Annotated in this window: 58 protein-coding genes (2 of these 58 cut by a window edge); 20 read left to right on the top strand and 38 right to left on the bottom strand. The window is 68.3% G+C overall.

The genetic code is table 11. The features are described from left to right. Positions 1-66 carry the 5' portion of an ABC transporter substrate-binding protein gene (locus tag BST38_RS00245; protein WP_083141226.1) on the bottom strand. Its footprint begins 921 nt before the window's first position, so only the first 66 of its 987 coding nucleotides appear in the window; the start codon lies at positions 64-66; its stop codon lies beyond the left edge, outside the window. 284 nt (positions 67-350) lie between these two features. On the opposite strand from BST38_RS00245, the gene chvE reads away from it, so the two are divergent. Genes chvE through BST38_RS00280 form a run of 7 tightly spaced genes read left to right on the top strand, consistent with a single transcriptional unit; the run spans position 351 to position 7571 of the window. Further along, positions 351-1454 carry a multiple monosaccharide ABC transporter substrate-binding protein gene (gene chvE, locus BST38_RS00250; RefSeq protein WP_083141227.1) on the top strand — a complete coding sequence of 368 codons (1104 nt, stop codon included), beginning with the start codon at positions 351-353 and terminating at the stop codon, positions 1452-1454. Beyond that, positions 1454-2995, top strand: a complete 1542-nt coding sequence (gene mmsA / locus BST38_RS00255) for a multiple monosaccharide ABC transporter ATP-binding protein (RefSeq protein ID WP_083141228.1) — start codon at positions 1454-1456, stop codon at positions 2993-2995. Before chvE ends, mmsA begins: the two co-directional genes overlap by 1 nt. After that, positions 2992-4224, top strand: coding sequence for a multiple monosaccharide ABC transporter permease (mmsB, locus tag BST38_RS00260; RefSeq protein WP_083141229.1), 1233 nt, complete (start codon positions 2992-2994; stop codon positions 4222-4224). The genes mmsA and mmsB overlap by 4 nt, the downstream gene beginning before the upstream one ends. Further along, a complete protein-coding gene (locus BST38_RS00265; RefSeq protein WP_083141230.1) occupies positions 4224-4454 on the top strand; it encodes a hypothetical protein in 231 nt (76 codons plus the stop codon). Before mmsB ends, BST38_RS00265 begins: the two co-directional genes overlap by 1 nt. A 47-nt stretch (positions 4455-4501) precedes the next feature. Beyond that, entirely contained in the window at positions 4502-5542 is a 1041-nt protein-coding gene (gene galT / locus BST38_RS00270; RefSeq protein WP_083141651.1) for a galactose-1-phosphate uridylyltransferase, read from the top strand. After that, entirely contained in the window at positions 5539-6645 is a 1107-nt protein-coding gene (locus BST38_RS00275) for a galactokinase (protein WP_237160622.1), read from the top strand. The genes galT and BST38_RS00275 overlap by 4 nt, the downstream gene beginning before the upstream one ends. Beyond that, positions 6642-7571 (top strand): aldose 1-epimerase family protein, encoded by a 930-nt coding sequence (locus BST38_RS00280; protein WP_083141231.1) that lies wholly within the window; start codon positions 6642-6644, stop codon positions 7569-7571. The genes BST38_RS00275 and BST38_RS00280 overlap by 4 nt, the downstream gene beginning before the upstream one ends. Positions 7572-7584: 13 nt before the next feature. On the opposite strand, the gene BST38_RS00285 is transcribed toward BST38_RS00280, so the two are convergent. Together BST38_RS00285 and BST38_RS00290 are read right to left on the bottom strand one after the other, a co-directional pair. Beyond that, on the bottom strand, positions 7585-8700 hold the full coding sequence (locus tag BST38_RS00285) for an Rv3169 family protein (RefSeq protein WP_083141232.1): 1116 nt from the start codon (positions 8698-8700) through the stop codon (positions 7585-7587). Continuing rightward, on the bottom strand, positions 8700-9836 hold the full coding sequence (locus BST38_RS00290) for a phosphotransferase family protein (RefSeq protein ID WP_083141233.1): 1137 nt from the start codon (positions 9834-9836) through the stop codon (positions 8700-8702). Before BST38_RS00290 ends, BST38_RS00285 begins: the two co-directional genes overlap by 1 nt. Before the next feature lie 66 nt (positions 9837-9902). Between BST38_RS00290 and BST38_RS00295 the strand changes: the two genes are divergently transcribed. Continuing rightward, positions 9903-10505, top strand: a complete 603-nt coding sequence (locus BST38_RS00295) for a TetR/AcrR family transcriptional regulator (RefSeq protein ID WP_083141234.1) — start codon at positions 9903-9905, stop codon at positions 10503-10505. Positions 10506-10528: 23 nt separating this feature from the next. Here BST38_RS00295 and BST38_RS00300 read toward each other — a convergent pair whose 3' ends face one another. From BST38_RS00300 to BST38_RS00380, 17 genes are all read right to left on the bottom strand, one after another. Then, positions 10529-11305: an enoyl-CoA hydratase gene (locus tag BST38_RS00300; protein WP_083141235.1), complete on the bottom strand. Its 777-nt coding sequence runs from the start codon at positions 11303-11305 to the stop codon at positions 10529-10531. A 13-nt stretch (positions 11306-11318) separates the two neighbouring features. Next, positions 11319-12896: an NADH-quinone oxidoreductase subunit NuoN gene (gene nuoN, locus BST38_RS00305; protein WP_083141236.1), complete on the bottom strand. Its 1578-nt coding sequence runs from the start codon at positions 12894-12896 to the stop codon at positions 11319-11321. After that, positions 12893-14473, bottom strand: coding sequence for an NADH-quinone oxidoreductase subunit M (locus BST38_RS00310; RefSeq protein ID WP_083141237.1), 1581 nt, complete (start codon positions 14471-14473; stop codon positions 12893-12895). Before BST38_RS00310 ends, nuoN begins: the two co-directional genes overlap by 4 nt. Beyond that, the gene (gene nuoL / locus BST38_RS00315; protein WP_083141238.1) at positions 14467-16347 is read right to left on the bottom strand and encodes an NADH-quinone oxidoreductase subunit L; all 1881 of its coding nucleotides are present in this window, start codon (positions 16345-16347) and stop codon (positions 14467-14469) included. The genes BST38_RS00310 and nuoL overlap by 7 nt, the downstream gene beginning before the upstream one ends. Before the next feature lie 7 nt (positions 16348-16354). Continuing rightward, the gene (gene nuoK, locus BST38_RS00320) at positions 16355-16654 is read right to left on the bottom strand and encodes an NADH-quinone oxidoreductase subunit NuoK (protein ID WP_083141239.1); all 300 of its coding nucleotides are present in this window, start codon (positions 16652-16654) and stop codon (positions 16355-16357) included. Beyond that, positions 16641-17363, bottom strand: coding sequence for an NADH-quinone oxidoreductase subunit J (locus tag BST38_RS00325; protein ID WP_083141240.1), 723 nt, complete (start codon positions 17361-17363; stop codon positions 16641-16643). The genes nuoK and BST38_RS00325 overlap by 14 nt, the downstream gene beginning before the upstream one ends. After that, a complete protein-coding gene (gene nuoI / locus BST38_RS00330) occupies positions 17360-17875 on the bottom strand; it encodes an NADH-quinone oxidoreductase subunit NuoI (RefSeq protein ID WP_083141241.1) in 516 nt (171 codons plus the stop codon). Before nuoI ends, BST38_RS00325 begins: the two co-directional genes overlap by 4 nt. Continuing rightward, a complete protein-coding gene (nuoH, locus tag BST38_RS00335) occupies positions 17868-19103 on the bottom strand; it encodes an NADH-quinone oxidoreductase subunit NuoH (protein ID WP_083141242.1) in 1236 nt (411 codons plus the stop codon). The genes nuoI and nuoH overlap by 8 nt, the downstream gene beginning before the upstream one ends. Beyond that, complete coding sequence (locus tag BST38_RS00340) at positions 19100-21517, bottom strand: NADH-quinone oxidoreductase subunit G (protein WP_083141243.1); 2418 nt, start codon at positions 21515-21517, stop codon at positions 19100-19102. The genes nuoH and BST38_RS00340 overlap by 4 nt, the downstream gene beginning before the upstream one ends. Further along, positions 21514-22830 carry an NADH-quinone oxidoreductase subunit NuoF gene (gene nuoF, locus BST38_RS00345; RefSeq protein ID WP_083141244.1) on the bottom strand — a complete coding sequence of 439 codons (1317 nt, stop codon included), beginning with the start codon at positions 22828-22830 and terminating at the stop codon, positions 21514-21516. The genes BST38_RS00340 and nuoF overlap by 4 nt, the downstream gene beginning before the upstream one ends. Continuing rightward, complete coding sequence (gene nuoE / locus BST38_RS00350; protein ID WP_181792014.1) at positions 22827-23693, bottom strand: NADH-quinone oxidoreductase subunit NuoE; 867 nt, start codon at positions 23691-23693, stop codon at positions 22827-22829. Before nuoE ends, nuoF begins: the two co-directional genes overlap by 4 nt. Before the next feature lie 60 nt (positions 23694-23753). Further along, on the bottom strand, positions 23754-25082 hold the full coding sequence (nuoD, locus tag BST38_RS00355; RefSeq protein WP_083141246.1) for an NADH dehydrogenase (quinone) subunit D: 1329 nt from the start codon (positions 25080-25082) through the stop codon (positions 23754-23756). Beyond that, positions 25082-25765, bottom strand: a complete 684-nt coding sequence (locus BST38_RS00360) for an NADH-quinone oxidoreductase subunit C (protein ID WP_083141247.1) — start codon at positions 25763-25765, stop codon at positions 25082-25084. Before BST38_RS00360 ends, nuoD begins: the two co-directional genes overlap by 1 nt. Next, positions 25762-26316 (bottom strand): NuoB/complex I 20 kDa subunit family protein, encoded by a 555-nt coding sequence (locus BST38_RS00365; protein ID WP_083141248.1) that lies wholly within the window; start codon positions 26314-26316, stop codon positions 25762-25764. Before BST38_RS00365 ends, BST38_RS00360 begins: the two co-directional genes overlap by 4 nt. Continuing rightward, the gene (locus tag BST38_RS00370) at positions 26307-26681 is read right to left on the bottom strand and encodes an NADH-quinone oxidoreductase subunit A (protein WP_083141249.1); all 375 of its coding nucleotides are present in this window, start codon (positions 26679-26681) and stop codon (positions 26307-26309) included. The genes BST38_RS00365 and BST38_RS00370 overlap by 10 nt, the downstream gene beginning before the upstream one ends. 177 nt (positions 26682-26858) lie before the next feature. Next, the gene (locus BST38_RS00375) at positions 26859-27269 is read right to left on the bottom strand and encodes an Rv3143 family two-component system response regulator (RefSeq protein ID WP_083141250.1); all 411 of its coding nucleotides are present in this window, start codon (positions 27267-27269) and stop codon (positions 26859-26861) included. Between the two features lie 78 nt (positions 27270-27347). Beyond that, complete coding sequence (locus BST38_RS00380; RefSeq protein ID WP_083141251.1) at positions 27348-27731, bottom strand: nuclear transport factor 2 family protein; 384 nt, start codon at positions 27729-27731, stop codon at positions 27348-27350. A 40-nt stretch (positions 27732-27771) separates the two neighbouring features. Between BST38_RS00380 and BST38_RS00385 the strand changes: the two genes are divergently transcribed. Continuing rightward, positions 27772-28407 (top strand): class I SAM-dependent methyltransferase, encoded by a 636-nt coding sequence (locus tag BST38_RS00385; RefSeq protein ID WP_083141252.1) that lies wholly within the window; start codon positions 27772-27774, stop codon positions 28405-28407. A 2-nt stretch (positions 28408-28409) separates the two neighbouring features. Here the strand turns inward: BST38_RS00385 and BST38_RS00390 are convergent, their stop codons facing one another. The 12 genes from BST38_RS00390 to BST38_RS00445 all read right to left on the bottom strand — a co-directional run bounded on the left by BST38_RS00390 (position 28410) and on the right by BST38_RS00445 (position 39265). Next, positions 28410-29279 carry a Vgb family protein gene (locus BST38_RS00390; protein ID WP_083141253.1) on the bottom strand — a complete coding sequence of 290 codons (870 nt, stop codon included), beginning with the start codon at positions 29277-29279 and terminating at the stop codon, positions 28410-28412. Next, positions 29276-29605 (bottom strand): DUF6285 domain-containing protein, encoded by a 330-nt coding sequence (locus BST38_RS00395; protein WP_083141254.1) that lies wholly within the window; start codon positions 29603-29605, stop codon positions 29276-29278. Before BST38_RS00395 ends, BST38_RS00390 begins: the two co-directional genes overlap by 4 nt. Next, positions 29602-30573 (bottom strand): phosphotransferase family protein, encoded by a 972-nt coding sequence (locus tag BST38_RS00400; RefSeq protein WP_083141255.1) that lies wholly within the window; start codon positions 30571-30573, stop codon positions 29602-29604. Before BST38_RS00400 ends, BST38_RS00395 begins: the two co-directional genes overlap by 4 nt. Before the next feature lie 31 nt (positions 30574-30604). Then, positions 30605-31840: an acyl-CoA dehydrogenase family protein gene (locus BST38_RS00405; protein ID WP_083141256.1), complete on the bottom strand. Its 1236-nt coding sequence runs from the start codon at positions 31838-31840 to the stop codon at positions 30605-30607. 18 nt (positions 31841-31858) lie between these two features. Then, complete coding sequence (locus tag BST38_RS00410) at positions 31859-32479, bottom strand: TetR/AcrR family transcriptional regulator (protein ID WP_083141257.1); 621 nt, start codon at positions 32477-32479, stop codon at positions 31859-31861. Between the two features lie 6 nt (positions 32480-32485). Next, positions 32486-33391 carry a hydroxymethylglutaryl-CoA lyase gene (locus tag BST38_RS00415; protein WP_083141258.1) on the bottom strand — a complete coding sequence of 302 codons (906 nt, stop codon included), beginning with the start codon at positions 33389-33391 and terminating at the stop codon, positions 32486-32488. Beyond that, positions 33388-34590, bottom strand: a complete 1203-nt coding sequence (locus tag BST38_RS00420) for a CaiB/BaiF CoA transferase family protein (protein WP_083141259.1) — start codon at positions 34588-34590, stop codon at positions 33388-33390. The genes BST38_RS00415 and BST38_RS00420 overlap by 4 nt, the downstream gene beginning before the upstream one ends. Next, entirely contained in the window at positions 34587-35765 is a 1179-nt protein-coding gene (locus BST38_RS00425) for an alpha/beta hydrolase (protein WP_165761538.1), read from the bottom strand. Before BST38_RS00425 ends, BST38_RS00420 begins: the two co-directional genes overlap by 4 nt. Positions 35766-35776: 11 nt before the next feature. Continuing rightward, positions 35777-36880 carry a homogentisate 1,2-dioxygenase gene (locus BST38_RS00430; protein ID WP_083141653.1) on the bottom strand — a complete coding sequence of 368 codons (1104 nt, stop codon included), beginning with the start codon at positions 36878-36880 and terminating at the stop codon, positions 35777-35779. A 202-nt stretch (positions 36881-37082) separates the two neighbouring features. Continuing rightward, positions 37083-37472, bottom strand: coding sequence for a nitroreductase/quinone reductase family protein (locus BST38_RS00435; RefSeq protein WP_083141261.1), 390 nt, complete (start codon positions 37470-37472; stop codon positions 37083-37085). 15 nt (positions 37473-37487) lie between these two features. Continuing rightward, positions 37488-38666 (bottom strand): acyl-CoA dehydrogenase family protein, encoded by a 1179-nt coding sequence (locus BST38_RS00440; RefSeq protein ID WP_083141262.1) that lies wholly within the window; start codon positions 38664-38666, stop codon positions 37488-37490. 35 nt (positions 38667-38701) lie between these two features. Then, entirely contained in the window at positions 38702-39265 is a 564-nt protein-coding gene (locus BST38_RS00445) for a TetR/AcrR family transcriptional regulator (protein ID WP_083141263.1), read from the bottom strand. Between the two features lie 369 nt (positions 39266-39634). Between BST38_RS00445 and BST38_RS00450 the strand changes: the two genes are divergently transcribed. Beyond that, positions 39635-40612, top strand: a complete 978-nt coding sequence (locus tag BST38_RS00450) for an esterase family protein (RefSeq protein ID WP_083141264.1) — start codon at positions 39635-39637, stop codon at positions 40610-40612. Positions 40613-40714: 102 nt separating this feature from the next. After that, positions 40715-41713, top strand: a complete 999-nt coding sequence (locus tag BST38_RS00455; protein ID WP_083141265.1) for an MDR family oxidoreductase — start codon at positions 40715-40717, stop codon at positions 41711-41713. On the opposite strand, the gene BST38_RS00460 is transcribed toward BST38_RS00455, so the two are convergent. From BST38_RS00460 to BST38_RS00480, 5 genes are all read right to left on the bottom strand, one after another. Continuing rightward, the gene (locus tag BST38_RS00460; protein WP_083141266.1) at positions 41673-43946 is read right to left on the bottom strand and encodes a molybdopterin-dependent oxidoreductase; all 2274 of its coding nucleotides are present in this window, start codon (positions 43944-43946) and stop codon (positions 41673-41675) included. The genes BST38_RS00455 and BST38_RS00460 overlap by 41 nt on opposite strands. 49 nt (positions 43947-43995) lie before the next feature. Next, on the bottom strand, positions 43996-45243 hold the full coding sequence (locus BST38_RS00465) for an amidohydrolase (protein WP_083141267.1): 1248 nt from the start codon (positions 45241-45243) through the stop codon (positions 43996-43998). 118 nt (positions 45244-45361) lie between these two features. Further along, a complete protein-coding gene (locus BST38_RS00470; protein ID WP_083141268.1) occupies positions 45362-46570 on the bottom strand; it encodes an acyl-CoA dehydrogenase family protein in 1209 nt (402 codons plus the stop codon). Between the two features lie 15 nt (positions 46571-46585). Beyond that, entirely contained in the window at positions 46586-47968 is a 1383-nt protein-coding gene (locus BST38_RS00475) for an acyl-CoA dehydrogenase family protein (protein ID WP_083141269.1), read from the bottom strand. 126 nt (positions 47969-48094) lie between these two features. Beyond that, positions 48095-48874 (bottom strand): inositol monophosphatase family protein, encoded by a 780-nt coding sequence (locus BST38_RS00480; protein ID WP_083141270.1) that lies wholly within the window; start codon positions 48872-48874, stop codon positions 48095-48097. Between the two features lie 23 nt (positions 48875-48897). Here BST38_RS00480 and BST38_RS00485 point away from each other — a divergent pair, with 23 nt between their 5' ends. Beyond that, on the top strand, positions 48898-49266 hold the full coding sequence (locus BST38_RS00485; RefSeq protein ID WP_083141271.1) for a hypothetical protein: 369 nt from the start codon (positions 48898-48900) through the stop codon (positions 49264-49266). Between the two features lie 89 nt (positions 49267-49355). On the opposite strand, the gene BST38_RS00490 is transcribed toward BST38_RS00485, so the two are convergent. Next, complete coding sequence (locus tag BST38_RS00490) at positions 49356-50732, bottom strand: FAD-dependent oxidoreductase (RefSeq protein ID WP_083141272.1); 1377 nt, start codon at positions 50730-50732, stop codon at positions 49356-49358. 188 nt (positions 50733-50920) lie between these two features. Here BST38_RS00490 and prfB point away from each other — a divergent pair, with 188 nt between their 5' ends. The 8 genes in view from prfB to BST38_RS00530 are tightly spaced (at most 49 nt apart) and all read left to right on the top strand, a layout consistent with a single transcriptional unit that may run on beyond the window. Further along, positions 50921-52030: a peptide chain release factor 2 gene (prfB, locus tag BST38_RS00495; RefSeq protein ID WP_083141273.1), complete on the top strand. Its 1110-nt coding sequence runs from the start codon at positions 50921-50923 to the stop codon at positions 52028-52030. 2 nt (positions 52031-52032) lie between these two features. Further along, the gene (locus BST38_RS00500) at positions 52033-53007 is read left to right on the top strand and encodes a mechanosensitive ion channel family protein (RefSeq protein WP_420872527.1); all 975 of its coding nucleotides are present in this window, start codon (positions 52033-52035) and stop codon (positions 53005-53007) included. Then, entirely contained in the window at positions 53004-53537 is a 534-nt protein-coding gene (locus BST38_RS29290; protein WP_083141275.1) for an Rv3103c family proline-rich protein, read from the top strand. The genes BST38_RS00500 and BST38_RS29290 overlap by 4 nt, the downstream gene beginning before the upstream one ends. Before the next feature lie 44 nt (positions 53538-53581). Further along, positions 53582-54271, top strand: coding sequence for a cell division ATP-binding protein FtsE (gene ftsE, locus BST38_RS00510; RefSeq protein WP_083141276.1), 690 nt, complete (start codon positions 53582-53584; stop codon positions 54269-54271). Beyond that, a complete protein-coding gene (ftsX, locus tag BST38_RS00515) occupies positions 54272-55168 on the top strand; it encodes a permease-like cell division protein FtsX (RefSeq protein ID WP_083141277.1) in 897 nt (298 codons plus the stop codon). It begins immediately after the preceding gene. Between the two features lie 2 nt (positions 55169-55170). Continuing rightward, positions 55171-55668, top strand: a complete 498-nt coding sequence (smpB, locus tag BST38_RS00520; RefSeq protein ID WP_083141278.1) for an SsrA-binding protein SmpB — start codon at positions 55171-55173, stop codon at positions 55666-55668. Continuing rightward, positions 55665-56510: a DMT family transporter gene (locus tag BST38_RS00525; protein ID WP_181792115.1), complete on the top strand. Its 846-nt coding sequence runs from the start codon at positions 55665-55667 to the stop codon at positions 56508-56510. The genes smpB and BST38_RS00525 overlap by 4 nt, the downstream gene beginning before the upstream one ends. A 49-nt stretch (positions 56511-56559) precedes the next feature. Continuing rightward, positions 56560-57671, top strand: the beginning of a protein-coding gene (locus tag BST38_RS00530) for a putative bifunctional diguanylate cyclase/phosphodiesterase (RefSeq protein WP_083141280.1). It continues 1204 nt past the right edge of the window; 1112 of the gene's 2316 nt are visible here — the first part of the coding sequence; its start codon is at positions 56560-56562; its stop codon lies beyond the right edge, outside the window.

Consider the following 57671-nt stretch of genomic DNA (forward strand, 5'->3'; position numbering starts at 1 on the left):
GCTCCCGCACGCGGCCAGCACGCCTGCCGACGCGACGCTCAGCAGCGTGGTGAGCATTCTCTTCATGACAACTCCTCGGTGTGGATGCTGTTTGGCCAGCTCAGGATGGATTCGCGAGGGAAGAGCGGTCCGCGTCGAACGTGACCGGCGTTACATTCTGACGGGATGCTAACGCTCACATCGAGCGGCCGTCAATACTTTTCGAAGGTCAATGTGAGCGCTAACATTCTCAGGTTCGAAGTCTTGACAAAGCGTGAGCCCCGTCACAAGATCAGCGTGTGAACGCTCACATCGTGGGCGCCGGACTGCCCCGGCCCCGGTGTTGAGCACGGCCAATCGAAGGACTTCCCATGCGTAAAAATGTTGTTCGCATGGTGGGCGCGCTCGCCGCGGTCACCATGTTCGCGAGTGTCGGTTGCGGTCGGTCCACGACGAGCGACGACAGCGCCGCCGCCGGTGGCGAACGGGCCGGCACCGTCGGCATAGCGATGCCGACGAAATCCTCGGAACGGTGGGTCGCCGACGGCAACAACATGGCCGAGCAGTTCCAGTCCCTCGGCTACGACACCGACCTGCAGTACGGCGACGACGTCGTGCAGAACCAGGTCTCGCAGATCGAGAACATGATCACCAAGGGGGTCAAGGTTCTGGTCGTCGCACCGATCGACGGATCGTCGCTGACCGACATCCTGCAGCGCGCCGCCGATGCCGACATCCCCGTCGTCAGCTACGACCGCCTGATCCGCGGATCCGAAAACGTGGACTACTACGCGACATTCGACAACTTCAAGGTCGGCGTGCAGCAGGCCACCTACATCGTCGACAAACTCGGTGTCGAACAGAACGCCGGCCCGTACAACATCGAACTGTTCGCCGGCTCGCCCGACGACAACAACGCCACCTTCTTCTTCGACGGCGCGATGAGCGTGCTGCAGCCCTACATCGACAGCGGCAAGCTGATCGTCCGCAGCGGGCAGACCTCCTTCGACCAGGTCGCCACCCTGCGCTGGGACGGCGGGCTGGCACAGTCCCGGATGGACAACCTGCTCAGCCGGGCCTACACCAGCGGGCGGGTCGACGCGGTGCTCTCGCCGTACGACGGAATGTCGCTGGGCATCATCTCCGCGCTCAAGAGTGCCGGTTACGGCACACCGGCCAACCCGCTGCCCATCGTCACCGGTCAGGACTCCGAGCTCGCCTCGGTCAAGTCCATCATCGCCGGCGAGCAGACCCAGACCGTGTTCAAGGACACCCGCGAACTGGCGAAATCGGCGGTGCAGATGGCAGATTCGCTGCTGACCGGCGGCGAGCCCGAGGTCAACGACACCACCACCTACGACAACGGTGTCAAGGTCGTGCCCGCGTACCTGCTCGAGCCGGTCAGTGTCGACAAGAGCAACTACCAGCAGGTGCTCATCGACTCCGGCTACTACACCTCCGCACAGCTGGCCTGATGACGTCCCGCACCGCGCCGTTGCTCGAGATGCGCGACATCACCAAGCGATTCGGGCCCGTCACGGCGCTCCACCAGGTCAACCTGACGGTGCAGCCCGGCGAGATCCATGCGATCTGCGGGGAGAACGGCGCGGGCAAGTCGACCCTGATGAAGGTCCTCAGCGGCATCTACCCGCACGGGACGTACTCCGGCGAGATCACCTTCGACGGGCGCCCCGGCGATTTCAAGGACATCAGGTCCAGTGAACGCCGCGGCATCGCGATCATCCACCAGGAGCTCGCGCTGGTGCCGGTGCTGTCCATCGCGGAGAACATTTTCCTGGGCAACGAGCATGCCTCCGCCGGGGTGATCAGCTGGCACGAGACCACCCGGCACGCCCAGCGGCTCCTGGAGCGCGTCGGATTGCGGGAAAGCCCCGGCACCCGGATCTCCGACATCGGGGTCGGCAAACAGCAGCTGGTCGAGATCGCGAAAGCGCTGTCGAAGAAGGTGAAACTGCTGATCCTCGACGAGCCGACCGCCGCGCTCAACGACGAGGACAGCCGCCACCTGCTCGACCTCATCGGGGAGCTCAGGGCGCAGGGGCTGACGTGCATCATCATCTCGCACAAGCTCAACGAGGTGATGCGGGTGGCCGACAACATCACCATCCTGCGCGACGGGCAGACCATCGAGACGCTCGCGGTCGACGACGCCGTCACCGAAGAACACATCATCCGCGGCATGGTCGGCAGGGACATGGTCGACCGATTCCCCGCCAGGCAACCGCATCCCATCGGAGATGTGACCTTCGAGATAGAGGGCTGGACCGTCTACCACCCGCTGGACCAGCACCGCAAGGTCGTCGACGATGTGTCGCTGCACGTGCGCCGTGGCGAAGTCGTGGGCCTGGCCGGGCTCATGGGCGCCGGACGCACCGAACTGGCGATGAGCGTGTTCGGCCGCAGCTACGGCAAGAAGGCGGGCGGCCGGGTCATCAAGGACGGCAAGGAGATCCAGACGCGAACGGTGGCCGAGGCGATCGCCCACAAGATCGCGTACGCCACCGAAGACCGCAAGCACTACGGACTGAACCTGATGGACGACATCGCCAGGAGCGTGACGCTGGCATCGCTACCGAAGGTCAGCAAGATGTCGGTGATCAACGAACACCTCGAATCGGTGGTCGGCGAACGCTTCCGCAAGGACATGCACATCAAGGCCCAGTCGGTGAAGGCGACCACCGGCAACCTGTCCGGTGGCAACCAGCAGAAGGTGGTGCTGAGCAAGTGGATCTTCGCCGATCCCGATGTGCTGATCCTCGACGAGCCCACCAGAGGCATCGACGTCGGTGCCAAGTACGAGATCTACACGATCATCAACTCGCTTGCCGCCCAGGGTAAAGCGGTGATCGTGATCTCCTCGGAGCTGCCCGAGCTGATCGGGTTGTGCGACCGCATCTACACGCTGAACGAGGGGCGGCTGACCGGTGAGGTCGCGCGTGAGAACGCCGCGCAGGAGACGTTGATGCGTTACATGATGAAGGGACGAACCGAATGACTGCCTCTCCCACGGTGGACGCGACGCCGGACGCGTCGCCGCCCTCGCCACCGGAAACCCCGACCGGCCGGCTGAAGGCGCTGGTACGCGGTAACTTCCGGCAGTACGGCATGGTGGTCGCGCTGGTGCTGATCGTCGTGCTGTTCCAGCTGCTCACCGACGGGATCCTGCTCAAACCCCTCAACGTCACCAACATCGTCCAGCAGAACGGCTACATCCTGATCCTGGCGATCGGCATGGTCATCGTGATCATCTCCGGTCACATCGACCTGTCGGTCGGATCCATCGCCGGGTTCATCGGGGCGATGTCCGCGGTGCTGATGATCTCCCATTCGATGCCGTGGCCGATCGCGGTGGCGCTGTGCCTCGCGCTGGGTGCGGCGATCGGTGCGTGGCAGGGCTTCTGGATCGCCTACGTCGGGATCCCGTCGTTCATCGTGACCCTGGCCGGCATGCTCGTGTTCCGCGGCGCCACCCAGTACCTGCTGGAGGGTCAGTCCATCGCGCCGTTCCCGCGCACCTTCAGTCAGGTCAGCAGCGGGTTCCTGCCCGAGATCGGCGACGGGGCGCTCTACCACTGGCCCACCATCATCCTCGGCGTGCTGGTCATGGTCGCCGCCGTCTGGCAGCAACTGCGGCAACGGCGAGCCCAGTCGCAGTACGGGTTCGACGTGCTGCCCACCGGCTGGTTCGTCGCCAAGTGCGCCGCGATCGTCGCGGCCCTGGCGGCGTTCACGCTGCTGCTGGCCAGCTACCGCGGCGTCCCCGTCGTCGGCATCATCCTGGCGGTCGCGTTCGTGGTGTACGCGTTCGTGATGCGCTCCACCGTGATCGGCAGGCAGGTCTACGCGGTCGGTGGAAACGGTGCGGCGGCGCGGCTTTCCGGGGTGAAGACCAAGCGGGTCACGTTCCTGGTGTTCGTCAACATGGGTCTGTTGTCCGCGCTGGCCGGCCTGCTGTTCGCCGCGCGGCTCAACTCCGCGACACCGCAGGCCGGTATCGGAATGGAGCTCGAAGCCATCGCCGCGGCATTCATCGGCGGGGCCTCGGCCAACGGCGGGGTCGGCACCGTGTTCGGCGCGATCATCGGCGGATTCGTGCTCGGCGTGCTGAACAACGGCATGTCGTTGATCGGCATCGGCAGCGACGTCCAGCAGCTGATCAAGGGGCTGGTGCTGCTGGCGGCGGTCGGCTTCGACGTCTACAACAAGAAGAAGGGCGGCTCCTGATGCCCGACGGCGAGATCGCGGACCGGTTCGCGCACGACATCGTCGCGTTCATGCGCAGTTGGGCCCCGTACGGCGGACCGCCGGACGACGAGGTGCTGCCGGAGTTCGGGATGACCCGGGACCAGTTGATCCAGCGCTACCGCCAGATCATCGACGCCGAGATCGCCCAGCGCGAATACGAGCGGCGCCACCCGTGGCTGGCATTGCGCCGCAACGCATCCGCCCAGTGATACCGACGACGACCCCCACCCGGTGGCAGCTCGCCGACGGACGCGAGATGTTGTTCTTCGACCTACCCGGGCGCCACAGCGACCCCGTCACCGACCGGCGGGCGCTGACACCGAACGCCCAGCCGCCATCGCAACTGCGCTTCGACCGCACCACCGGGGAGTGGGTCATCATCGCCCCCGCCCGCCAGGAGCGCACCTACAAGCCACCGGCCGACCGGTGCCCGCTGTGTCCCGGACCGAGCGGACAGACCAGCGAGATCCCGGCACCCGCCTACGACGTCGTGGTCTTCGAGAACCGGTTCGCCAGCCTGGCGGGCGCCGGGCGGCCCGCGCCGGCCGATGGGGTCGCCGCGCCGTTCGTTTCGGCGCCGGGTCTGGGCCGCTGCGAGGTCGTCTGCTTCACCAGCGACCACTGCGGATCCTTCGCGGCGCTCACGCCGGCCCACGCCCGCCTGGTCGTCGACGTCTGGCGGCATCGCACGCGGGATCTGCTCGCCCACGACGCAGTCGAGCAGGTGTTCTGTTTCGAAAACCGCGGCGAGGAGATCGGGGTGACCCTGACCCATCCGCACGGCCAGATCTACGGCTATCCGTTCACGACACCGCGCACCACCACGATGCTCCGGCAGGCCGACACCTATCGCGCGGCGACCGGCACCAACATGTTCGGCGACATCCTGCGTCACGAGATCCGCGACGGAAGCCGCATCGTCGCCCGCACCGGCGCCTTCACCGCGTTCGTGCCGTTCGCGGCCCGGTGGCCGGTGGAAGTGCACATCTACCCGAACCGGTTCGCCCACAGCCTCGCCGACCTCGACGACGCCGAGCTGGACGATTTCGCCGACCTCTACCGGGACGTGCTGGGGCGGCTCGACCGCATGTACGGCGCGCCGTTGCCGTACATGGCGGCGCTGCATCAGTACGCCGACGCCGACGCGCAGCGGGAAGGGTATTTCCACGCGCAGGTCATCTCGACCCGGCGCAGCGCGGCGAAGACGAAGTACCTGGCGAGTTCGGAATCGGTGATGGGCGCGTTCATCAACGACGTCAGCCCGGAGGCCCTCGCCGCGACCCTCAGGCGGCTGTGACAGTGACCGTGACCGCGAACATCGTCCGCTACTCGGCGCCGGGGCGGATCAACCTGATCGGCGAACACACCGACTACAACGCCGGATTCGCGCTGCCGATCGCCTTGCCGGAGCGCACCATCGCGGTGTTCCATCCTGCCGGCGGCGACACGCTGGTGGTGCGCAGCGACCGCGCCGAACACTCCGTGTCCTTCCCCGTCACGACCCAGCCCGGGGACGTCACGGGGTGGGCCGCCTACGTCGCCGGGGTGGTGTGGGCGCTGCGCGGCGCCGGCCACCCGGTACCGGGCGGAGCGCTGCTGATCTCCGGCGGCGTCGAGATGGGCTCGGGGCTGGCGTCCTCGGCGGCGCTGGAGTGCGCGGTCCTCGGAGCGATCCTGGGCGCGGGCGGCCCACCGCTGGACCGGATGGAACAGGCCCACCTGGCCCGGCGCGCGGAGAACGAATACGTCGGTGCGCCAACCGGTCTGCTCGACCAGCTGGCCATCCTGTTCGCCGAACCGGGATGCGCGCAGCTGATCGACTTCCGGCATCTGAGCACGGCGCCGGTGGTGTTCGACCCGGATGCGCACGGGGCGGCGTTGCTGCTGATCAACTCACACGCCCCGCACCGCCACGCCGGCGGCGAGTACGCGGCGCGGCGCGCGTCCTGTGAACGGGCCGCCGCCGCGCTCGGGGTGTCCTCGCTGCGCGACGTGCAGGGTCACGACGTCACCGCGCTCGACGCCGTGCCGGATGCCACGGACCGGCGGCGCGCCCGCCACATCCTCACCGAGAACCGGCGGGTGCTCGACACCGTGCGCGCGCTCGAGCGGTCTCGGCTGCACGAGGTCGGCGCGCTGTTGAGCGAATCGCATGCGTCGATGCGCGACGATTTCGCGATCACCACCGAACACCTCGATCTGATCGCCGACACCGCGGTGCGGGCGGGCGCGCTGGGTGCGCGCATGACCGGCGGCGGATTCGGTGGCTGCGTGATCGCACTCGTCGACGCCACCGACGTCGACACCGTCACCGATGCCGTCCGCACCGCGACGCGCCGCGCCGGACATCCCGAGCCGTCGATCTCGCGTACCTACCCGGGCCGGGGCGCGGGCGGATGACGGCGAAGGTGGGCGACGACATCGACCACGACGTGGTGTTGCAGACCGGTGACCGGGCGGTGCGTGCGGTGATCGGCCGCGTCGGTGCCGCACTGCGCGGCCTGTCGGTCGGCGGTGTCGCCCTCACACCCCTGCCGGTCGCTGGTGAGGCGCCGTACTTCTGCGGAAAGGTGTTGGTGCCGTGGCCCAACCGGGTGGCCGACGGGAAGTGGTCCCTCGACGGGCGTGCGCAGCGGTTGCCGATCACCGACCCTGTCCACCACACCGCGCTGCACGGCCTGCTGTGCGCCACCGCCTACCGGACGGTGCGGCGTTCCTCGTCGTCGATAACCCTTGCCGCGCCGGTGCCTCCGCGCGACGGTTACCCGTTCTCGCTCGACACCTCGGTCACCTACCGGCTGACGGGCGACGGCCTGCACACCACGCACGCGGTGCGCAACACGGGGGAGGCGCACGCACCGGTGGGGATCGGTGCGCACCCGTTCCTGACCATCGGCGACGTCCCGGCCGACAGTCTGACCCTCACGGTCGACGGTGAGCGCCACGTCGACGTCGACGGCCGACTGATCCCGGTCGGCACGAGCGCGGTGGACGGCACCCGGTGGGACCTGCGCGGCGGCCGCCCGGTCGCCGACCTCGACCTCGATGACTGCTGGGCGGTTCGGCTCGGCGCCGGCGGCCGCACCCATACGCTGCGCGCCGGCGACGGACGGTCCGTATCACTGTGGGCCGATCCGGGATTCGCGTACGTGCACGTATTCGTCACCCGGGCATTCCCGACCGCGGACGGTGACGTGACCGCCGTGGCGCTCGAACCCATGACCGCCGAGGCGAACGCGCTCAACAGCGGGCACGGGCTGCGGTGGCTGGCCCCCGGCGAGGTCTTCTCCGCGTCGTGGGCGATCCGCTACCGCGACGGCTCGTGAGGTGCGACGGATCTCATGGCGCGACGGTCAACCAGTCGGCGAAACCGGACGGGTCGTGACGGCCCAGCGCCCCGTGCTCGAACAGGCCCCACCCCTCGCGCTCGGTGCCGTCGGCATCGCGGCACACGGCACGGCCGACGTGGTCGATGACGCCGAAGCCGGCGCGGCCGACGATCGCGGGATCGGTCATGTCGTAGGTGAGGCGTTCGGTGAAGTTCTCGCCCTTCCACATCCCGTGCAGCCAGTCCGAGTCGCCGCCGTACCCGCCGCCGACGTGAATCGGCACGGGCAGTTTGGATTCCACGTCGAACCTGACCGGGCTGCCGTCCAGCGCGGTCGCCTCGATCGTCGCGCCGGTCGGGATGCGGGTGCCGGAGCGGTAGTGGATCTTGACCCGCGGCCAACCCAGCTGCTCGACGCGGCCGTCCTTCCAGATCCGGCTGCAGTCGTTGAGGGAGCGGAAACCCTGCGGGTCCTCCTGGATGATGATCACGATGCCGAAGTCGTCGAAGGCCATCGGCACGTAGAGCCACCACATGCCCTCGAACGGCGGATCGTCGGGACGTCCGGGCGGTTCGGCCTCACCGATCGGCCGGATACCCCACGACCGGTCCCGGGTGCCGATCCAGCGGTCGGGGTCGACGGCGATGTCGGCGCCGTCGATGGACAACTGGCCGCTCCACGAGCCGACCTGGGCGAAGCGCTGTGCGTCCAGGGTCACCCGGGTGCCGCGCCGCATGATGTGCGGCTGCTCCTGGACGGCGTCGAACAGCCCCTCCCAGGTGAGATCCGCTGCGATGCCCTCGGTTTCGTCGAGCACGATGCGCAGCTTGCGCAGCGGCTCGATGACCTCGACGCGGTAGTTGCCGATGTGCTGGTTGAGCCGGTCCTGGTCGATCGCGTCGGACAGGTGCACCGCGGTCTGGGTGTCACCGCGTCTTACCAGGAAGAACGCGTCCTTCACGCCGAGGTTCGGGTAGTAGCCGAGTCCGGTGATGACGAAGATGTCGCCGGTGCGGTCGTGAGCGTTGAAGTACGACCGGTCATAGAAGTTGCGATCCGAGGAACCGGGCCACGCGATCGGCTGCGGGATCTGGTGTACCGGGTATTCGTCCATCGGTCCGAGCATCAGTCGGCCTCTCCGATCAGTCGTTTGAGCAATGACGCGTGGTAGAACAGCGTTTCGATGTCGGCGGGCTTCTCGATCTCGCCGAAGTGCACGCGGCGCGCCCCGGTGCGCATGAACACGCAGCACCACACCACCGCCGAATACACGTAGAACCACTTCAGGTCGCCGACCTCGACGCCCGTCAGCTCCCGGTAGGTGGCGCGGACGTCGTCCTCCCGCAGGAAGTCCGGCATACCGGGGAGGCCGGCCAGCTTGGTCAGTTCCTGGAACACCATGTGGGCGAAGATGATCCACGACACGTCGAACTCACGCGGGCCGACCGTCGCCATCTCCCAGTCCAGCACGGCGACGGGGGAGAAGTCTTGGTAGATGACGTTGCCGATGCGCGAATCACCCCACACCAGAACGGGTTCGGTGGCCGCGACGTCGTCGGGGAAGTGGTCCTCCAGCCAGCCCAGGGCGCGTTCGACGAGCGGCGAGGCGCCGATGCCGGGGACGCTGAACGCATACCAGTCCTTGAGCCAGCCGAAGTGGCGGTGCAGCGCGGTCTCGCCGGGCGGATCGATGTCCTGCAGGAAGCCGAAGGTGCGCGCCGCGTCCGGGATCGAGTGCAGCGCGGCCAGCACCTCGAGGGTGCGGTCCTGCAGCAGGCGCTGCTGGTCGGCGGTCGCGTCGAAGAGCCAGTTGTCGCCGAAGGTGTAGGGCATCACGTCGGGCGGGACCAGCCCGTCCACGCGGTCCATCAGGAAGAAGGGCCGGCCCAGCACGTCGCCGGAGGTCTCCAGCCAGCGCACCGGCGGTACCGCGACATCGGTCAGCTCGGCGACCTTGCGCATCACCTCGTGCTGGTGGTCGAGGCGGTAGTGTTCGAATACGGGGATGTCGGCCTCGGTGGGCGCCACCCGGGCGACCCAGCGGTGCTCTACGGCGTCGCCGCCCTGCGCCCAGCGCCCGTTCAACAGGATCGTTTCGGAGGACATTCCGTTGGCGTCGATACCACTTTCGACAGTGATCTCCGGGGTGACGTCCGGGATCAGCGTCGACAGCCAACGCGACAGCGTCGTGGGCACGTCGGACAGGTCCCGGCTGGAGCGCTGGAGTCGTTCCACGTTGTCGACAGCGGGTTCGCTCGTCACCGCACTGGTCCTTCCCGTCGATATTCGGGCCTCGAAGCCCGCTAATACGATACCGTGAGTAGCGATATGAAAACAGACCCGTCCACGGGTGTAAAGGCCACGGGCGCGGGGCGCCCGCGGGACCCGCGCATCGACGCTGCCATATTGGAGGCGACGGCGGATCTACTTGTCGAAATCGGCTATTCGAATGTCACGATGGCCGCGGTCGCCGAGCGGGCGGGCACGACCAAGACCGCGTTGTACCGGCGATGGTCGAGCAAGGCCGAACTGGTCCACGAGGCCGCGTTCCCGGCGACGCCGACCGTGATGCAGTCCCCGCCGGGGGACATCGCCGCCGATCTGCGGGCGATGATCGAGACGACCCGCGAGGTGTTCCTGAGTCCGGTCGTACGGGCCGCGCTGCCCGGACTGATCTCCGACATGTCGGCCAATGCCGAGCTCACCGGCCGGATCGGGGCCCGGTTCACCGACCTGTTCGCCGCCGTGCGGGCCCGGCTGCACGACGCGGTCGAACGCGGCGAGGTCCGGGAGGGTGTCGATCCCGACCGGCTCGTCAGCCTGGTCGGCGGCGCGACGCTGCTGGCCCTGCTGCAGACCCCCGGCGCGCTGGAGAGCCCGTCGTGGGTGGACACGACGACCGACATCCTGCTGCACGGCGTCGCCACCTGAGGACGGCCGAGCGCGCTTGGCACTCAGCCGCGGGCGATCTGGTCCTTGTTGCGCTGCGACACCTCACTGAACCGGTCACCGAGGGCGTCGAGGTCACGGTGCTGGGCGAACGCGATCGCCTCCTCGGCGGCCAGCGCCGGGTCGACGACCGCTGCCGCGCCGGTCGTGTAGATCTCCTTCAGGCCGCGCATCGTCGGGCGCGGCACCTCGGCGATCTGGCGAGCCAGCTCGATCGCCCGCTCCATCAACCGCTCGTGGGCCACCACCTCGGTCACCAGCCCGATGCGTTCGGCGCGCGCGGCGTCGACCACTTCACCGGTCATCGACAGCCGCCGAGCCATCGCGGCGCCGACGAGCTGCGGCAACCGCGCCGTCATCCCGCCGCCCGGCAGGATGCCCACCCGCGCATGCGTGTCGGCGAACACCGCACGCTCCGAGGCGATCATGAAGTCGCAGCCGAGCGCCATCTCCAGCCCGCCGGTGAAGGTGGCGCCGTTGATCGCGCCGACCACCGGCGTGCGCATGTTCGCCACCGCGGTGATGCAGCTCTGTGAGCGGAACTCCTCGAAGTACGACAGCCCGTCGCGCGCAGCCTCTTTCAGGTCGACGCCGGCGCAGAACGCCGGATCGGCGCCGGTGAGCACGACGGCACGCACCGACGCGTCGGAGTCCGCGGCGGTCAGCGCCGCGTAGGTGGCCCGGATCAGGTCGCGGCTGAGCGCATTGCGGGACGACGGCCGGTTCAGCGTGATCACCCGGACGAAGTCGTGATCGGCGGTCATCGCCAACTCTGCGGACATGTCTACTTTGCTATCAGAAGAACCGGTCGGCCGAGTCGGCCAGGTCCAGCAACGGCTGCGGCAGCGCCCCGAGCGCGAACGTGACCGCCGCGGTGACGGTGACGACGGCCGTGGTCAGCGCGCTGGGCACCACGACCGTCGGCGCGTCGTCGGGCCGGTCGGTGAAGAACATCAACACGATCACCCGCACGTAGAAGTACGCCGCGATCGCGCTGGCGATGACACCGACCACGACCAGCGGGATCGCCCCGCCTTCGCCGGCGGCCTTGAACACCGCGAACTTGCTGACGAACCCGCTCGTCAGCGGGATGCCGGCGAACGCGAGCAGGAACAGCGAGAACACGATGCCGGTCAACGGATACCGCCTGCCCAACCCGGCCCACCGCGCCAGCGTGCTGTCCTCGTGCCCGTCGGCGTCGCGCACCATCCCGACCACCGCGAACGCGCCGACGGTGGAGAAGCCGTACGCGAACAGATAGAACAGCGTCGACGACACCCCCGCTTCGTTGCCCGCGATCACGCCGGTCAGGATGAACCCACTGTGGGCGACCGCCGAGTATCCGAGCATGCGTTTGACGTCGTTCTGGGTCACCGCCGTGACGGTGCCGACGATCATCGTCAGGATCGCGATCGCCCACAGCACCGGTCGCCAGTCGTCGCGCAGCTCCGGCAGCGCGACGTAGAACAGGCGCAGCATCGCGCCGAACGCGGCGATCTTCGTGGCGGCCGCCATGAACGCGGTGATCGGCGTCGGCGCGCCCTGGTAGACGTCCGGGATCCACGAATGGAACGGCACCGCACCGACTTTGAACAGCACACCGACGAGCAGCAGCGCGATCCCGATCAACGCCAGCGATGACCGGCCCTCGCCCGCCGCGACCGCGTCGGCAATGCCCTGCAGTTTCAGCGTTCCCGCGTACCCGTACATCATGGCCGCGCCGTACAGGAAGAACGCCGACGAGAACGCGCCCAGCAGAAAGTATTTCAGTGACGACTCCTGCGACAGCAGCCTGCGCCGCCGGGCCAGCCCGCACAGCAGGTACAGCGGCAGCGACAGCACCTCGAGCGCGATGAACATCGTCAGCAGATCGTCGGCGGCCGGGAACAGCAACATCCCGGCGACGGCAAACATGGTCAGCGGGAACACCTCGGTCTGGACGACACCCAGTCTGGTCGCGACCTTCTCGGCGACACTGCCCGCGACCGCGGACGCCTGCGGGGTGAAGGCGTCCAGACCCCGGATGCCGTCGGCCTCGACGTCGGCGGTGGGCTGTCGCTCGCCGATCAGCAGCACGCCCAGCACCCCGACCATCAGGATGGTGCCCTGGAGGAACAGTGCGGGCCCGTCGACGGCGACCGCGCCCATCACCGCCGACACCCCCGCCCCGCCGTGCAGGTCGCGGCCCACCAGGACGACGGCGACCAGTGCGGCGACCAACGCGACCAGGCTGAGCCAGACCTGCGCGCCGTAGCGGCGATTCCGCGGCAGGAAAGCCTCGACGAGTACCCCGAGGACCGCGGCGCCGAGCACGATGAGCATCGGGGACAGGTAGAAGTACTCCACCGACGGTGTCGGTAACGAAAGGTTCATCGGGCCGGGCCTTCCGCCATCCGGGGTGCGGGGTCGCTCTGTTCGACGGTCGTCAACGTGTGGGTGACCGCCGGGTTGATGATGTCGAGTGCGGGCTTGGGATAGATGCCGAGCACCAGCAGCAGCGCGATCAGCGGGACGACGACCGCGAGTTCGCGGGGCAGCAGATCGCGGATCTTGTGTTCGCCGTGCTCCAGCGCCGCCGGGACGGGCCCGGTCATCATCCGCTGGTACATCCACAGGATGTAGATCGCCGACAGCACCAGGGCGCTGGCCGCGAGCACCGCCAGCACCGGGTAGCGGGTGAACGTGCCGATCAGGACCAGGAACTCGCTGATGAACGGCGCCAACCCGGGCAGCGACAGCGTGGCCAGGCCGGCGACCAAGAAGGTCCCGGCCAGTACCGGCGCGACCTTCTGCACACCGCCGTAGGCGCTGATGAGCCGGGATCCGCGCTGAGACACCAGGAATCCGGCGATCAGGAACAGCGCGGCGGTCGAGATGCCGTGGTTGACCATGTACAGCGTGGATCCGGACTGGCCCTGGGTGGTCATCACGAAGATGCCCAGGATGATGAACCCGAAATGCGAGATCGAGGTGTAGGCGATCAACCGCATCACATCGGTCTGACCGATGGCGACGACGGCTCCGTACACGATGCCGATCACGGCCAGCGTGATGATCGCCGGGCTGAACCAGACCGCCGAATCCGGGAACAGCGGAAGGCAGTAGCGGATCATGCCGAACGTGCCGACCTTGTCCATGATCGCCATCATCAGCACGGCGCTGGCCGGGGTGGCCTCGACCGCGGCGTCGGGCAGCCAGCGGTGGAACGGCCACAACGGCGCCTTCACCGCGAACGCGAACATGAAGCCGCCGAACAACAGGTGCATCACAGCGGGATTGACGACGAACTCGCCGGAGGTTACCGCCGCGACGATGGCGCGGAAGTCGAACGTGCCCGCGGTGAACGCGTCGCTGGTGGCGGTCGCGACGTAGAGCCCGACCACCGCGGCCAGCATGATCAGACCGCCGAACAGGTTGTACAGCAGGAACTTCACCGCGGCCCTGCTGCGGTGCTCACCGCCGAAGCCGCCGATCAGGAAGTACATCGGGATCAGCATGGCCTCGAAGAACACGTAGAACAGCAGGATGTCGAGCGACACCAGCGAGATCAGCACCATGCCCTCGACGGCCAGCGTCAGCGCGAAATAGATGTGGGTGGACCGGCCACCCCAGCTGACCCGGTCGCGGGCGTCGTTCCACCCGGCGACGATCAGCAGCGGCAACAGCACCGCGGTCAGCACCACCAAGGCCAGCGCGATCCCGTCGACGCCCAGGATGTAGCCGGTGCCGAAAGACGGTATCCACCGGTAGTTCTCGACGAACTGGAACTGCTCGCCGCCCGGATCGAAGTTCACCGCGATGACGGCGGCGACCACCAGCACGGCCAGGGACACCGCCAGCGCCACCCATTTCGCGAGGTGGCGCGCCGCGGCGGGCAACACCAGCACCAGGGCCGCGCCGAGCATCGGGATCGCCCACAGCACGGTCAGCACCGGAATCGAGGTCACCACAGGTTCACCGCCAGGATCATCGCGACGACGGCCGCCGCGCCCGCCAGCATGGACAGCGCGTACGAGCGGGCGAACCCGGTCTGCAACCGCCGCAACCCTTCCGAGAGGCGCGACACCGCGGCCGCGAGCCCGCCGGCCGCCCCGTCGACCGCGTCGTCGTCGATCTCGACCAACCCGCGGGTGAACGCCAGACCCGGCCGCATCAGCACCCTTTCGTTGAACGCGTCACCGTAGAGGTCCCGCCGCGCGGCGACGGTCAGCGGCGACCCGTCCGGCACGTCCACGGGCACCGGGCGGCGGCCGTACATGCGGTACGCGACGCCGATGCCGACCGCGACGACGGACAACACGATGACGGTCACCACCCACACCGGCAGCACGTGGTGGATCTCGTGCGCGCCGACCACCGGTTCGAGCCAGTGCTCCAGCGTGCCGCCGATCGCCAGCGCGCCACCTGCGGTGACCGAGCCGATCGCGAGCAGGATCATCGGCCACGTCATCACCGCGGGCGCCTCATGGGGATGCGAGTGTTCGGCCCAGCGCTTCTCGCCGAAGAACGTCATCAGCATCACCCGCGTCATGTAGAACGCGGTGATCCCGGCGCCGAGAATCGTTGCGCCGCCGAGCACCACGCCCTTGAGCCCGCCGGCGCCCAGGGCGGCCTCGATGATGCCGTCCTTGGAGAAGAACCCGGCCAGCGGCGGAATGCCGATGATCGCCAGGTAACCGAGCCCGAACGTGACGAACGTGACGGGCAGCGCGCGACGCAGGCCGCCGTAGTGGCGCATGTTCACCTCGTCGTCCATCGCGTGCATCACCGACCCGGCGCCGAGGAACAGCCCCGCCTTGAAGAAGCCGTGGGTGAGCAGGTGCATGATCGCGAACGCGTACCCGGCAGGTCCCAGGCCGGCGGCGAGCACCATGTAACCGATCTGGCTCATCGTCGATGCGGCCAGTGCCTTCTTGATGTCGTCTTTCGCGCATCCGATCACAGCACCGAACAGCAGCGTGACGGCGCCGACCACCACGACGGCGGTCTGCGCGTGCGGGGCCAGGTCGAAGACGGGGCCCGACCGCACGATCAGGTAGACACCGGCGGTGACCATCGTCGCGGCGTGGATGAGTGCCGACACCGGGGTGGGGCCCTCCATCGCGTCGCCGAGCCAGGACTGCAGCGGCACCTGTGCCGACTTGCCGCACGCGGCCAGCAGTAGCGCGAGCCCGATCGCGGTCAGCGTGCCCTCGCCGAGTTGTGGTGCGGCGGCGAACACGTCGCCGAATCCGACCGCCCCGACGGCCGCGAACATCACCATCAGCGCGACCGCCAACCCGATGTCGCCGACCCGGTTGACCACGAACGCCTTCTTGGCCGCCGTCGCCGCCGACGGTTTGTACGACCAGAATCCGATCAGCAGATACGACGCCAGGCCCACCCCCTCCCAACCCATGTACAGGCCGAGGTAGTTGTCGGCGAGCACCAACAGCAGCATCGCCGCCAGGAACAGGTTGAGGTAACCGAAAAAACGTCTGCGGCCGGGGTCCTCCTTCATGTACCCGATCGAGTAGATGTGGATCAGCGATCCGACACCGGTGATCAGCAACACGAAACACATGGAGAGCTGGTCGAGGTGCAGTCCGAAGTCGACGCGCAACTCGCCGACCGGAACCCAGCTGAACAGCGTCTCACCGGTAGCCCGGTGTTCGGCGTCGCGGCCGGCCATGTCCACGAACAACACGGCCGCGCAGGCGAAGGAAGCCAGCGCCGCCAACGTCCCGACCAGGTGACCCCAGCCGTCGGCACGCCGGCCCGCCAGCAGCAGGACCGCCGCGCCCGCCAGTGGGAGCGCGATCAAGAGCCACACCGGTAGTGTCATGAAACCCCTAGTGTTTCAGCAGGCTTGCCGCGTCGACGCTCGCCGAGCGCCGGGTCCGGAACACCGTCATGATGATGGCCAGGCCGATCACCACCGCGCAGGCGGCGACGACCATCGTGAAGAACGCGACCATCTGGCCGTCCAGGTTGCCCTGGATGCGGGAGAACGCGACGAACGCCAGGTTCGCCGCGTTGAGCATCAGCTCGACACACATGAACATCACGATCGCGTTGCGCCGCAGCAGAACTCCGGCAGCGCCGATGGTGAACAGCAGCGCCGAGAGGTAGAGGTAGTTATCGGGATTCATGCTCACCCCCGTCCGCACCTTCTGGCATCGGGCGGACCTGCAGGATCGCGCTGACCGACAGCTCCGAGGCCGAACCGTCGGGCAACCGGGCCGGCACGTCGACGGCGTTGTGCCGCGCGTACACGCCGGGGTTGGGCAGGGTCGTCGCGTGCATACCGGGCGCGAACCGTTCCACGGCGAGTTCGCGCTGGGACTTGCGGCGCTGGAAACGCTCTCGGTGCGCGAGCACCATCGCCCCGAGCGCCGCGGTGATCAGCAGCGCGCCGGTCAGCTCGAACGCCCACAGATACCGGGTGAAGATCAGCGCGGCCAGCCCCTCGACGTTGCCGCCGGCATTGGCCTGCTCGATCCCGACGAATCCGTGCACCGAGACCGTGCCGATTCCGGCGATCAGCAGGACGCCGAACCCGATACCGACCGCGATCGCCGCAACCCGTTGCCCGCGAAGGGTTTCCACCAGGGATTCCGACGAGTCCACGCCGATCAGCATCAGCACGAACAGGAACAGCATCATCACCGCGCCGGTGTAGACCACGATCTGCACCACCCCCAGGAACGGGGCGCCCTGCGCGATGTAGAGCACGGCCAACGAGATCATCGTGGTCGCCAACGCCATCGCCGAGTAGACGGCCTTCGGTGCGGCGACCACCCCGAGCGCGCCGGCGACCGCGATCACCGCCATCACCCAGAACAGGATGGTCTCCGTCATTTGATGCCGCCCAGCACATTCCCGAGGTAGTAGTCTTCGTCGGTGCTGCCGGGCGCCATCGCGTGCGGGGGCGGTTCCATCCCGGGCTGCAGCGGGGCCAGCAGTTTGTCCTTGCCGTAGATCAGATCGGCACGGTTGTCGTCGGCCATCTCGTAGTCGTTGGTCATGGTCAAAGCCCGCGTCGGACAGGCTTCGATGCACAGACCGCAGCCGATGCAGCGCAGATAGTTGATCTGGTACACCCGCCCGTACCGTTCACCGGGCGAATAGCGCTCGGCCTCGGTGTTGTCGGCGCCCTCGACGTAGATCGCGTCGGCCGGGCACGCCCAGGCGCACAGTTCGCACCCGATGCACTTCTCCAGCCCGTCGGGGTACCGGTTGAGTTGGTGGCGGCCGTGATAGCGCTTTGCGACCGGGCCGGGCTTCTCCGGATACTGCTCGGTGATGGGCTTTTTGAACATCGACCCGAACGTGACGCCGAATCCCGCGATGGCGTCCAAGAACCTAGACATCCGCATGCTCCTTCACCGGTAGTGGCGGCACCGGGAACGCGCCGCCACCCGCGGGCGGGGTGGGCGGTGGCGGCGTTGTCCGGCGAGTGTTCATGCTGCGCAACCGTCGCCACACCAGCAGGGCGGCCAGTGCGACCGCCGCGATCAACAGTCCGAGCGACGCGGTCGCCCACGCCTGCAGGCCGCGCTCCTGCAGCGAATGCGTCACCGCGACGATCGCGATCCAGCCCAACGACACCGGGATCAGGATCTTCCAGCCCAGCGCCATGAACTGGTCGTAGCGCATCCGCGGCAGGGTGGCGCGCAGCCACATGAAGACGAACAGGAACATCCACACCTTGGCGGTGAACCACAGCAGCGGCCACCACCCGCTGTTGGCACCCTCCCAGAGCGAGATCGGCCACGGGGCGTGCCACCCGCCCAGGAACAGCGTCGTCGCCAGCGCCGACACGGTCGTCATGTTCACGTACTCGGCGAGCATGAACATCGCGAACTTCAGCGACGAGTACTCGGTGTGGAAACCGCCGACCAGCTCACCCTCGGCCTCGGGCAGATCGAACGGAGCCCGGTTGGTTTCGCCGACCATCGAGGTCACGTACACCAGGAACGACGGCAGCAGCAGGAAGATGTACCAGACGTCGTTCTGCGCGGCGACGATGCCCGACGTCGACATCGTGCCCGCGTAGATGAACACCGCCACGAACGACAAGGCCATCGCGATCTCGTAGGAGATCACCTGTGCCGACGATCGCAGACCACCGAGCAGCGGGTACACCGACCCCGACGCCCAGCCGGCCAGCACGATGCCGTACACCCCGATCGAGGTGACCGCCAGGATGTAGAGCACCGCGACCGGCAGGTCGGTCAACTGCAACGCGGTGCGGTGCCCGAACACCGACACCTCGCCGCCGAGCGGGATCACCGCGAACGCCATGAACGCCGGGATCACCGAGATCACCGGCGCGGCCAGGTAGATCCCCTTGTCGACCCCGGCCGGTACCAGTCCCTCCTTGAGGGCGAGCTTGATGCCGTCGGCCAGCGACTGCAGCAGACCACGCGGCCCGACGCGATTGGGGCCGAACCGCAACTGCATGCGGCCCAGGATCTTTCGTTCGAGCAGGATCGCGGTGAGCACCGTCAGCACGAGGAACCCGAAGACCCCGACGGCCTTCGCGATGATCAGCCACAGCGGATCGTGGCCGAACAGGGTCGGGTCGGGATAGGTCATGCCGGTACCCCCTGCCCCGGTTCGGTCGACGCTCCGGTCGACACTTCGAGCGACACGAGGGCCCCGGCGGTGACACCGAGGCTCTGATGGACGTGGCAGCCGGGGGAGTTCAGCGGCAGCCATGCCACCCGGTCGGCCATCGCGGTGACGGTCAGCGGCAAGGTCAGCGCGCCCCGCGCGCTGCGCACGGTGACCGGGTCGCCGTCGCGGGCGCCGATCTCGGCGGCGGTGGCCGCGGAGAGGCGCAGGGTCGGCGGCTTCGCCGTCCCGGCCAGGTACGGTTCGCCGTCCTGGAGGCGGCCCGCGTCCAGGAGCATGCGCCAGCCGGCCAGCACCGCCTGTCCCGATTCCGGGGTGGGCGCCGCGGCGCCGACCCCCGGAGCCGCGGCGCGCCCGCCGGACCACAATCCGAGCCGGCCGCGCTCGTCGGCGGCCGCCGGAACCGAGGGCAACCCCAGATCGATGCCGATCTCGTCGGCCAGCATCGTCAACACGCGGAGATCGGTCACGGCGTTGGTGCGCAGCGACGGTTCGAACGGGCGGCTTCGGCCCTCCCAGTTCAGGTAAGCGCCACCCTTTTCCGCCACCGGCGCGACCGGGAACACGACGTCGGCCCGCTCGGTCACGGGGCCGTGCCGGATCTCCAGGCTGACGACGAACGGTGCAGCCTCGATCGCGGCCAGTGCCGAGTCCGGGTCGGGAAGGTCGGCGGGTTCGACCCCGCCGATCAGTAGCGCGCCGAGGGCGCCGCCGCGGGCCGCGTCGAGGATGCCGTCGGTGTCGCGGCCCGCGGTGGCGGGCAGTTCGTCGACGTGCCAATCGCGCGCGGTCTGGGTGCGTGCCGCGTCGTCGCCGACCGGGCGTCCGCCCGGCAGCAGGTTCGGCAGGGCGCCGGCCTCCACCGCGCCGCGGTCCCCGGCCCGGCGCGGAATCCACGCCAACCGCGCACCCGTGGCCTCGGCGAGCCGGCCCGCGGCCGACAACGCGCCTGGCGACGTCGCGAGCCGCTCGCCGACGAGGATCAACGCCCCGGGCATGGTCAGCAGGTCGTCGGCGGCGAGGTCGTCCAGCGCGGCAGCCTCGCCGCCCGGCGCGGTACTGATCAGCCGGCCGGACAGTTTGTCGAGCCCGCGAGACGCCAGCGGGGCGACCGCACGCACCTGCAGGCCGCGCTTGCGGACCGCCTTGCGCAGGCGCAGGAAGACGATCGGTGATTCCTCTTCGGGTTCCAGCCCCGCCAGCAGTACGGCGGGCGCGTTCTCCAGGTCGGAGTACGTGACGTGCATCGGCCGCCCCGCGACGTGCGCGGCGAGGAAGTCGGCCTCCTCCCGGCTGTGCGGCCGGGACCTGAAGTCGACGTCGTTGGTGGACAGCACGATCCGGGCGAACTTCGCGTACGCGTAGGCCTCCTCGACGGTCGACCGGCCGCCGACCAGCACGCCCGCGCGTCCGACCGCGCCGGCCAGCCCGGCCGCCGCGACCGTGAGTGCCTCCGACCACGACGCCGGCCGTAACGCGTCGCCGTCGCGGACCAGCGGGGTGGTGATCCGGTCGCCGACCGTCGCATAGGTGAACGCCCAGCGCCCCTTGTCGCAGTTCCACTCCTCGTTGACCTCGGGATCGTCACCGGCCAGGCGGCGCATCACCTTTCCGCGCCGGTGATCGGTGCGCTGGGCGCATCCCGATGCGCAGTGCTCGCACACGCTGGGACTGGACACCAGGTCGAAGGGTCGGGCCCGGAACCGGTAGGCCGTTCCGGTCAACGCCCCGACCGGGCAGATCTGCACGGTGTTGCCCGAGAAGTACGACTGGAACGGTTCACCCGGGGCGATGCCGACCTGCTGGAGCGCCCCGCGTTCCAGCAGGTCGATGAAGCGGTCGCCGGCGATCTGGTCGGAGAACCGGGTGCAGCGCGCGCACAGCACGCACCGCTCGCGATCCAGCAGCACCTGCGACGAGATGTGGATCGGTTTCGGGAACGTGCGCTTGACGTCCTCGAACCGGGTTTCGGTGCGGCCGTGGGACATCGCCTGGTTCTGCAGCGGGCATTCGCCACCCTTGTCGCAGATCGGGCAGTCCAGCGGGTGGTTGATCAGCAGCAGTTCCATCACCCCGTGCTGGGCCTTGTCGGCCGACGCGGACGTGTGCTGGGTCCGCACCACCATGTCGGGGGCCACCGTGGTGGTACACGACGCCAGCGGTTTGCGCTGGCCCTCGACCTCGACCAGGCACTGCCTGCAGGCGCCGACCGGGTCGAGCAGCGGGTGATCGCAGAAGCGGGGGATCTGCACACCCATCAATTCGGCCGCCCGGATCACCAGAGTGCCTTTGGGCACGGTGATCTGGTGGTCGTCGATGGTCAGTGTGACCATCTCGACCGGCGGCGCGTCCTGCCCGCGTTCGGCAAGCGTCATGCGCCCACTCCTTCCGGTGCGGCCAGCATCGAGGCGTACGGGTCGAACGGGCACGGACCGGCCAGGTGAGCCTCGTACTCGTCGCGGAAGTACTTGAGCGAGGACATGATCGGGCTGGCCGCACCGTCACCGAGCGCGCAGAACGACTTCCCGAAGATGTTGTCGGAGATGTCGAGCAGCTTGTCGAGGTCGGCTTCGGTACCCGCGCCGGTCTCCAGCCGCGCATAGATCTGCGCCAGCCAGTAGGTACCCTCCCGGCACGGCGTGCACTTACCGCAGGATTCGTGCGCGTAGAACTGCGTCCAGCGCCGCACCGCGCGCACCACGCACGTCGTCTCGTCGAAGATCTGCAGCGCCTTGGTGCCCAGCATCGATCCGACACCGGCCATACCCTCGTAATCCAGTGGCACGTCCAGATGTTCGGCGGTCAGCAGCGGGGTCGACGAGCCGCCGGGAGTCCAGAACTTCAGTTCGTGCCCGGCGCGCACCCCGCCGGCGTAGTCGAGGAGTTCGCGCAGTGTGATGCCGAGCGGCGCCTCGTACTGCCCGGGGGTGGTGACGTGACCCGACAGCGAGTACAGCGTGAAGCCCGGCGATTTCTCCGACCCCATCGAGCGGAACCAGTCCACGCCGTGGAGCAGGACCGGTGGCACGCTGGCGATCGACTCGACGTTGTTGACCACCGTCGGGCACGCGTACAGGCCGGCCACGGCGGGGAACGGGGGCCGCAGCCGGGGCTGGCCCCGCCTGCCCTCCAGCGAGTCCAGCAGCGCGGTCTCCTCACCGCAGATGTAGGCGCCCGCACCGGCGTGCACGATCAGTTCCAGATCGAACCCGGTGCCGTGGATGTCGGTGCCGAGATGCCCGGCCGCATAGGCTTCGGCGACCGCGGCCTGCAGCCTCCTCAGCACCGGCACCACCTCGCCCCGGACGTAGATGAACGCGTGGTGCGCCCGGATCGCGTACGCCGCGATGATCGCGCCCTCGACCAGGAAGTGCGGCGTGGTCAGCATCAGCGGAATGTCTTTGCACGTCCCGGGTTCGGACTCGTCGGCGTTGATGACCAGGTAGTGAGGCTTGGCCGCCGCACCCTCGTCGCCTTGCGGGATGAAGGACCACTTCGTGCCCGTCGGGAAGCCGGCGCCGCCGCGACCGCGCAGCCCGGAGTCCTTGACGGTGGTGATCACATCGTCCGGGCCCATCGCCAGCGCCCGCTCCAGCGCCTGGTAACCGCCGTGCCGGACATACGTGTCCAGCGTCCACGGCTGTGGTTCGTCCCAGAACCGGGTGAGCACGGGGGACAGGGCCGTCATGACTCGTCCGCCTCGTCGGGATTGGTCTCAGTTGTCGACGACCGCGCAGGAACATGGGCTTCCGGTGCCGGGGCGGGTTCGTCTTTGACCGATTCCGCGGCGACGGCCTGCTCCGGTGTCTCATCCGGCGTGGAGTCGGTTGGGGCGCCGGGTCGCGGGGCGGCCATGTCGTGTTCGTGGGCGAACCGCAGCCCGGCGAGGGTGGCGGGACCGACCGGGCCGGCACCGGGGGAGTCCGGATCCGGCAGTCCGGCAAGTGTTCTCGCGGTCTGTCTGAACGTGCACAGTGCGCCGCTGCGCGACGGAGTCGGCGGCTGCCCGGAGCGCAGCGCGTCGACGAGGTCGCGCGCCGACGTCGGCGTCTGATTGTCGAAGAAGTCCCAGTTGACCATCACCACCGGGGCGTAATCGCACGCGGCGTTGCATTCGACGTGTTCCAGGGTGATCGTGCCGTCCGCGGTCGTCTGCCCGGGGGCGATGTCGAGGTGGGCTTCCAGGCTTTCCAGGATCGCGTCGCCGCCCATGATCGCGCACAGCGTGTTGGTGCACACGCCGACCAGATAGTCCCCGGTCGGGGTGCGCCGGTACATCGAGTAGAACGTCGCGACAGCGGTGACCTCGGCATCGGTGAGACCCAATTGGCGGGCGCAGAAGGCGATTCCGGCAGGGGTCAGGCAGCTGTCCTCGGCCTGCACGAGGTGCAGCAGCGGAAGCAAGGCCGACCTGGACTGCGGATAGCGGGCGATGATCGTCGCCGCGTCGGCGCTCAGCCGCTCGACGACGTCGTCGGGGTAGGTCGCGGGTCCGTGGATCGGCGGTCCCGGTTCGTCCGGCCGCTGCCCGAGATCCAAGAAAACAGTCATGATGCTCTCTTCTTCGCGCAAGCGCTCATTAGGTCGCTCTCTTCTTCGCGCAAGCGCTCATTAGCGGTCCACCCCGCCCATCACCGGATCGATCGACGCCACCGCGGTGATCGCGTCGGCGACCATGCCGCCCTCGCACATCGCGGCCACCGCTTGCAGATTCGTGAACGACGGATCCCGGTAGTGCACCCGGTACGGGCGGGTGCCGCCGTCGGAGACCATGTGCACCCCAAGCTCGCCGCGCGGCGACTCGACCGCGACGTAAACCTGACCCGGCGGTACCCGGATCCCCTCGGTCACCAGCTTGAAGTGGTGGATCAGCCCTTCCATCGAATGGCCCATGATCTTGGCGATGTGCTCGGGGGAGTTGCCCAGCCCGTCGGGTCCGACCTTCAGATCGGCGGGCCAGGCCAGCTTCTTGTCGGTGATCATCACCGGCTCGCCGCTGGTGCGCTCCAGCCTCTCCACGCACTGCTCGACGATCTTGATCGACTCGCGCATCTCCTTGACCCGGATCAGATACCTGCCGTACGAGTCGCACTGGTCGTCGGTGATGACGTCGAAATCGTATGTCTCGTAACCGCAGTACGGCTGGGACTTGCGCAGGTCGTGCGGCAGGCCGGTGGAACGCAGCACCGGGCCGGTGATTCCCAGCGCCATGCACCCGGTGAGGTCCAGATACCCGACGCCTTCGGTGCGGGCCTTCCAGATGTAGTTCTCGTTGAGCAGATTCTCCAAGTCGCGCAGCCTGTTCGGAAGCACCTTGAGCAGATCGCGCACCTGCGGCAGGCCCTCCTCGGGGAGGTCGGCGGCCACCCCGCCGGGCCGGATGTAGGCATTGTTCATCCGCAGGCCGGTGATGGTCTCGAAGACCGACAGGATCAGCTCGCGTTCCCGGAACCCGAGGAACATGGCCGTCATCGCCCCCAGTTCCATACCGCCGGTGGCCAACGCCACCAGATGGCTGGAGATCCGGTTGAGCTCCATCATCATCACCCGGATCACCGAGGCCCGCTCCGGGATGTCGTCGGTGACGCCGAGCAGCTTCTCCACCCCGAGGCAGTACACCGTCTCGTTGAAAAACGGTGACAGGTAATCCATCCGGGTCACGAACGTCACACCCTGAGTCCAGGTGCGGTACTCGAGGTTCTTCTCGATTCCGGTGTGCAGATAGCCGATCCCGCACCGGGCCTCCACGATGGTCTCACCCTCGATCTCGAGAATGAGCCGCAGCACGCCGTGGGTCGACGGGTGCTGCGGGCCCATGTTGACCACGATGCGCTCGCCGGCGTGTTCGGCGGCGTTCTGCCGCGCCGCACTGACCACCTGATCCCAATCCTGGCCGCCGACGACGACCACCCGCTCGGGGCGTTCCTGCGATGCGGTCATCAGTTGTATGCCCTCCGCTGATCCGGCGGCGGGATCTCTGCCCCGTGGTATTCGACGGGGATCCCGCCCAGGGGATAGTCCTTGCGCTGCGGGTGCCCTACCCAGTCGTCGGGCATTTCGATGCGCGTCAGCGCTGGGTGTCCGTCGAAGATGATGCCGAAGAAGTCGTAGGTCTCGCGTTCGTGCCAGTCGGTGGTCGGATAGACGCCGAACAGCGACGGGATGTGCGGATCACCGTCCGGGACGGCCACTTCCACGCGGATGCGCCGGTTGTGGGTGATCGACATCAGCGGATACACGGCATGCAGTTCGCGGCCGGCGTCCTCGGGATAGTGCACGCCGCTGACCCCGAGGCACAGCTCGAATCTCAGGTCCGCGTCGTTGCGTAACGTGAGCGCGACGTCGACCAGCCGGTCGCGGTGCACCTCCAGCGTGAGTTCGTCGCGGTAGACCACCACCCGCTCGATCGACTCGGCGTATCCGTCCTCGCCGAGCGCGGCGGACAATGCGGCAACGACGTCGTCGAAGTACCCACCGTACGGCGGCGGGGTGCCGCCGGGCAGCGTGACGGGCCGCACCAGCCGCCCGTAGCCGGAGGTGTCGCCAGAGCCTTTGGCGCCGAACATACCCCGGCGCACACCGATGATGTCGGGGGCCGGATCGGGCGCGTCGTCTGTGGTCACCGCAGCAGACCCTTCAGCTCGATCGTCGGAGTTGCCGCGAGCGCGGCCTGCTCGGCTTCACGGATGGCCTCTTCGCGGTTCACCCCGAGCGGCATTTGCTGAATCTTGTCGTGCAGTTTCAGGATTGCGTGCAGCAGCATCTCCGGGCGCGGCGGGCAGCCGGGTAGATAGATGTCGACCGGCACGACGTGGTCGACGCCCTGTACCACCGCGTAGTTGTTGAACATGCCGCCCGAGGATGCGCAAACCCCCATCGCCAGAACCCACTTCGGTTCGGCCATCTGGTCGTAGATCTGGCGCAGCACCGGTGCCATCTTCTGGCTGACCCGGCCGGCGACGATCATCAGGTCCGCCTGGCGCGGGGTCGCCGAGAAGCGCTCCATACCGAAGCGGGAGATGTCGAAACGCGGCCCGGCCGTGGCCATCATCTCGATCGCGCAGCACGCCAGGCCGAACGTCGCCGGCCACAGGGAGCCCTTACGGACGTATCCGGCGACCTTCTCGACCGTCGACAGCAAGATGCCGCCGGGCAGTTTCTCCTCTAGTCCCATTGCAGGCCTCCCCGGCGCCACACGTAGGTGTAGGCCACGAACACGACGACCATGAACAGCAGCATTTCGACCAGCGCGAACAGGCCGAGGCTGTCGAACGCGACCGCCCACGGATAGAGAAAGACGATCTCGATGTCGAACACGATGAACAACATCGCCGTCAGGTAGTACCGGATCGGGAACCGCTGAGCGGTGGCCGCGACCGCCGGATCGGCCGGGTCCATCGGTTCGATCCCGCACTCGTAGGCCTCGAGCTTGGCGCGGTTGTACCGGCGCGGGCCGATCAGGAGGGCGATGCCGACCGATCCGACGGCGAACACAGCAGCTATCGCACCGAGCACCAGAATTGGCGTGTACAGATTCATTCTGCGCAGTAGCTCCTCGGGGCCTGTCGATGTGAGCTATCCCACAGCGTAGCCCTGTTTTGGATGTGCGCCACACATTTTGGTTAGTATCGCTACTGGCGCCGTCCGGCGATGTCCCGCTGCCTCGGGCATGCCTCAACTGCCAAGCGCGGCAGTCTTTTTCGGATTCGGCAGGCGCTAGGCGCCGGGGCGCAACAGCGACACGACCGCGTCGGCGAGTCGGATCGGGTCGATCGGATGCGGGACGGCGGCCTCGGCGCGTGACCAGCTCGCCAGCCACGCGTCGTCCGGGCGCCCGGTCAGGACCAGGATCGGCGGACAGTCGGCGATCTCATCCTTGAGCTGCTTGGCGATTCCCATCCCGCCCACCGGGGTGGCCTCACCGTCGAGGATCACCAGATCGAACCCGCCCTCGTCCATCCGGCGGATCACCATCGCTCCGGTGGCGACCTCGTCATACGTCAGCTCGGGCAGCTCAGGGTGGATTCTCCGGCCCAGCGCCAACCGCACCTGCTCCCTGGTCCGCGGGTCGTCGCTGTACACCAGGATCCGCAGCGCCGCGCGCGACTCGGGGGACGGCACAGCCATGGGCGCGATGGTAGCGGGGAGCCGTTGATGTGTCCTTCGGTCACCGGAATTTGTTGCGGTGAGGCCGAACTCGGTGGCTTAGCCGGCGGCCAGCAGCGGCTGCATTTCCGCTGGGTCGAAGTACTCGTCGATGCGGGTGATCAGGCCGTCAGCGCCGACCGCGATCACGATGCACACCCGCATCGCGATCGTCTCTCCGCGGCGGGCGCGCGCATGCAGAACGTGTTGCTGGACGAATCCGCCGTCGAAGAACCGCCGGTCCAGCACCTCGTACCTGCGCTCGACGGTGGCCGTGATGAACCAGTCGATGATCTTCACGGCGCGGCGGTGGTCGCTGTCCCGGGAGTCGCCGCTGTGCCACACCGCGACCTCGGGGCTGAACATCCGCGACACCGCATCGATGTCACCGCGGGTGATCGCGTCGAACAGTCGGTCGGCGGCCGCAGTCAGTGCGTCAGGCATCTCTTGACCTCAACTCGGGTTCAGGTTGAACACTGGTTGCATGGATACCACCCCCGCACTGTCGCTGTTCGAGGAGTTCTACAACAACGAGAACGAGAACCCGCCCTGGGTGATCGGCGAACCGCAGCCGGCGATCGTCGAACTGGAGCGCGCCGGGCTCATCTCCGGCCGGGTCCTCGACATCGGCTGCGGTGCCGGCGAGCACACGTTGCTGCTGGCCGCCGCGGGATACGACGTGCTCGGTGTCGACGGTGCGCCGACCGCGGTCGAGCAGGCGCGGCAGAGCGCGGAAGCGCGGGGTGTCGCCGCGCGTTTCGAGGTCGCCGACGCGCTGGCGCTCGGGACGGACACCGCCTACGACACGATCATCGACAGCGCGCTGTTCCACATCTTCGCCGACGACGACCGCGCCCGCTACGTCCGCAGTCTGCACGGCGCCACCCACCCGGGATCGGTCGTGCACCTGCTGGCCCTCTCCGATGCCGGACGCGGCTTCGGCCCGCAGGTCAGCGAGCAGACGATCCGCGACGCATTCGGGCAGGGATGGGACGTCGAGGCCCTGACCACCACCATCTACCGCGGCATCGTCCTCGAAGCGCATGCGCAGTCGATGGGGCTCGACCCCGGGACGGTCGTCGACGAGCCGGCGTGGCTCGCGCGGATCCGGCGGGTCTGAGGTCAGCCGCGGGCCAGCCGGACCACGGCGCCGCTCTCGGCGGCCACCCAGACCGCACCGTCGGCGGCGACGGCGATCCCGTGCGGTTCGGAGACGGCGTCGGGCAGGTCGTACTCGGTGACGGTGCCGTCCCCGGTGATGTGCCCGACCCGGCCGGCCGCCCACTCGGTGAACCAGTAGCCGTCCGGGCCTGCGGCGATGGCGTGCGGTCGGCAGGAGGGGTCCGGTAATCGGTACTCGGTGAGCTTGCCGTCGGTGGCCAGCCGGGCCACCTGTCCGGCGCCGATCTCGACCAGCCAGACCGCGTCGGCCCCGGCGGTGATCCCGACCGGGGCCGACCCTGCCGGCAGCCCGACGATCGTGAGCTCGCCGCCGGAACCGATCCGGGCCACCGCATCGGCCTGGTTCAGCGCGGCCCAGACCGTGCCGTCCGGGCCGCAGGTGAGCGCGGCCGGGAAACAGCCCGACGGCAGCGACACATGGCTGATGCCGCCGCCGCGGTCGAGGCGCCCGATCCGGTCCACGCGGGATTCGGTGAACCACACCGCGCCGTCGGCGCCCACACAGATGCCGTACGGTCCGCTGCCGGAATCCAGGTCGACGGTCCGGATCGCGCCGTCGCCGTCGATCGCGGTGACGCGGTCGTCGCCGGTGCGGGTGAACCAGGCCGTGGCACCGTCGGCGGCCAGCACCGACGGCCGGCAGCCGTCCGATCCGACGGGGTAGTGATCCCGGCTGCCGTCAGGACCCAGCCGCACCACCGCGCCGCTGTGCACCAGCGTCACCCACACCGCGCCGTCGGACGTGGCGGCGATGCCGTACGGGTCGGGCTGCTCGGTGAGGTCGAACGTCGTGGTCGAGATGACGGTCATGGACCGTCGGCATAGCCCGGGTGGTCGATGGCCAAACGGTGACGGACCAGCGTGCGCAGCGACGCCATCACCTCGTCCGGCCGGTCGTCGAGGAGGCCGTCCCGGATCCCCTGGGCCAGCGCGTCCTCGCCGGAGCACCCGAGGCAGGCCAGCGCGTCACGCACCGCGGCCGGGGTGTCGTCGAGCAGTTCCCGTTCGACGATCCGCAACACGTTGGTGGCGACCCGGGCGTGAAACCCGACCTGCCCGCCGACGGTGCGGACGTCGTTGTCCAGGAAATCGGCCACCGCGGCGACAAGCTCCGCGGCTGTGGGTCGTGCACTCATTGCGGTCCCTTCCCGGACAGTAGGTCCAACAGATCCCACTCCGTCTCGCTGACCCGGCGTCCGATGGCGGCGAGTTCGACCGACGGGTTCTCACCCGACAGGTGCCGCTCGGCCTGATACCGGCAGATCACTCCCCACCGCAGCGTCGCCACCGTCAGCCACCACCGGAACGCCGCCCGGTCCAACGGGGTGCCCGAGGCCTGTTCATAGGCTTGCAGGAACGTCTCCACACTGCCGAGACCGCCCGCACCGAGCGCTTCGGGCGCGCCGAACCGCCAGGCCCGGATACAGAACCAGGCCAGATCTTCGTAGACCTCCCCGATGTGGGTCAGCTCCCAGTCCAACACGGATGCCAGTCCGGAATCGTCGACGATCAGATTGCCCATCCGGAAGTCGCCGTGAATCAGCCGCATCGGAGACGGGTCGGGTCGCTGATCGGCCAGCCGGCGGAAGGTCCACTCGAACGTCGGTGTGGTGTCGCCGATTTCGTCGAGGCGGGCCCGCCACTCGGCCAGATCGTCCGGGGTGGTGAGCCCGACCCCGTCGGGATCGGCGCGGTGGATCGCCGCCAGCGCCTCCGCGCACTGCTGCAACAAGCGAGCGCGCCCGGCGTCGTCGAGCCCGCGGAAGATGCGCCGCACGATCGTCTCGCCCGCGATCGCGTCGCAGATCAGATACGGATTACCCACGGCCGCAGGCGAATTGTCGGCCGCCAGGATGTGCGGCACCGGAGCGCCCGCGGCCGCGGCGCGCTGCTGCACCGCGGCTTCGAGCTCCATGCTGGCGTGGATGTCGTCGCGGGCGCCGGTGCGCAGGATCAGCTTGCGCGCACGCCCGTCGCCGGTCGCGGTGAACGCCCAGGTGGTGCGGCTCGCGCCGCCGGTCAACCGCTGCAGATCCTCGACCGAGGTGTCTCCGAGGACCGGGCGCAGCACCTCCTCCAGCGCCGGCGCGAGGTCGGCGCTCACTTGCGCTGCTTTCTGCTCTTCGCGCGAGCGCTCATCGCCCGAACCCGAACAGCCGCTGCGCGACCCTCCTGATCTGGATCTCCTCGGCGCCCTCGGTGATGCGGTACCGGCGGTGGTGCCGGTAGATGTGCTCGAACGGCTCATGCCTGCTGTACCCGACACCGCCGAACACCTGCATCGCGCGGTCGGCCGCCTCACACACCAGCCGGTTGGCGCGGTAGTTGGCCATCGACACCTTGTCCGAAACCTCCATGTGGTGGTTGCGGTCCAGTTCTGACGCCGCGTAACGCACCAGCAGGCGCACCATCTGGGCTTCGGTCTGCAGTTCCACCAGCGGCCACTGCACGGCCTGATGGGTGGCCAGCGGCTTGCCGAACACCTTGCGCTCGTTGGCGTAGGCGACGGCCCGGTCGATGCAGTACTGCGCCGCGCCGAGGCTGCTGGCCGCTTGCCGAATCCTGTTCTCGTGCAGGAACGTCTGGCCCACCTCCAAGCCGCGGTCGATCTCGCCGAGGATGGCCTCGGACGGCACGCGGACGTTCTCCAACACGACCTCGCCGTGGTCGGTGGGCATGTTGAACGTCCACCAGTAGTACGGGACCGTGAATCCGGGCGCGTCGCACGGCACCAGGAACGCGGTGATGCCGCGGGCCTGACCCGCCTCGCCGGAGGTCCGGGCGAACACCAGGTCGTGGGTGGCGCGATGCACACCGGTGTTGAAGCGCTTGGCGCCGTTGATGACCCACTCGTCGCCGTCCTGGACGGCGGTGGTCTCCAGCCAGGTCGCATCCGAGCCGTGGTTGGGTTCGGTCAGCCCGAACGCCATCGAGCGCTTTCCGGTGATCAGCGCGTCGGTCCACTCCCGCTTCTGCTCTTCGGTGCCGAACCGGTCCATCATGATCACCTGCGGGAAGTTGCCGACGATGGATGATTCGTCCTGCAGGTCGTTGTGCAGCCCCAGGCCTTTGGCGGCCAGGTGTTCGCGGATCACCGCCATGTCCAGGTTGGTGCCGTCACGGCCGCCGAACTGCGACGGCAGCCCGTAGCGCAGCCAGCCCGCCGCGTCGGCGCGCCTGCGCATCTCGTCGAGCAGTTCCTCCCACTCGCGCCGCGGGACGCCACCGTTGTCCCAGTCGGTGCGTGCGTGTTCACGCCGGTGGTCGAAGTACTGGATGTTCTCCCGCTCCAGTGGCTTGATCTCCGCCTCGATAAACGCGTCCATCTCGGCGAGCAGGCCCGGCAGGTGGTCGGGCAGGGTGAAATCCACGTGTTCTCCTTTGAACGATCAGTACCCGTACAGCGTTTTCTTCCAGATCCGCGACAATGTCGCAATGGCGTCCTGGTCGGTCATCTGCACCCCGAGGCTCGACGACCCGACGAACACGGTGGTGAAGTTCTCGAACAGCAGCGCGATCGCCGCCGCGGTGTGCTCGGGGTTCAGTTCGGTGCCGAACCCCTGTTCCTGGGCCCGACGCACCGATGCCGCGACGATGTCCATGCCGAACCGGCGGAATTCGTTCTGCACGAGGGCAAATCGTGGCTGGGTGGCGGCCAGCTGCGCCACCGCGATCATGATGCCGATGTTCTGTTTGAACATGGTCCAGTAGCCGGTGACGACCGAGGTGAAGAATGCGTCGTCGTCGGGGGATTCCGGGAGCGGCACGCTCAGGCCGGACGGTGCGACGACCTCGTGCAGGAAGGACTCGGCCAGCGCGGCCAGCAGATCCTCCTTGTCGGTGAAGTACCGGTAGAACACCGCCGGTGATCTCCCCGCCGCCGCGGTGATGTCACCGAGGGTGGTTCCGTGGAATCCACGTTCGGCGAACAGTTTCCGGGCCGCCTGGGCGAGCGCGTCACGGGTTTGACGGCCCTTGGCGCTCAATGTCTCCGACGGTCCCGGTGACACGGTCGGCTACCCCAGGATCCGGTCGCCGGCGCGCAGCAGGGAGCTGGGGAGTTCGTGTCCCACCGCGTGCTGGGCCACCCGCGCCGCCGCGATGGCCGCGTCGAGATCGACGTCGGTATGAATACCGCTGTCGCGCAACAGGTACACCAGGTCCTCGGTGGCGATGTTGCCGCTGGCGCCGGGAGCGAACGGGCATCCGCCGAGCCCGCCGACCGAGGCGTCCAGTCGCGTGACCCCGGCACTGACCGCGGCGTACGCGCTGGCCACCCCGGCGCCGCGGGTGTTGTGGAAGTGAGCCCCCAGCGGTGTGTCACCGATCAGCGGACGCACCGCTGCGATCAGATCGGTCACGCGCCGCGGGGTGGTGGTGCCGATGGTGTCGGCGATCGCGAGCCTGTCGACGCCGGCACCGGTTGCCGCAGTGACGATGTCGACCACACGCTGCGGATCGGTGGGTCCGTCGAACGGGCAGTCCCACGCCGTCGCGATGATGACCTCGACGGTGACGTCGCTGTCGTGGGCGATGGCGACGATCTCCGGGATCAGCGCCGTCGATTCGGCCGAGGACCGGCCGACGTTGGCCCGGCTGTGGCTGTCGGCGGCCGACACGACGTATTCGATCGAATGCAGACCGGCCGCGATCGCGCGCTTCGCCCCGTTCGGGCTGGCGATCAGCGCCGAGAACTCGATGCCGGGAAAGTTGTGCAGTTCTGCGGCGAGTTCGGCGGCGTCGGCGAGAGCGGGCACCTTCGACGGCGACACGAACGCCGTCGCCTCCATCTCGCGGACACCGGTCGCGGCGATGGCGGCGAGCAGATCCAGCTTGGCCGACAACGGGATCGGATCCTCGATCTGCAGTCCGTCGCGCAGTGTGACGTCCCGGATGTCCACGTGGGTCGGCAGTTCGGTCACAGCACACCCTCCGCGCGTAACTGGTCGAGTTCGGCAGCGCTGCGGCCGAGCAGGTCACCGTAGATCTCGTCGTTGTGTTGCCCGGGCCGGGCGGACCCGGCACTGCGGATGGTGCCGGGCGTCTCGGAGAGCACCGGAACCACGCCCGGGCCCTTGACATTGCGGCCGATCCGCTCATCCCAGTGATCGGCGATCATGCCGCGGGCCTGCAGCTGGGGATCCTCGACCACCTCGGCGACGGTGTTGATCGGTCCGCTGATCACCCCCGCCTCGGACAGCGTCGCGATGATGTCGGCGGGCTGGCGCTGCGCCGCCCAGTCGCCGATGATCTTGTCGAGCTCGTCCTGGTTGCGGCCGCGGGCACGATGATCGACGAACCTCTCGTCGGTGGCCAGGTCCGGCTGCCCCATCGCGGCGCACAGTCGGCGGAACACGGTGTCCTGGTTGGCCGCGATCACCACCCAGCTGCCGTCGGCGGTCGGGTAGATGTTCGACGGCGCAATGCCTTCCAGCCGCGTGCCGGACGGGCCGCGCACCACCCCGCCGATGTCGTAGTCGGGAATGGTGGATTCCTGGACCGCGAGGCAGGACTCGGTGAGTGCGGCGTCGACGATCTGCCCCTCACCGGTGACGGTGCGCCGGTACAGCGCCGCGAGAGCTCCCTGGGCGGCGAACATGCCTGCCAGGCTGTCGCCGAGGGAGAGCGCCAGCCGCGGGGGAGGCCCGCCGGGGAAGCCGTTCATGTGCCGAAGTCCGCTGGCGGCCTCGGCGACCGACGCGTAACCGGCCTTGTGCGCCTCCGGCCCGGTCTGGCCGTATCCGGAGACGCGTACCAGGATGATGCCCCGGTTACGTTCGCGCAGAACGTCATACCCGAGGTTCCACTTCTCCAGCGTGCCGGGCCGGAAGTTCTCGACGATGATGTCGCTGCGTTCGACGAGGTCGAGGAACAGTTCGCGGCCCTGGGGCACCCGCAGGTTCAGGGTCACCGCCTTCTTGTTGCGCGCGTGCACGGTCCAGAAGAAGTGGTGGCCGTCGAGTTCGGCCTGCCCCCACGTGCGCAGCGGATCGGGGGCGCCCGGCGGTTCGATCTTGACGACCTCGGCCCCCATGTCGCCGAGTAGGCGGCCGGCGAACGGGCCCGAGATCAGCGTGCCGACCTCGATGACCCGGATTCCGTCGAGCGGACCGGTGGTCACAACGCACCCGCGAAGTCGTGGCGCTGCAGCCAGTCGGTCACGATGCCGACCGCTTTCCGCAGCTTGTCGCGCTGATCCGGCCCCGCGTAGTAGTGGTTCGCCCCGGCGATCTCGTGCATCTCCTTATCTTCGTACCCGATGGCTTCGAAGATACGGCGGGTGTGGCTCGGCGTGCACGCATCATCGGCGAGGTTGCCGATCACCAGCGCGGGGATCGCGATGTCCGGTCCGGCCTTGACGGCGTCACCGTTGGCGTCGTCGTAGCTCCACTGCGACAGCCAGCTGCGCAGCGTGCAGAACCGGGCGAGCCCGACCGGGCTCATGTTCACGACCTGCGGGTCGCCCAGGTAGCACGTGCCCGGGGTGCGTTCGTTCGGATCGACGGTCGGATCGAGCCAGCGCGGGTCGGCCATGGTGCCGTGCACGACGAACGCGAACTCGTCCTCGGGGCGTCCCGCGGCCTTCAGCTCGGCCAGTTTGTCCTTGACCCACTTGGTGATCCGCCGGTTCCGGGCGATCTGCGCCTGGTGGTAGCGCTCCAGGAACTCCGGCGTGTACGGGGGCTGATTCGGATTGTCCGGGTTGTACAGATCCAGTTCCGGGTCGCGTTTGGTCGGGTCGGACTCGTCGAGGATCGACGCGTCCATCCACTCGGTCATCGTCCCGTGTCTGCTGATGTGGGCGGCGAGCAGCATGATGCCGTCGGCCGGGATCAGACCCAGCTTGGTCAGGTCGGGGCCGTCGCCGGACGGGCTGGCCGTGACCGTCGGCTTCTGGGCCTGCTGTTGGTAGAACACCGACAGTGAGCCGCCGCCGCTCCATCCGGCGAGGACGACCTTCTGATAGCCGAGGCGGTTCTTCGCGTCCTTGATGCACTCGCCGAGATCCTCGACGACCTTCTCCATCAGCAGCGCCGAGTCGGTGCCGCGGAAGCGGCTGTTGCAGTAGATGACGTGGTGGCCGGCGCGGGCCAGCGCATTGATCATCGGCAGGTACGCGCCGCCGCCGATCGGGTGCATGAACACCAGCACGGTGTCGGACTGCACCGTCTTGGGTTTGAGAAGATAGCTCTCCAGCACGACCAGCTCGGCGACGCCGCCGTAGACATCGCGGACCGACGAGTTGTTCTGGTAGGCAACGAGATACGGGATGCGGTCGTATTCGTGCTTGGTCACCTCGGTACCCACTAGTGCTGCCCCAGATCGTTGGCCAGAATTTCGGGAGACGGGATGAGCCGCTTGCGGGTGTCGACGGCGATCACCGACCAGTCCACCCGGTCGTAGTCGTCGAACTTGCGCCGTGCCCGCTCGCGCGCCTTCTCGGGTGCGCCGTGGTGCACGCCCTGGGGGGCATGGGAGACGAGCCCGGGGGGCATCGGGATTCCGTAGAGCGAGCCGCCGTGGAAGAACGCGATCTCGTCGAAGTCCACGTTGCGGTGATACCACGGCGTGCGTTCGGTGCCCGGGACCGATTCGGCGGGCTTGGGCAGGAAGTTCATGATGTACACGCCGGTGGCCTGCATGAACAGGTGCACGGTCGGGGGCAGGTGCACGCTGTCCGAGGTGATCACCGTGTAGTCGTCGATGTTGAACGTGAACGGGAAGTTGTCGCCGCGCCAGCCTTCCACGTCGAGCGGATGGTGCTGGTAGAACAGGCTCGTCGGGCCCCCGTCGTGGATCAACCGGACCTCGTACTCACCGTCGACCTGCGGACCCACGCCGTCGTCGATGGGCTGTGGCTCCGGGATGACGGCCTGCGCCGGGTCAAACGGGAAATGCCGGCCCAGGGTGCCCGGCGGCGGGACCCGAAATTCGTCGGTGGCCTGGACCATCAGCAGCGTGGTCTCGTCGGACGGGATTTGCCGCCAGGTGCAGGCCTTCGGGATGTAGATCCAGTCGCCCTGGCGGTAGTCCAGCGGACCGAGTTCGGTTTCCAGCGAACCGGATCCGCGATGTACGAACGACAGCAGGTCGCCGTCGACGTAGCGGACGAAGAACGGCATCTCCTCGCTGCGCCGCGACAGCAACACCTGGCAGTCGTCGTTCGAGAACATCAACAGCGGACCGCCGTGCGCATCGGTGGCGTCGCTGGGCTTGAGTTCAGAGCTCAGCACGTCGGTGGGGCGCAGCGGCCCGACGGCGCGGAAGGCCGTCGGATCATTGCGCCGGTACATGTTCGCGGTGCGTCCGACGAAACCGCCCCGGCCCAGCTCGTCGTCCTTGAGGCCGTCAAGGTCGGCGTGAATCCGCTTCGGGGTCTTGCCTTTTCGCAGATGGACGAAAGACTCCACTGTCATCTCCTCGGTCAGAAGTGAAACTGACATTACTTTTAGTTCTGAGGGTGGTCAATGGTCTGTCGACGGTTCGGGGACGGGCATGCTCGGACAGCCCACGGGAAGCCCGAGTGCACGCTTTCTGCGCAGATTCGGGCGGCGAAAACGCGTCAGAAAGCGTGCACTCGGGGCTGGCCGGGGCTGGCCGGGGTGTTGCGGCTCAGTCGATCAGATCGACCCGGATCGTCAGCAGGTTCGTGCCGAAGGTGCGCACGCCGACATTGTTGTACCGCGGCAGCATCCGCATCCGCGCCTGGGCATCGTCGTCGGGCAGCAGGTGCGCGACACCTCGATGCCAGCGGCCGTGCAACCGCAGCCGGACATTCGGATCGGCCATGATGTTGCGGACGTACTGAGACTTGTCGCCGAACTCGGACACGAACCAGAACTCGTCACCGACGCGGCGTCCGCCCAGGGGAGTGGTGCGTGGTTGACCGGACTTCCGTCCCGTCGTCTCCAGCAGCGTTTGAAACGGCATCTGACGCGCGACCCGGTTCGCGATGTTCTTCTGGAAGAACTTCGTGATGCGGTCGCGTGCGGTGTCGGCCATCGTCGTCCTTCCGGTTCACACCATGGCGGTGCGGGGAATCTTCGCCCCTATTGTCAGCGCCCCGGCAAGTTCCCGTCCGGTGTCGTAGTCGAAGACGACGTGCCCGACGATCACGTCGACGTCGCGCTTGAGCCGCTGCAGCGGATTGTCGAGGAAGTGGGCGCTGGCCCCCGAAGCACCGAGGAGGTCGCCGATCACCGCGCGCGATTCGTGCACGATGTGCGCCGCGGCCAGGCGCGCGCGGGCGCGCACCGGACGCTCGACCGGATCGCCGGCGGCGATGATGCCCTCGATCTCCCCGACCGTGTCGGCGAGCAGACCGCTCAGCGCGCGCAGCCGCACCGACGCGCCGCCCAGGTGGATGGACGCGGCCGGCTTGTCCTTCTGCATCACGCCCTCGTATGCGAGGAACCGCTGCGACAACCGTTCGGTGAAGATCTCGGTGGCGCGTTCGGCAGCTCCGAGCGCGGGCATCGCGGCCAGCAGTGCGAGGGCGGGAACCATGGGCCAGCGGTAGGTGTCCGCATCGTGGAGCGCCGAACCGGGCGCGGTGCCGGTATAGATGTCGGCGACCTCGACCAGTCGGTGCGCCGGGACGAACGCATCCTCGATGACGACGTCGTTGGAACCGGTGGCCCGCATCCCGTCGGTGTGCCAGACGTCCTCGACACGCACGTCGCCGATCGGCAGCAGCGCCAGCAGCGGGTAGATCGAACTCGGATCGCCCGGCGTGCGCTCACCGAGCGCCCCGACCATGATCCAGTTGCCGTGCATGACGCCGGTGGCCCAGGACCAGCGCCCCGTCAGCCGGATCCCGCCGTCGCAGTTCACGCCGTGTCCGGTCGGGGCCAGCGGGGCGGGGGACAGGAACGGCCGGTTCGCGAAGCCCTCGGACTGTGCCTGTTCGCTGAACAGCGCGAGCATCCAGTTGTGAAGGATGTAGAAGCCCAGCGTCCAGGCGCTCGAGGGGCATCCGTGGGCCATCTGTCGCACCGGATCGAGCAGGGCCGGGAACGGCGCCTGCTGGCCGCCGTAGCGGCTCGGCACGAGCAGATCGAACAACCCGGCTGCCGTCGCGTCGGCGAGGGTGTCCTCCGGAAGCCGGCGCAGATGTTCGGCTTCGGCGGCCCGCTCGGCCAGGCGCCGGACGAACTCGGGGGTGACGGAGGACGGCGATGTCGAGGTCACGGTCATGGCCGGAAATTACCATACCTTTTGGTATGGAACGGTCAGTGCGCGAGCATCAGATCGAGAAATCGCTCCCGCTGGGCTGTCAACCGTTCGTCGGGTGGGCCGTCGGAGAGGTGCAGAAAGCCGATGCCCGCAGCGAAGGTCGCATTGGCGCGGACGTCGGCGCCGTCCTCGTCGAACCCGGCGGCCAGGAACGCCTCGCGCACCGCGCGCAACACCAGCAGATCGGCCGCGTGCACGCTTCCGGCCACCGCCGGATCGGTGCGCGCCCATTCGCGCATTGCACGTTCCAGCGTCCATTGTTTTTCCCCGAGCAAAGACGACATCATTCGCGCCAATCGCTCCCGTGGCGGCAAATGATCCAACTCGCCGAAATCGCGGCGATCCCGATCGCGAAGTTCACCCCAGGCCTGCACCAGCGCGGCGCGATAAGCGGCCATATCGCGGAAATGCCAGTAGAAGCTGCCTTTCGTCACCGCCAGTCGGGCGCACAGTCGGTCGAGCTTGAGGGCCTCCAGACCGTCGTCGGCCAGGATCGCGTAACCAGCCTGAATCCAGTCGTCGACCGAGAGCCGACCTGCGCTCGCGCGCCCCTTCGCCATTGGCGGAGCCTACTGAACCGGCGGCGGACGTGACCGCCGTCACCGCGTCCGGCGAGCCCCCGGACCAGGCACGAACGCCCCGTTCTTTCACCAGATCGCGGCGTTGTTCGTCGGGATCGTCAAATTACATTTTCGCCAGGAAAACGCACTTTCCGGCGTGGCCGGGCTTTCTCAGGGCGTGGTCGCGTGCTTTACTGCAACCGCTACAACTGAAGTTTCTCGGGCCCCTCCGTACCTATATGACAGATTCGGAGTGGTGAGACAGCGCGGTGAAGACATCGCTGTGATGTCGTGGCGTGGATGTCGCCCCGGGGAACTCGCAGGGACAAGCCGCGCCAGGCGGTGCCGGAAGATGGATGGATTGACGGTATGAGACTTCTTGACAGGATTCGCGGGCCTTGGGCGCGCCGACTCGGCATCGCCACCTTCGCCGCGGTGCTGCTGCCAGGTCTGGTCGGCCTCACCGGAGGAACGGTCACCGCCGGAGCATTCTCGCGGCCGGGCCTGCCGGTCGAGTACCTGATGGTCCCGTCCCCGTCGATGGGACGCGACATCAAGGTGCAGTTCCAGAGCGGCGGCCCCAACTCGCCGGCGCTGTATCTGCTCGACGGCCTGCGCGCGCAGGACGACTTCAACGGCTGGGACATCAACACCCAGGCCTTCGAGTGGTACCTCGACTCCGGCATCTCTGTGGTCATGCCGGTCGGCGGCCAGTCCAGCTTCTACTCGAACTGGTACAAGCCCGCCTGCGGCAAGAACGGCTGCCTCACCTACAACTGGGAGACCTTCCTGACCCAGGAGCTGCCCGGATGGCTGGCGGCCAACCGTGAGGTCCGCTCCACCAACAACGCCGCCGTCGGCCTGTCGATGGCCGGTGGCTCCGCACTCGTGCTCGCCGCGCACCACCCCGGCCAGTTCACCTACGCCGGTTCGATGTCGGGCTTCCTGAACCCGTCCGAAGGCTGGTGGCCCGGCCTGATCAACATCTCCATGGGTGACGCCGGCGGCTACAAGGCCAACGACATGTGGGGTCCGGCCGAGACCGATCCGGCCTGGCAGTACAACGACCCGATGGTGCAGATCCCGAACCTGGTCGCCAACAACAGCCGGATCTGGGTCTACTGCGGTAACGGCACGCCCAACGAGCTCGGTGGCGGCGACCTGCCCGCGACCTTCCTCGAAGGCCTGACGATCCGCACCAACCGGACCTTCCAGGACAACTACATCGCGGCCGGTGGCCGTAACGGTGTGTTCAACTTCCCCAACAACGGGACGCACAACTGGGCGTACTGGGGCCGGGAGCTGCAGGCCATGAAGCCTGACCTGCAGGCGCACCTCCTCGGCTGACACAGCTGAACCAACGAAGCCCCCGGCCGGATCGGTCGGGGGCTTTGTTGTGTGCTGTTCAGGCGGCCACCGCGGGCGCTTCGAATCGCTACTGTGGCCGTCATGACGCAATTCAACGCGATGGTCGCCCACGAGGACGCCGAGGGCGGCATCGTGCTGCGCCCCGAAGTCCTCGACGAATCCGCGCTGCCCGACGGTGACGTCGAGATCCACGTCGAGTACTCCAGCGTGAACTACAAAGACGCGCTGGCGGTCACCCCGAAGGGCGGCGTGGCACGGTCGTATCCGCTGATTCCCGGGATCGACGTGGCCGGCACGGTGACGGCGAGCTCGTCACCGGACTTCGCGGTCGGCGACCGTGTCGTCGCGCACGGGCAGGACATCGGCACCGGCCGGCACGGCGGATACGCGCAGACCGCCCGATATCCGGCGGACTATCTCGTCAAGCTCTCGACACTGAGCACGGCCGACGCCGCCGCGATCGGCACGGCCGGATTCACCGCGGCGATGAGCGTCAACGCGCTGCGGACCCACGGTGTCACCCCGTCGGATGGCCCGGTGCTGGTGACGGGAGCCACCGGCGGCGTCGGCTCCATCAGCGTGGACCTGCTCACCGCGCTGGGCTACGAGGTCGTCGCGTCCACCGGCAAGTCGCAGGAGCATGACCTGCTCCGTGAGCTCGGTGCCGCCGAGGTGATCGACCGGGTGCCCGATCCCGAGGACAAGCTGCGCCCGCTCGGTAAGGCGCACTGGGCCGGTGTCGTGGACTGCGTCGGCGGCAAGACCCTCGCCTATGCGCTGAGCACGCTGAAATACGGTGGCGTCGCGGCGATTTCCGGACTGGCCGGTTCGCCGGACCTGCCGACGACCGTCCTGCCGTTCATCCTGCGCGGTGTCACCCTGGCCGGCATCGACTCGGTCCTGCTGCCGATCGGGCCGCGCCGGGAGATCTGGGCGCAGATCGAAACCGAGCTGCTGCCCAAGCATCTGGCGCGGATCACCCGGGACGTGTCGGTGCGCGAGGTCGACGAGGTGCTGGGCACGATCCTCGGCGGCGGGGTCACCGGCCGGACCCGGGTGGTTGTGCACGACGGCTTCTGAGGCGGCACGGGACACCGTTGACCACCTGGGTGTTGCTCGGAACATCGATCAACTCGGCGGGATTGAGCAGGTTGGCGTTCACCCCGGGGTGGGCGTTGGCGACGTCGAGCCGAGTGCCGTCGACGCCGTGCCCCCATCCGTGCGGTAGGGAGACGACACCGGGCATCATCTCGTCGCTCACCTCGGCCGTGACGACGAGCGACCCCTCACTGGTGCTGACCTCCACCGGTTGGCCGTCGGCGATGTCCAGACGGTCGGCGTCGCCGGGATGGATCAGCAACGTGCACCGGTCCTTTCCCCGCATCAGCGTCGATACGTTGTGCAGCCAGGAGTTGTTGGACCGCAGGTGGCGGCGGCTGGTCAACACCAGATCGTCGTTGCCACGGTCGATCCGGGCTGCCAGCCGCGGGATGTCGGCGGCCAGCAGAGGGTGCATCAACTCGATGCGTCCCGACGGCGTGGTCAGCGTCTCGGCGAGCCGACCCGGTTCGAGTTCACCGAGGCGCAGCCCGTCGGGGTGACGGCGCACGCCTTCGAGTGTCAGCCCGTCAGGCTTGGCGCCGAGATCGTCACCCCATGGGCCGACCCGGATGCCGAGATCGATCAATCGTTCGGGCCCAACGCCTTTCAGTGACCCGAACACCTCGGCGGGGTCGCGGCCGGACAACGGGGTGTCGGCGGCCTGGCACGCGGTGTAGACGATGCCCTGGGTGTACAGGTCGTCCATCGCGGCGACGTCCACGTCGGGGGCCGGGGTGCCGAGCATCGCACCGGCCAGGCGCAGCATGAGCTCCCACTCGGCGGGCCGATCCGGTGCTGGGGGCAACACCGGATCCGACCACTTCACGCACGACGCAATGGAATACATCCAATACAGGTCGTCACAGTGCGGGCGCTCCAACGGGGACAGGCCCGGCAGGATCACGTGGGCGTGCCGGGTCGTCTCGTTGAGCCAATTGTCCACGGAGATCATCGCGTCCAGCCCGCCGAGGGCGGCGTCGAGGCGGCCGGCGCCGGGGGCGGAGATCACCGGGTTGCCCGCGACGGTGATCAGGCCACGGATCTGCCCGTCGCCGGGGGTGTCGATCTCCTCGGCCAGAATGCTGATCGGGAACTGGCCCAACACTTCAGGCGCCTGGCGCACCCGGCTGCGGAACCGGCCGAACCGCCAGCCGGGCCCGTCCTGGTCCGGCGGTTTCATGAACATCGGCGACCACACCGCGGCCTTCGGGAACAACGCGCCGCCGGGGGCGTCCACGCTGCCCAGCGCCACGTTGAGGACGAAGACCAGCCAGGTGGCCAGCGTGCCGAACTCCTGTGTGCACGCGCCGATCCGGCTGTACACCACGGGACGCTCGGCCGCGGACAGCTCCGCCGCCAGCCGCCGGATCGTCGGCGCCGGAATGCCGGTGGTCTCGGCGACACGCTCGGGGGAGAACTGCTTCGCGAACGCGATCACATCGTCGAGACCGTCGACCATGCCCCGCAGGTGTGGTGGTCGGCGGATGCCACCGTGCTCGGCCAGAGTGTGCAGGATGGCGAACAACAGCAGCGCGTCGGTGCCGGGGCGCACCGGAACCCATTCCGAGGCGCGCCGCGCGGTCTGGGTCCGGCGCGGGTCGACGACGACCACGCGGCCGCCGCGCGCACCGATCGCGGCCAGGCGTCCCATGATGTCGGGTGCCGAGAGCATCGACCCTTGCGACGCAGAAGGATTGGCGCCCAGCATCATCAGGTGATCGGTGCGGTCGAGGTCGGGGATCGGGGAGTTCCACATCCCGCCGAACAGCAGCGCGCTGACCACGTTCAGCGGCCACTGGTCGACGGTGCCCGGCGTGTAGTACGCCGGCATCCCGGCGGCCCCGGCCATGCCGATCAGCGCGCCGACATAGGTCTCCAATGCGAGGTTGTGCGCGACCGGGTTGCCGAGGTACACCGTGACCGCACGGGCACCGTGTCGGTCGAGGACAGGCCGAAGCACCCGCTCGGTCTCGGCGAAAGCGTCGTCCCACGACACCGGCACGTGCTCGCCGGAGGCGGTGCGCACCAGCGGCTGCCGGAGCCGGTTGGGGTCGTGATGGATCTGCTGCAGGGACGCGCCTTTGGGGCACAGGTGCCCGCGTGACCACACGTCGTCGGGGTTGCCGCGGACGGACGTCGCGATGCCGTCCGCGACCGTGACCCGCAGGCCGCACATCGCCTCACACAGGGGGCAGGTGATGCGATGCTCCACGAGCGCACCGTAACAAGCGCTGCCCGGGTTCTCTGCCGATTCGGCTCAGTCAGCCCGCCGCGGGCAACCAGGTCCGCGCCGCGGTCACCAGCGCCCCGACCCCGACCGGCAGTGTCTTCGGCAGGTCCGGCGCGTACTTCGGTGAGTGGTTCGACGGCACGCTGAGCAACGCCGGGTCGCTCAGGTCGCCGGTGGTGAACAGGGCCGGGTCGGCGCCGCCGAGGAGCCAGAACGACAGCGGCGCACCGGAACTGGTGGCCAGTATGCCGACGTCCTCGCTGCCCGCGCCCGCACCGGGATCCATGATGTTGTCCCTGCCCAGCCACAGCGCGAATGCGTCGAGAGTCCGGCGCAGCGCCTCGGGGCTGTTGGTGACGACCGGGAAGCGTTCGGTCGGTGTGATTTCGGGGTCCTCGGGTGCCCCGGCGGCGGCCGCTTCGGCGCGCACGATGCGGTGCACGGCGTCGAGGATGCGCTGGCGCACCGCGGCGTCGTAGCTGCGGATGTTGAGCTGGATCTCGGCATGCCCGGGAATCACGTTGGCGGCGTCGCCCGCGTGGATCGACCCGACCGTGAGCACGGCGACCGCGGTGCTGGGGACCTCCCGGGAGATCACCGTCTGCAGGCGCATCACCGCCGCCGACGCCATCACGACCGGGTCCACCGAGGCCTCGGGCATCGAGCCGTGCGCGCCGCGCCCGATGAACCGCACCCGCAACGAGTCCGACGCCGCATACGCCGGACCCGGGTGGCCGGCGATCTTGCCGGCCGGAAGCGGAGCGACGTGCTGGCCCAGGATCACGTCAGGCCGTCCGAACCGGTCGAACAATCCGTCGTCGACCATCGCCTGGGCGCCGGCACCCAGCTCCTCGGCGGGCTGGAACACCAGCACGGCGGTGCCCGACCAGCGCGACCGGTCGGCGGCGAGAGCCGTCGCGGCGCCGAGAAGGCACACGGTGTGCATGTCGTGGCCGCACGCGTGTGCCACCGGGACCGTCGCACCGTCGGCGGTGGTGGCCGTGGCGGTGCTGGCGTAGTCGAGGCCGGTCTGCTCCCTCAGCGGCAGCGCGTCCATGTCAGCCCGCAACAGCGCCGTGGGGCCGTCGCCGTTCTTGAGCACACCCACCACACCGGTGCCACCGACACCGGTGGTCACCTCGGCGCCGGCGGCCCGCAGCCGATCGGCCACGATCGACGCGGTCCGGTGCTCCTGGAATCCGAGTTCGGGATGCCGGTGCAGATCCTTGTACAGATCGGTCAGCGCGGGATCGATGGCGAGTTCGCCGGGTCCGGCCATGGTGCCCCCTCGACCACGTCTGAGGCGGGCGGGCGGTCATTCGTCCAGCGGCACCGCATCACACGTCGGTGTCCGGCGATCCTCCCACATCGGTGCGGGCGACGGGCCGTTGCCGGGGCTATTTCAGTTCGGCCGAGGACAGCCCCAGCAGTCGGCGCGCGACGACGAGCTGCTGGATCTGCTGGGTGCCCTCGAAGATGTCGAGGATCTTCGAGTCACGTGCCCACTTCTCCAGCAGCGTCTGCTCCGAATACCCGGTGGTTCCGGCCATTTCGACGGCCTTCAACGTGATGTCGCTGCCGACCCGCGCGGCCTTGGCCTTGCCCATCGACGCTTCCTTGGAGTTCGGGATCCGGTTGTCGGCCTGCCACGCGGAGCGCACGGTCAGCAGGTAACCCGCCTCCCAGTCGGCTTCCATCCGGAGGAACTCGGCCGCGGCGGCGCTCTGGGCGTGCGCGGGCTTGTCGTAGTCGATCTCGATGCCGGCGTCGGTGAGGATCTTGCGGAGCTCTTCCAGCGCGGCCCGGGCCACGCCGACGGCCATCGCGGCGACCACCGGGCGGGTCGCGTCGAAGGTCTCCATGACCCCGGCGAAGCCCTTCTCCACCTCGATGTCCGGGCTGCCCAGCAGGTTGTCCTTCGGGATGCGCGCGTTGTCGAACCGGATCACCGCGGTGTCGGAGGCCTTGATGCCGAGCTTGTGCTCGAGGCGCTCGACGGTGACGCCGGGATGTTCCCGCGGGACGATGAACGACTTGATCGCCGCGCGTCCCTTGGACTTGTCGAGCGTCGCCCACACCACGATGTGGCTCGCGCGCGAGCCTGCGGTCACGAAGATCTTCTCGCCGTTGATGACGTACTCGTCGCCGTCGAGGGTCGCGGTGGTCGACACCGCCGCCGAGTCGGAGCCGAAGCTCGGCTCGGTGATGGCCATCGCCGCCCACACCTTGCCGAGTCGCTCGAGCTGTTCCTCGGTGGCGACCCCGGAGATCGCCGCGTTGCCCAGCCCCTGATACGGCACCGACAACAGCAGGGCGACGTCACCCCAGCTGACCTCGAGTGCGTTGAGCAACGCCGACATGTTGGCGCCGTTGACGTTCTCTTTCGGGCCGTCCCCGGCCCGGAACGCGTCGGTGCCGGCGAACGAGATCGTCTTGGCGTCCGTGATGCCCTCGAACAGCGCGGCCAGCGTGTCGAGTTCGACGGGGTAGGCGTGCTCGGCGAGGTCGTACTTGCGCGAGATCGGCCGCAGCATCTCGGCGGCACCCTGGTGGCCCTTCTCGATGACCGCCTGCAGCTTCTTCGGCATTTCCAAGTTGATAGCCATGTCCGAAAGACCTTCCTAGAGAACGACGACACCCTCGGCGACGCCGATGGCCCGCAGATCGCGGTACCAGCGCTCGACCGGGTGTTCCTTGGTGTAGCCGTGGCCGCCGAGCAGCTGCACGCCGTCGAGACCGATCTGCATGCCCTTGTCGGTGCCCAGCTTCTTGGCCAGCGCGGCCTCGCGCGCGAACGACAGCCCCTGCTCGGCGCGGGCGGCGCCGCGCCAGGTGATCAAGCGCAGGCCGTCGAGTTCGATGGCCATGTTGGCCGCCATGAACGCCACCGACTGCCGGTGCGCGATGGGTTCGCCGAACGCGGTGCGCTCCTTGATGTACGGGATGACGTAGTCGAGCATCGCGTGCGAGGTGCCCACCGCCAGCGCGGCCCAGCCGAGCCGGGACAGCGCGATGGCCTCCGAATAGTTCTGGGCGTGCTCGGCGTCGGAGACGTCCTCGCCGAGCCGTGCGCTCAGCGGGACGGTGACGTTGTGGAATTCGACCTTGCCCAGCGCGGCCGCGCGGATGCCCATGCTGGGATCCGCGGTGATCGTCACGCCCGAGGTCGACGCTTCGACGACGAACAGCGTGGGCCTGCCGTTGAGTTGCGCGCCGACGATGAACATCTCGGCATCGGCGGCCGCGGGCACCAGCGACTTCACGCCGTCGAGGCGGTACCCGCTGGGGGTGCGGACCGCGGTCGTCTTGAGCATCGTCGGATCGAACAGCGGATGCGGTTCGGCGATCGCGACGCTGGCCTGCGGGACGTGTTCGCCGGCGAACTCGCCGAGATAGGTCGCCTGCTGGTCGGCGCTGCCCCAGTGGGTCAGCGCAGACGCGACGCCGGCGGGCGCGAGGATCGGCAGCGCGAGCCCCATATCGCCGTACGCCAGCGCCTCGGCGACGAGTGCGTTGGTCACGGTGGCGCGATGCTCGGCGATGCCGTCGAAATCCTCGGGAACGTTGATCGCGGTGATGCCGAGTTCGGCGGCCTTCGTGATGAGATCCGCCGGATAGGTCGCCGCGGCGTCGGCGTCGTGGGCGGCGGGCCGCAGCACCTCCTCGGCGAACTCGCTGACCGTCTCGACGATCATCTTCTGGTCGTCGTCGGGGGTCAGGTCGAAGTAGTCCGCGCCGCTCGACTTGAGCCGGACCGGGGCCTTGCCGAGGCCCTGGACCCGCTTGAACTGACGAGTCGCGGCCCCGGCCGCGGAGAACGCGTGCTTGACGCCGTACTTGATCCCGCGGTTGAGCGGATCGCGCAGGTTGTGCTTGTCCAGAAACTCCTGCCCGACGAGCGGGGTGAGCAGCGCGATCCCGATGTCGACGGCGGTACGACGATGTTTGTGGAGGCCGACGGCGCTCTCGCGGTCGGTCCGTTTGGACGGACTGGTGTTCGTCATTGTCAACGGCCCTCGTGTGAGTCGGTGATGCGCGATCGCGCAACTGACTCCAGAGTAAGGTAACCGAACTGACTGATGAGTAAGGTAGCCGGTTCTGTTACCGAACTCACAGGTCGGGGGCGGCAGTCAGTCGGCCAGCGCGGCCAGCACGGCGTCGTGCAGCAGTCCGTTGGTGGCCACCGCGCTTCCGCCGTGCGGGCCCACGTTGTTCGACAGGTCCGTGAACCGGCCGCCGGCCTCGCGAACCAGGATGTCGAGCGGCGCGAGGTCCCAGAGCTTCACCTCCGGCTCCACGGCCACGTCCACCGCGCCTTCGGCGACCAGACAGTAGGACCAGAAGTCGCCGTAGCCCCGGACCCGCCACACCGCGTCGAGCAACTCCACGAACCGAGGCCGCTTGTCGTCCCAGCCGGTCGTCAGATCCGAGTACGACAGGCTTGCCGAGTCCAGATCGCTGACACCGGACACCGAGATCTGCCGCGTGCTGGTCCCGAACGATGTGAACGCGCCCTGCCCGTCTCCGGCCCACCAGCGCCGGCCGAGCGCCGGTGCGCTGACCACGCCGACCACCGGGACACCGTCGTCGAGCAGCGCGATCAACGTCGACCACACCGGCACGCCGCGGACGAAGTTCTTGGTGCCGTCGATCGGATCGAGGACCCATTGCCTGCCGGTGAACTCCTTGGTGCCGCCGAACTCCTCGCCGAAGACCGAGTCCTTGGGACGGTGTTCGGACAGCTGCGCACGCAGCAGCTTCTCGGTGTCCAGATCGGCGTCGGTGGCCGGGGTCAGATCCGGTTTCGTCTCCACCCGAAGGTCGACAGCGCCGAAGCGGTTCATGGTCAACACGTCGGCCTGATCGGCCAGTCGGAGCGCGAGGGCGACGTCGTCGGCGATGGTGCTCATAAGCGCATGCCTACCATGGCCGTGTGTTCGAACTCGCGATGATCCTGCTGCTCGTCGGCGCGCTGGTGCTCCTGGCGCGGCCGCTGCTGCGACGAGGACGGGGAGCCGGCGCCGACTGGGCACCCGGCACCCTGCTGGTCACCGGGGTCAGCCCGCGTCCCGACGGGGTCAGCGGCGAGCAGTTCGTCACCATCACCGGCGTGATCAACGGACCGACCGTCAACGAGTACACCGTCTACGCGCGGCTCGCCGTCGACGTGAACGCCTGGCCGACGATGGGTCAGCTCATCGACGTGATGTACAACCCGCGCAACCCGGAGAAGTGGGCCTTCGGCGCACGTCCCGAGCCGATGCCGCCGGCCGATCCGCCGCCGCCCCCGCCGTACAGCTGACTCCTCACGGGCTCGTTCCTCGCCCGCTCGTCGTCAGCCGTGTTGAATGGGCCGACTCCTCACGGGCTCGTTCCTCGCCCGCTTCGTCGTCAGCCGTGCCCGATCCGGAGCAGGTCCGCCACGCTCGTCAACTTCACCCGCGGCCGGCCCGATCCCTGACCGCTGGTGCGTTCGTGCGCGTCGATCAGCTTCCAGTGCTCGGTCGTCACCAGCTTGGGCTGGCGTTCCAGTAGCCAGCGCTCCACCTGCTCCAGATGGTTGTCACCGAACTCGGCGACCTCGCCGGCGCTGAGATCCGCCAGCAGCGTCTCGACCGTGTCCGCCGAGTCTTTCTTGTTGCTGCCGATCACGCCGGTGGGTCCGCGTTTGATCCAGCCCACGACGTACTCGTTGCGGCTGCCTTCGACCCGGCCGTCGGTGTGCGGGATCGTCCCGGAGCGCTCGTCGAACGGCAGCCCGGGCGTCGGCAGGCCGCGGTAGCCGACGGCGCGCACCACCAGCTGCGCGGGCACCTCCTCGCGCTCGCCGGTGTCCTTGGCGCTGACCCGGCCGTCGGCGTCCTGGACCAACTCGTTGCGGCCCAGCACGATCGATTCGACCTTGCCGTCGCCCTTGATCTCGATCGGCGAGGTGCAGAACCGGAACACGATCCGCCGGCGCGCGCCCTTGGGGGTGGTCTCGGCGTACCCCCGCAACACCTTGATGTTGTTGCGGACCGTCTTGCCCGCCGCCTCGAGATCCTCCTCGGTGATGTCGGCGAAGTCCGCCGGGTCGACGATCACGTCGACGTCGCCGAGGGCCTCCAAGTCGCCGAGTTCACGCAGTTCAAGGGTGGTGAACGGGGCCTGCAGCGGCCCGCGCCTGCCGATGAGCAGCACTTCCTCCACGCCGCGGGACCGCAGCGACTCCAGCGCATGGTCGGCGATATCGGTCTCGCCGAGGATGTCCGGATCGCTGACCAGGATGCGCGCCACATCGATGGCGACGTTGCCGTTGCCGACCACCACCGCGCGGCCGCCGGAGACATCCGGCGACATCTCCTCGAAGTGCGGATGCGCGTTGTACCACCCGACGAAGTCGACGGCGGCCACGCTGCCCGGCAGATCCTCGCCCGGGATGCCGAGCGCGCGATCGGACTGCGCGCCGATCGCGTAGACCACCGCGTCGTAGCGCTCGGCCAGTTCGTCCGGGTGCACATGGTCTCCGACGACGAGGTTGCCGAAGAACCGGAATCGCGGGTCGAGCGCGATCTTGTCGAACTGGGCGCTGATGGATTTGATCTTCGGGTGATCGGGGGCGACGCCGGAGCGCACCAGCCCCCATGGGGTGGGCAGCATCTCCAGCATGTCGACGCGCACGTCGCGGTTCTCGCCGGAGGCACCGTGTTTCAACAATGAGGCGGCGGCGAAGAACCCGGAGGGTCCCGAGCCGACGATGGCCACGTAGTACGGCCGCAATTCGGGCATGCACACGCTTTCTGTCGCTGCCCGGGCGCGCGCAGAGGGGCTGTCGCGACGCGGCCGGGCGAGGGTCCAAACCCGACTGTAGAACGCCAAGATCGACCTCGACGGGATTCTGGGACGGCGGGTGCGAAATGTCCAGGTCCGGGCATCGACAGCCAGCAGCGTCGCCGGAGTGAGTAACCTGTTCTCCCGTGGATCCCGACCGCCAAGCTGACATCGCCGCCCTCGACACGACGCTCACCACTGTGGAGCGCGTCGTTGACGTCGACGGCCTCCGCGGTCGCATCAAACAGCTCGAAAGCGACGCCTCCGACCCCAACCTGTGGGACGACCAGGCGCGCGCCCAGAAAGTGACCAGCGACCTGTCGCACGCCCAGAACGAGCTGCGCCGTATCGAGGGTCTGCGCGGCCGGCTCAACGACCTGCCGGTGCTCTACGAACTCGCCGCCGAAGAGGGCGGGCCCGAAGAAGTCGCCGAGGCCGACGCCGAACTGGCCAAGCTGCGCGAGGACATCGAGGCCATGGAGGTCCGCACCCTGCTGTCGGGCGAGTACGACGAGCGCGAGGCGCTGGTCAACATCCGCTCCGGCGCCGGGGGCGTGGACGCCGCGGACTGGGCCGAGATGCTGATGCGGATGTACATCCGCTGGGCCGAACAGCACGACTACCCGGTGGAGGTCTACGACACCTCCTACGCCGAAGAAGCCGGCATCAAGAGCGCCACCTTCGCGGTGCACGCCCCGTTCGCCTACGGCACCCTGTCGGTCGAGCAGGGCACCCACCGGCTGGTGCGGATCAGCCCGTTCGACAACCAGGGCCGGCGCCAAACCTCGTTCGCCGAGGTCGAGGTGCTTCCGGTCACCGAGACCACCGACCACATCGACATCCCCGAAGGTGACGTTCGCGTCGACGTCTACCGGTCCAGCGGCCCGGGCGGGCAGTCGGTGAACACCACCGACTCGGCGGTGCGGCTGACCCACATCCCGACCGGGATCGTCGTCACCTGCCAGAACGAGAAGAGCCAGCTGCAGAACAAGGTCTCCGCGATGCGCGTGCTGCAGGCAAAGCTGCTGGAACGCAAGCGGTTGGAGGAGCGTGCCGAAATGGACGCGCTCAAGAGTGACGGCGGCAGTTCCTGGGGTAACCAGATGCGGTCCTACGTCCTGCACCCCTATCAGATGGTCAAGGATCTGCGCACCGAGTACGAGGTCGGAAACCCAGCCGCCGTGCTGGACGGCGACATCGACGGGTTCCTGGAGGCAGGGATCAGGTGGCGCAACCAGAAAGCTGACGACGAATAACCTTGAACACCACCGTGCTCGCATTCGACCTGGCTTCGCGCTGGCACGGCTTCTGGCGCGGTGACATCGGGGTCTGGATCCTCGACCGCGGTGTCCGGATCGCGCTGCTGCTGATCGGCGGCCTGCTCGCGGCCCGGTTCATCAACTGGGCGGCCCAGCGCGTCACGCGCCGCATCGACGCCGAATACCAGGAGAGCGACCAGCTGGTGCGCTCCGAGAGCGCCAAGCATCGGCAGGCCGTCGCCTCGGTGATCTCGTGGCTGGCGGTCGCGCTGCTGTTCGTGATGGTCGCGGTGCAGATCACCGACATCCTCGCGATACCCATCGGTTCCCTGGTCGCCCCGGCCGCCGTCATCGGCGCCGCGCTCGGTTTCGGTGCGCAACGCCTCGTCCAGGACCTGCTGTCGGGGTTCTTCATCATCACCGAGAAGCAGTACGGGTTCGGTGACCTCGTCGCGCTCACCGTCTCCGGGATCGCGCTGCCCGCCGAGGGCACCGTCGAGGACGTCACGTTGCGGGTGACCAAGCTGCGCTCGTCGGAGGGCGAGATGTTCACCATCCCCAACGGCCAGATCGTCAAGACGGTCAACCTATCCAAGGACTGGGCCCGCGCCGTCATCGACATCCCGGTGCCGACCTCGGCGGACCTCAACGCGGTCAACGACGTGCTGCACGAAGTCGCGAGCAACGCCATCGACGACCCGCAGCTGAAGGACCTGCTGCTCGACCCGCCACAGCTGATGGGCGTGGAGAGCATCGAGCTCGACACCGTGAACCTGCGGATGGTGGCCCGCACGCTGCCGGGCAAGCAGTTCGAGGTGGGCCGCCGGATGCGGGTGCTGGTGGTCCGCGCGCTGCGCGTCGCCGGCATCGTCGCCCCGGGGGAGCTCGCGCCGCCGGTGGTGGCCGCGATTCCGCATCCCGCCAGGGCCGCCGAGCACGAACCCAAGGGCGAGCGGGCGGAGACCGACGCGTGAGGTTCTCGTTCAAGAGGGTCGCCGAGGACCGCGGGTGGCCGAACTATCTCTTCGGCGGACGGATGCGGACCTCCACGGCGGGACTGATCGTGGTGTTCGTCGCACTTTTCTGGGTGAACCAGAACTATCAGCCCGAGCCGCAGGCGCCGGCCGTCGACCCCGCACAGCAGGTGGTGCCCCCGGGATTCGTGCCCGACCCCAACTACACCTGGGTGCCGCGCACCAACGTCCAGACCCGTGTGCCGGAGTACACGACGACCACCCCGCCCACCACGACGACCACGACCACCACGACGACACCCCCGCCGACCACGACTCCGACGACGACGTCACCGTCGGACACGACGACCGAGGACACCCCGGGACCGCTGATCCCGTTCGGCCCGTCCACGACCGTCATCGACCCCGACGGGTTCGGGCCGCAGCCGCCGCAGACCTTCACCCAGGCGCCGGCGGCACCGACGCCGACGACCGTCGCGCCGCCGGGCGAGGTTCCGCCGCCGACGACGCCGACGCCACCGGCGCCCTAGTGCCGGGGCGATAACACGTTGCACCGCTACACTGGCGTGCCGTGATGATCACCCTCGACCGTGTGTCAAAGCAGTACAAGTCGTCCGCCCGCCCGGCGCTCGACAACGTCTCGGTCAAAATCGACAAGGGTGAGTTCGTCTTTCTCATCGGGCCGTCGGGTTCCGGCAAATCCACGTTCATGCGGCTGCTACTCGCCGAGGAGCACCCGTCGTCCGGGGACATCCGCGTCTCCAAGTTTCATGTGAACAAGCTGTCCGGCCGGCACATCCCCGGTCTGCGGCAGGTCATCGGATGCGTGTTCCAGGACTTCCGGCTGCTGCAGCAGAAGACGGTGTTCGAGAACGTGGCCTTCGCGCTGGAGGTCATCGGCAAGCGGGCCGACACGATCAACCGCGTCGTGCCCGACGTGCTCGAGATGGTCGGCCTGTCCGGTAAAGCCAACCGGCTGCCCGCCGAGCTGTCCGGCGGCGAGCAGCAGCGCGTCGCGATCGCGCGGGCATTCGTGAACCGGCCGCTGGTGCTGCTGGCCGACGAGCCCACCGGCAACCTGGACCCCGACACCAGCAAGGACATCATGGACCTGCTCGAGCGGATCAACCGCACGGGCACCACGGTGGTCATGGCCACCCACGACCACCACATCGTCGACTCGATGCGCCAACGGGTCGTCGAACTCGAACTCGGCCGCCTGATTCGCGACGAACAGCGCGGCGTCTACGGAATGGATCGCTAAGTGCGCTTCGGCTTTCTCGTCAACGAGGTTCTCACCGGGCTTCGCCGCAACGTGACCATGACGGTGGCGATGATCCTGACCACCGCCATCTCCATCGGCCTGTTCGGCGGTGGGCTGCTGGTGGTCCGCCTGGCCGATCAGTCGCGCGCCATCTATCTCGACCGCGTCGAGAGCCAGGTCTTCGTCACCGAGGACGTGTCGGCCAACGACCCGGCGTGCGACGACGATCCGTGCAAGGCGCTGCGCCAGACGATCGAGGACCGCGACGACGTCCGCTCGGTGCGCTTCCTGAATCGGGACGAGGCCTACGAGGACGCCATCCGGAAGTTCCCGCAGTACAAGGACGTCGCGGGCAAGGACGCGTTCCCGGCGTCGTTCGTGGTCAAGCTCACCGACCCCGAACAGCACCAGAGCTTCGACGAAGCGATGGTCGGGCAACCCGGCGTCCTCAGCGTGCTCAACCAGAAAGAGTTGATAGACAGACTCTTCGCGGTGCTCGACGGCATCAGCAAGGCCGCGTTCGCGGTCGCGCTGGTCCAGGCGATCGGCGCGGTCCTGTTGATCGCCAACATGGTCCAAGTCGCGGCGTACACCCGGCGCACCGAGATCGGCATCATGCGCCTGGTCGGCGCGACCCGCTGGTACACCCAGCTGCCGTTCCTGGTGGAGGCGATGCTGGCCGCGCTGATCGGCGTCCTGATCGCGATCGTCGGACTGATCACCGTGCGGGCCCTGTTCCTGGAGAACGCGCTCGACCAGTTTTATCAGGCGAATTTGATTGCCAAGGTCGACTACGCTGACGTTCTCTACTACAGCGCGCCGTGGATGCTGTTCCTCGGCTTGGCGATGTCCGGATTCACGGCCTACGTCACGCTGCGGCTCTACGTACGAAGGTAGCGGTGGCCAAGAAAGCCAAGACCACGAAGGACACCAACAACCAGGTTGTGGCGACCAACAGGAAGGCTCGGCACAACTACTCGATCCTGGAGACCTACGAGGCCGGGGTCGCGTTGATGGGTACCGAGGTCAAGAGCCTGCGCGACGGCACCGCATCGCTGGCGGACGCGTTCGCCACCGTCGACGACGGCGAGATCTGGCTGCGTAACCTGCACATCCCCGAATATCACCACGGCACGTGGACCAACCACGCCCCGCGGCGCAACCGCAAACTTCTGCTGCACCGCAAGCAGATCGACAACCTGGTCGGCCGCATCCGCGACGGCAACCTCACGCTGGTCCCGCTGTCGCTGTACTTCACCGGCGGCAAGGTCAAGGTCGAGTTGGCGCTGGCCCGCGGCAAGCAGGCGCACGACAAGCGCCAGGACATCGCGCGCCGTGACGCCCAGCGCGAGGTCACCCGCGAGCTCGGTCGGCGGGTCAAAGGCATGCCCTCCTGACGGGGATCCTCAGCGCGCTCGTCGCCGCGTTCGGCTACGGCGTCAGCGATTTCGTCGGGGGTGTCGCGTCGCGCCGGGTCGCCGCGCTGCGGGTCGTCGTCATCTCCTATCCGATCGCGCTGGTCCTGCTGATCGCCGCGGCGGTCCCGCTGGGCGGGCAGTTCAGCACGCCGGCGCTGGCCTGGGGACTGCTGGCCGGCGTGGTCCAGGCGTTCGGGGTGTGGTGGTTCTACGCGGCACTGGGTTCGGGGCCGATCGCGGTGGTGTCGCCGCTGACCGCGGTGCTCGTCGCGGGCATCCCGGTGCTTGCCGGCCTGATCCTCGGGGAACGCCCCGGCGTGATCGCCGGCATCGGGGTCGTGCTGGCGTTGGTGGCCGTGGTGCTGGTCAGTCGCGAGGCCTCCGACGAGGACGTCAAGCCGCACCGGTTCACCGCGAAGGTCGCCTGGCTCACGGTCGGGTCCGGCGTCGCGTTCGGGATGAACTTCGTGATCCTGCATCAGGTCCCGCGGGAGGCACAGCTGTGGCCGCTGGTCTTCGGGCGCTTCGCGGCGGTGGTCATCGTGCTGCTCGCGGCGTTCTTCACCGCCAATCTGGTGATCGAGCGGGGTGTGCCGATGCGGCTGGCCGTCCTGGCCGGTCTGCTGGACACCGTTGCCAATATTGCCACGCTGCTGGCCCTGCAGTCGTCATTATTGTCCCTGGCGGGCGTGCTGATAGCGCTCTACCCGGCGGCGACGGTGGTCCTTGCGATCGCGGTGCTGCGGGAGAGGGTGTCCAGGTCGCAGGCCGTCGGGATGGTGCTCGCGCTCGCCGCCGTCGCGATGATCGCGTCCGGTTAGCCCCCGCCCCGACGGGGCACAGGACAGGCGTATCGCGCCAACCGGGGGGATGAGGGGGTGGGGGATCGTCACGGGCTATCGCATTCGCGCGGCTCTGGTGGTCGCAGCCACGCTGCTGGTGACCGTCAACGGGTTCGCGCTGTGGGGTGAGGCCGCGGCCCTGCGCCTGGAGGCGGTCCTTCAGATCGGCATCACCCTCGGTGCGATCGGTTACGGCCTATGGGTGGCGCGCCGCGTCCACGGCCTGTCGCGGCTGTGGCGGCTGCTGGCCGTCGCGGCCGTCGCCAGCCTGCTCGCCGGTGAGGTCGCATGGTGGAACAACACCGCCGTGCCGGCGTCGGCGTGGGTGATTCCGTACTGGATGTTTTTGGGCTTCGGGCTGGCGTCGGTGGTGGTGCTCGCCATCGCCGGGCGGGGACTGGCGGTGTCTGCCGACGGGTCGCTGCGTCACGCCGCGGTCGTGACGGTGCTCGACGGCGGAGTGGCGGCGGCCGCGTTCGCGATCCTGGTCGCGATGGGGAGCTACGGCGCATCGTCGACGTACTCCTGGCCGCATTCGGACGTCTCCTCGGTCGAGGTCGCCTACGCGGTGTCCGAGCTGGTGGTCGTGGTTCTGGCGGCGGTGGTCGGGATGATGTACTCCACCGACCGGCCGTTCCGCGCCAACTACCTTCAGCTGGCCTGCGGGCTTGTGGTCATGATCGCCTCCGACCGGGTGGTCGCCTATTTCGACTCCATCGACGAGCCCGGGGCCCGGATCTGGGCCGGTGTCGGGGTGGTGCTCGGACCGTTGTTCATCGCGTTGTCGTTCCGTGAGCGAAACGATTTCGTGCGGCGCACCGGGCGGTTCCAGCCGATGGACTGGGCCCAGCTGACGCTGCCCTACGCCGGATTCGTCGGCATCACGAACCTGCTGTCCTACCACGTGCTCACCGGGCATCTGCTGGGGCGGATGGTGGTCGCGACCACCCTGGTGATGGTGATCCTGGTGGCGGCCCGCCAGATCGTCGCGATGGGCGCCCAACGTCAGTTGACCAGCAGGTTGTACGACGCGCAGCGCCGGCTCGGGTACCAGGTGCTGCACGACTCACTGACCGGTCTGCCGAACCGGCTGATGTTCGCGCAGCGTTTGGAAGAGGCGGTCAAACACGGCGACTTCGT

It is taken from the genome of Mycolicibacterium parafortuitum, assembly GCF_002086815.1.
GTDB lineage: Bacteria > Actinomycetota > Actinomycetes > Mycobacteriales > Mycobacteriaceae > Mycobacterium > Mycobacterium parafortuitum.

Bases quoted from the DNA above. Each gene is read 5' to 3' on its own strand.
- BST38_RS00440 (WP_083141262.1), bottom strand. From the start codon at position 38,666: ATGACCGTGACCTCGACATCGCCGTCCTCCGTCACCCCCGAGTTCGTC.
- BST38_RS00435 (WP_083141261.1), bottom strand. From the start codon at position 37,472: ATGGCCGACACCGCACGCGACCGCATCACGAAGTTCTTCCAGAAGAAC.
- nuoD (WP_083141246.1), bottom strand. From the start codon at position 25,082: ATGACCGCATCGCAGGAACGCCCCGAGCGGGTGGTCGTCGTCGGCGGC.
- BST38_RS00280 (WP_083141231.1), top strand. From the start codon at position 6,642: ATGACGGCGAAGGTGGGCGACGACATCGACCACGACGTGGTGTTGCAG.
- BST38_RS00325 (WP_083141240.1), bottom strand. From the start codon at position 17,363: ATGACGGAGACCATCCTGTTCTGGGTGATGGCGGTGATCGCGGTCGCC.
- BST38_RS00285 (WP_083141232.1), bottom strand. From the start codon at position 8,700: ATGCTCGGACCGATGGACGAATACCCGGTACACCAGATCCCGCAGCCG.
- BST38_RS00265 (WP_083141230.1), top strand. From the start codon at position 4,224: ATGCCCGACGGCGAGATCGCGGACCGGTTCGCGCACGACATCGTCGCG.
- BST38_RS00340 (WP_083141243.1), bottom strand. From the start codon at position 21,517: ATGACGCTTGCCGAACGCGGGCAGGACGCGCCGCCGGTCGAGATGGTC.
- mmsA (WP_083141228.1), top strand. From the start codon at position 1,454: ATGACGTCCCGCACCGCGCCGTTGCTCGAGATGCGCGACATCACCAAG.
- BST38_RS00395 (WP_083141254.1), bottom strand. From the start codon at position 29,605: ATGAGTGCACGACCCACAGCCGCGGAGCTTGTCGCCGCGGTGGCCGAT.
- BST38_RS00380 (WP_083141251.1), bottom strand. From the start codon at position 27,731: ATGCCTGACGCACTGACTGCGGCCGCCGACCGACTGTTCGACGCGATC.
- BST38_RS00370 (WP_083141249.1), bottom strand. From the start codon at position 26,681: ATGAATCTGTACACGCCAATTCTGGTGCTCGGTGCGATAGCTGCTGTG.
- nuoH (WP_083141242.1), bottom strand. From the start codon at position 19,103: ATGACCTATCCCGACCCGACCCTGTTCGGCCACGATCCGCTGTGGCTG.
- BST38_RS00390 (WP_083141253.1), bottom strand. From the start codon at position 29,279: ATGACCGTCATCTCGACCACGACGTTCGACCTCACCGAGCAGCCCGAC.
- BST38_RS00300 (WP_083141235.1), bottom strand. From the start codon at position 11,305: ATGTCCGCAGAGTTGGCGATGACCGCCGATCACGACTTCGTCCGGGTG.
- galT (WP_083141651.1), top strand. From the start codon at position 4,502: ATGTTGTTCTTCGACCTACCCGGGCGCCACAGCGACCCCGTCACCGAC.
- BST38_RS00455 (WP_083141265.1), top strand. From the start codon at position 40,715: ATGACGCAATTCAACGCGATGGTCGCCCACGAGGACGCCGAGGGCGGC.
- BST38_RS00465 (WP_083141267.1), bottom strand. From the start codon at position 45,243: ATGGCCGGACCCGGCGAACTCGCCATCGATCCCGCGCTGACCGATCTG.
- BST38_RS00445 (WP_083141263.1), bottom strand. From the start codon at position 39,265: ATGGCGAAGGGGCGCGCGAGCGCAGGTCGGCTCTCGGTCGACGACTGG.
- BST38_RS00295 (WP_083141234.1), top strand. From the start codon at position 9,903: ATGAAAACAGACCCGTCCACGGGTGTAAAGGCCACGGGCGCGGGGCGC.
- BST38_RS00490 (WP_083141272.1), bottom strand. From the start codon at position 50,732: ATGCCCGAATTGCGGCCGTACTACGTGGCCATCGTCGGCTCGGGACCC.
- BST38_RS00470 (WP_083141268.1), bottom strand. From the start codon at position 46,570: ATGGCTATCAACTTGGAAATGCCGAAGAAGCTGCAGGCGGTCATCGAG.
- BST38_RS00480 (WP_083141270.1), bottom strand. From the start codon at position 48,874: ATGAGCACCATCGCCGACGACGTCGCCCTCGCGCTCCGACTGGCCGAT.
- nuoN (WP_083141236.1), bottom strand. From the start codon at position 12,896: ATGAACCTTTCGTTACCGACACCGTCGGTGGAGTACTTCTACCTGTCC.
- nuoF (WP_083141244.1), bottom strand. From the start codon at position 22,830: ATGACGGCCCTGTCCCCCGTGCTCACCCGGTTCTGGGACGAACCACAG.
- nuoK (WP_083141239.1), bottom strand. From the start codon at position 16,654: ATGAATCCCGATAACTACCTCTACCTCTCGGCGCTGCTGTTCACCATC.
- ftsE (WP_083141276.1), top strand. From the start codon at position 53,582: ATGATCACCCTCGACCGTGTGTCAAAGCAGTACAAGTCGTCCGCCCGC.
- BST38_RS00475 (WP_083141269.1), bottom strand. From the start codon at position 47,968: ATGACGAACACCAGTCCGTCCAAACGGACCGACCGCGAGAGCGCCGTC.
- nuoE (WP_181792014.1), bottom strand. From the start codon at position 23,693: ATGACTGTTTTCTTGGATCTCGGGCAGCGGCCGGACGAACCGGGACCG.
- BST38_RS00365 (WP_083141248.1), bottom strand. From the start codon at position 26,316: ATGGGACTAGAGGAGAAACTGCCCGGCGGCATCTTGCTGTCGACGGTC.
- nuoI (WP_083141241.1), bottom strand. From the start codon at position 17,875: ATGTCTAGGTTCTTGGACGCCATCGCGGGATTCGGCGTCACGTTCGGG.
- BST38_RS00450 (WP_083141264.1), top strand. From the start codon at position 39,635: ATGAGACTTCTTGACAGGATTCGCGGGCCTTGGGCGCGCCGACTCGGC.
- nuoL (WP_083141238.1), bottom strand. From the start codon at position 16,347: ATGACACTACCGGTGTGGCTCTTGATCGCGCTCCCACTGGCGGGCGCG.
- mmsB (WP_083141229.1), top strand. From the start codon at position 2,992: ATGACTGCCTCTCCCACGGTGGACGCGACGCCGGACGCGTCGCCGCCC.
- BST38_RS00375 (WP_083141250.1), bottom strand. From the start codon at position 27,269: ATGGCTGTGCCGTCCCCCGAGTCGCGCGCGGCGCTGCGGATCCTGGTG.
- chvE (WP_083141227.1), top strand. From the start codon at position 351: ATGCGTAAAAATGTTGTTCGCATGGTGGGCGCGCTCGCCGCGGTCACC.
- BST38_RS00385 (WP_083141252.1), top strand. From the start codon at position 27,772: ATGGATACCACCCCCGCACTGTCGCTGTTCGAGGAGTTCTACAACAAC.